The organism is Streptomyces sp. NPDC043746 (assembly GCF_056436485.1).
The window spans coordinates 52,217-109,887 of the sequence record NZ_JBWKCM010000011.1 but is presented as its reverse complement, the minus strand read 5'-3'; the positions used below and the strand labels follow the sequence as shown (position 1 = coordinate 109,887).

The following is a 57,671-nucleotide window of genomic DNA, read 5'->3' as shown; positions in this document are numbered from 1 at the left end:
CAGGCGTGCGCGTCGCGTCCGTGACGCGTTCCAGGCCGTAGTAGTCCGCCACGCAGCCGCCCGGCCAGTAGGCGGCACCGCCCCGGCTGAACGGCTCCAGCATGCTGCTGATCACGAGCCGTTCGTACGGCAGCACGCGCTCGCCGTCCGCCGCCCCCGCCCGCAGCCGCCGGTCCTGCGCGTCCCACCTCTCCGCCCGGGCCCGCATGGTGGTGTCCAGGTCGAGCAGCGAGACCGCCGGGCCGAAGCAGACCAGCACGCAGAGCACGGCGCACCCGGCCTTCACCGGGGCCGTACGCCGTACGTACTGCCGTACCGCCAGGCCCAGCAGTGTCCCGGCCGCGACGAGGAGGATCACGTACAGCAGGAGGTAGTCGTTCCAGAGGCGGTTGGCGCTGGGGTCGCTCACGCGGTCCCGGAAGACCGGGTACGCGATCACCGTGCAGAGATAGCCGGAGACGAGCAGCGTGAGCAGGCCGGTCCAGGCGAGCAGCGGCCAGTGGGGCGACGGGCGGAGGGGGCGGCCGTCCCGGCGGGTGGCGAGCAGGCCGAGGAGCACACCGACCGCGACCGCGCCCGCGTACTGCCCCGTCGTGACGACCGTGACGGTGATCTCCGCGAAGGCGCGCAGCGAGGCGGCGAGGGAGTCGGGGGCGAGGAGGGAGGTGGTCTGGGCGCCGAACCGTTCGCGGCGGTGGATCGAGCCGGGGGAGGTGATGAGGACGAGGGCGCCCGCGGCCGTCCCGGCGATGCCCGTCGCGCACCACAGTCGGACGAACCCCCGTACCGGGGCGGGGGCGAGCCGCCCGCTCAGGAACAGCACGGCCAGCAGCACCATCACCACCACGATCGCCGTCTCCTCGGAGAGCGTGGCGACGAAGGCGCCGGCGAGCAGCGCGGCACCGAGGGCGAACCCCCGCCCGCGGCGGGTGCGGGCGAGCAGCAGCGGGACCAGCGCGGCGCAGGCCAGGACCGGGGGCAGGGTGTGGGAGACCGAGGCGGCGGGCCAGTAGAACGTCTTGTACGTGTTCGGCGTGACGAGAAGGAAGAGCGCGGCCACCATCGCGGCCAGCAGCAGCGGCAGCCCGCGCGGGACGCGGACCCCGCCCCGGCGCAGCGCCACGACGGCCACCGCCCAGAGGACGGCGAGGATGAGGACCGCGCTCACTGCCGGGAACCACTGGTGTCCGGCGACCTGGAACTTCGCGTAGGTGCCGACCAGCAGCGCGTTGGCGACCCGCCCGTTGTCGTCGAAGTAGAACCTGCCGACCAGGCCGGTGATCCCGTCGTCGCGTACGGCGGGCAGGAAGCACCAGTCGTCGGCGCTGGGCCGCACCCACCGTCCCGACCAGGACGCGGCGGCGAGCAGGACGAGGGGCGGGAGAGCGAGGGCGGTGACCCAGAGCGCGGTCCGGGGGCCGGGGCCTCCTCCCCGGGCTCGGGCCGCTTCCGGATCCGGCTCCCGGGCCCGGCCGGGGTGTGCGTTCGCCGGGGGCGTCGTCCTCGGGGTGTTCCCGCTCAACTCTTCTCCCCGGTCCTCGGTGTGAGCGTCCGGTCGGCCATCGGACGGTCCGGAGCCGGGCGGTCCGCGCCGGGCCGGTGGTCCGCCGGGTGGGTCGGCAGCGACCGCGGCCGCTGTGCCCTCTCCGGTACGGACACCTCGGCCGGGCCGGTGGTCCGGGTCCGGCGGCCGGACATGATCGCCCACCGTGCCAGCAGGAACGAGACCGGCGTGACGATGACCCCGGCCGCCAGCGCGGCGAGGTTCTTGTCCATCCCGAGAACACTGACCGCGCCGTAGAGCAGTGCTCCGGACGCCACCAGATTGACCAGGCTGGAGAGGGGATAGCGGACGAACGCACGCCAGGTGGGCTTCGTCCGGCAGGTGACGTGGGAGTTGAGGAGGAACGAGCAGACGACGCCGACCGCGTAGCCGAGGACATGGGCCACGAGGTAGGGGATCCACCGGTTCAGCGAGGCGTAGACGCCCAGGTAGGCGGCGGTGTTCACACAGCCGATGAGGACGAAGCTGCCGAACTGGCGGGCGGTACGGGACCGGGTGGAGGACGGCTCCGGAGCCGCGGACGGGTCCGCGGAACCGTCCGGCTCCCCGATGACCAGCGTCCCGGTCGGCAGCCGGCGCTCCCGCGGGGTCCGGCAGGTCGCGTCGGTCTCCCGCACGACGTACGGCGGGCGGTGCTTCGCCTCGTGGTAGATCCGGCCCACGTACTCCCCGATGACGCCGAGGGTGACCAGTTGGATGCCGCTCAGCGCGACGACGGCGGTGAGGAGGGTCGCGTACCCGGGGGTGTCCGCGCCGTGCAGGACGACGGTGATCACCGTCCACAGCGCATACGCCAGGGCCGAGAAGAGGACCCAGAAGCCGGTGTAGATGGCGAGGCGGAGGGGGCGGTTGTTGAAGGAGAGGAGCCCGTCGATGCCGTAGTTCAGCAGCCGTCTGCTGCCCCACTTCGACCGCCCGGCCACCCGCTCGCTGTTGCGATAGCGGAAGCTGACCGTGTCGAAGCCGATCCAGGAGAAGATCCCCTTGGAGAACCGGTTGCTCTCGGGGAGGGAGAGGACGCTCTCGACGGCCCGCCGGGACAGCAGCCGGAAGTCGCCCGAGCCGTCGATCAGCTCCACGTCCATGCAGCGCCGCACCAGCGCGTAGTACGTGTGGCTCAGCGTGGCGCGCACCACGCCCTCGCCCGCCCGGTCGCGGCGCGGGATGACCTGGTCGTAGCCGTGGCGGTGGAGTTCGAGCATGCGGGGGATCAGCCCGGGCGGGTGCTGGAGGTCTGCGTCCATGATGACCACCGCCGCCCCGCGCGACATGCGCAGACCGGCGAGTATGGCGGCCTCCTTGCCGAAGTTGCGGCTGAAGGCGGTGTAGCGGACGCGCCGGTCGCGCAGGGCGAGGGTGGCGAGGAGTTCCCGGGTGGCGTCGCCGCTGCCGTCGTCCACATAACAGATCTCGAACGGCGTGGAGAGCCCTTCGAGGACGGTGAGCAGGGCGCTGTGGAAGGTACCGAGCACCTCGGCCTCGTTGAAGCACGGCACGACGACGGAGAGCTGAAGGCCGGTCATGTGACATCTCCAGGCTTCGGCCGGGTCACCCACGTGGGGCCTGTCTTGTTGCGGTTTCTCTACATTTGCCCATCCCGTGTGGGAGGCCAGGGCTTCCGAGCCCGGACGCGCGGGCCGCCGCACCCTTTCATCCGAACAGCGCAGACCCGTGCGGGAGGCCGGCCGAAACTCCGGTCGCGAGGACCGGAACCCGGACATAGCCTCACGAACGTGACGCCTTTCGTGGACCGTATCCAGGGCGCCAGACCCGGCAGGGCCCTGCTCACCGGCCTGCTGGCCACGCTCGTCGCCGGGTGCTGGCTGGCTCTGCCCGGCGCCGTGGAGGCTCGCGCGGAGGACCCGGTGGAGCTGTCCCGGGACGGCCAGATCACCGACCGGGTCGGCGCGCTCCGCGACCGTGCGGACGCCGTGGAGGACGCCCTCGACCGGCTCTACGCCGAGCGGCGCATCCAGCTCTTCGTGGTGTACGTACGCGACTTCTCCGGACGGCCCGGACAGGCGTGGAGCGACGAGACCGCCGACCGCAACGGGCTGGGACAGGACGACGTGCTGCTCTCCGTGGCCACCCACGCCCGGAGTTACGCCTACTCCGTGGACGCCGACTCCCGGCTCACCGACGAGCAGTTGCGCGAGGTGGCGTCCACCGCCATCGAGCCCGCCCTGCGCAAACACGACTGGGCGGGGGCCGCGATCGGGGCGGCGGACGGGTACGTCTCCGTGCTGGCCGGGCAACCGGTGACCGCCCCCGCCATCAGCCCCGGCCCCGCCGACCCCGGCTCCGGGGCCTCCGGCCCCTCCGGCACGGGCGACTTCATCATGCCGGTGGTGGTCGTCGCGGGAGCGGGGGCGCTCGCCGTGTTCGCGTACGCCCGGCGCAGGCGGCGCTCCACGACCCGCACCACCCCCGCCGCGAGCGGATGGAGGCGGCCCCCGGGGTCGGCAGCCTCCGGCTGACGGAGCGGGACCACCAGGAGGACGTGGAGGCGGCGGCCGAGTGGGGCGCCAAGGCGTCGGCGGCCGGCCGGAAGGCGGGTTCCACGTGACGGGCCTGCCGGTTCAGTACATGCTCAGCAGCTGCTCCACCGACAGCTCCGCGGCCGGTTCCCCGTCCGGCAGGGCCAGTTCGAACCAGACGGTCTTGCCGCGCGGGGTCCGGCGCGCGCCCCAGGCGGCACTGAGCAGGCCGACCAGCTGGAGCCCGCGCCCGCCCTCGTCGGTGTCACGGGCCCGACGGCGGCGCGGCTGGACGAGTCCGGCGTCCCACACCTCGCAGACCAGGGTGCGGTCGCGCAGCAGCCGGAGCCGGATCTCGCCCTCGCCGTACCGCAGGGCGTTGGTGACCAGCTCGCTGACGAGCAGTTCCGTGGTGTCGACCAGGTCGTCCAGGTCCCAGGTCGTGAGCTGGGAGCGGGTCAGCTCGCGGGCGCGCCCCACCGAGCGGGGTTCGCGCGGCAGCCGCCAGTCCCCCACCGCCTCCTCAGGCAGGCCCTGGATCCGGGCCATCAGCAGCGCGATGTCGTCCTCGCCGTGGCGGGTGTCGAGCGTGGAGAGGACGAAGTCGCAGGCGTCCTCCAGGGGCATCTGGGGCCCCGTCAGCACGGTGCGCAGGGCGTCCAGGCCCTCGTCGAGCGGCTGGTCACGGGATTCCACGAGCCCGTCGGTGTAGAGGGTGAGCAGGGCGTTCTCGGCCAGCTCCACCTCCACCTCCTCGAACGGCTCGCCGCCCACGCCCAGCGGCATCCCGGGCGGTACGTCGATGAGCCGGGCGGGCTTGCCGGGCTCGACCACGGCCGGAGGCATGTGCCCGGCGTTGGCGAACGTGCAGCGCCGGGTGACCGGGTCGTAGACCGCGTACACACAGGTCGCCAGATACACCTCGGAGAGGTCCGCCTCGCGGGAGCGCTGCGCGGCACGGGAGGGCCACTGGGCGCCGCCGCTGCCGCCGAGCCCCTCGCTGCGCTCGCCGCCGCCCGGGGAGCCGAGGCCGCGCGCGACCTCGTCCAGGGCGGAGAGCACTTCGGCGGGTTCCAGGTCGAGCAGGGCCAGCGTGCGGACGGCGGTGCGGAGTTCGCCCATGGCGACGGCGGCCCGCAGCCCCCGGCCCATGACGTCCCCGACGACCAGGGCGGTGCGGTGGCCGGGCAGTTCGATGACGTCGAACCAGTCGCCGCCGACCTCGGTGGCCGCGTTGCCGGGAAGGTAGCGGCAGGCGATGTCGAGCCCGGCGGCCTCGGGGTCGCCGGGGGGCAGCAGGCTGCGCTGGAGGATCAGGGCGCGTTCGTGCTCGCGGCGGTAGAGGCGGGCGTTGTCGATGCAGACGGCGGCGCGGGCGGCCAGCTCGGTGGCGAGCGCCCGGTCCCGCTCCCCGAACGGCTCGCTCCCCTTCGTCCGGGAGAACTGGACGAGGCCGACGACGGTGTCGTGGGCGACCATCGGGACGGCGAGCGTGGACTGCACGAACCCCATGTCGTCGCCGGGGACGTCCTCCACGCGGCCCGAGCGCAGGGCCACCGCGCAGGGCGAGCCGAACGGGAAGCGGTGGACGGAGCCGAGCGCGGGCGGCAGGTCGTCGGGGCCCGGGACGGCGCTGCCCGCCACCGCGGTGGGCAGCGCGTCGGCGACGGCGCTGGCGTGGGCGACCCGGCGCAGCTCGGCCGAGCCGCCGCCGGACTCGCGGTGCGGGGGCGCCCAGGAGCCGGGAGCGGCCTCCTCGCCGGTGAGCAGACCCTGGTAGAGGTCGACGGCGGCCAGGTCGCAGAAGCCGGGGACGGCCACGTCGAGCAGTTCGCGGGCGGTGGTCTCCAGGTCGAGGGAGTTGCCGATGCGGGCGCTGGCCTCGTTGAGCAGGGCGAGGTTGCGGCGGGCGCTGGCGGCCTCGCGGGCGGCGATGTGGCGTCGGGTGACATCGGTGGCGAGCCCCGCGACCCCGACGGGGCGGCCGGCGCCGCTGTGCACCCGGTAGAGGTTCATGGACCAGTGGCGGCGGCCGGTGCCGCCGGGGGTGGGGCCGACCAGCTGGAGGTCGGTGACGGACTCTCCGGTCTCCAGGACGCGTTTCAGCGTGGCCCCCAGCCGTTCGGCCTCGGGGGCGGGGAGGTAGTCCTCGACCGTACGGCCCCGGTGGTCGTCGGCCGCGCCGCCGAAGACGGTCGCGAAGCGCTGGTTGGCCCGGACGACGGTGAAGTCCGTACCGAACAGCACGAAGCCGAAGGGAGATTGGCCGAATATGGCCTGCGAAGCGGCGAGGTCGGTCTCGATCCTGCGCAACGCGCGGACGTCCACGACGATACAGAGCGCGGCCCGCTCGCCCCGGGCCGTCTCACTGGGCATCACATAGACCTCGGCGAGCCCGTGCGCCCCGCCCTCGCCCGGCGTCCGGAACGGGACGAGGCCGGTCCACTCCTTGCCGTCCAGGATCTCGCCGACCCGCCGGTGGCCGTCCGAGCGCAGCTCGACGGGCATGAAGGCCTCGACCGGATCACGCCCGATCGCCTCGTCCGCGGCCATGCCGAAGAGGCCGGCGGCCCGGCGGCTCCACTGCTCGATCAGACCGTCCGGCCCGATCGAGAAGGAGGCGACCCTGATGTAGTCGTAGATCGAGCCGGGCGGACTGCTCTGCCACACGACGTCGCCCGTTGTCCCAGGTATTTCGCTCACGCGACCGTCCCCTCCAGCTCACACACCGGACCGGTCCTGCCCGCAGTATTCAGCACTACGGCCCCGACCGACACGGCGTTCACGATCACAGCACGGTCTCAGTCCCTTTCAGCCAGGTTCTGCCCGACCTCTGGTGATCGCTGTGCGTCCCTCCCCACTCCTAACCAGGCAGAGCCAGCTCGAACCACACCGTCTTGCCGCTTTTTCCGCGACGAGTCCCCCAGCGGCGTGCGGAACAGGCCACGAGCTGCAGTCCCCGGCCGCCCTCGTCGTCGGGGCCCGCGCTGCGTTCGGTGGGTGGATCCGGAAGCGGATCGGAGACTTCCACGAGCAGCCCGGGGGCGGTCGCCGGGCGGCCGGCGAGCCGGAGGTCCGTGGAGAAGTCTCCGGTCAGATCACCGGACCCGTTGCTCTCCGCCTTCGGACGCAGGCGCTCCAGCCGTACGCCGATGGGCCCGGAGGCGTGCTGGAGGGAGTTGGTGACCAGCTCGCTGACCAGCAGAACGGTCGTGTCGCCGACGGACGGGTCCAGGCCCCAGCAGTCCAGGGCGTCGCGGACGGCGTGCCGGGCGCCGCGCACGGAGCCCGGTTCGGCCGGGAAGGTCCACTCGGCGCAGTCGCCTTCGGTATCGATCACGCCGATCACTTCCCAGGGCCGACCAGGGGCTCACCCCATGGATAAATGGGGACTAAACAGCCCATACCCACCATTCATCGGTCACTACCGCACGCAGGGTTGTTTGGTGCATACGGACGCAGGGGGCGTGCCCGCGCACGAGGGCCCCGGCCCCGGCCCGGGGCCGCGCGGCTCAGCGCAGTTCGCCGGTGGCTTCGAGGTCGTCGAAGAGGAGTTGGTCCACCGGGGGCACGAGCGAGCGGTCGGCGTAGGAGAACCACGCCACCTCCTCGATCTCGCTGCTGGCGGCCAGGACACCGCGATAGTCGGCGTAGTAGCAGCTCATCCGTACGAGGGGGGCGCCCGGACCGTCATGGGCGTGCGCTTCGTACGTACCGGCGTGGACGACGGTCTCCGGGATCAGGCCGACCGTCAGCTCCTCCTCGATCTCGCGCAGCAGGGTCTGCAGGTCGCTCTCGGCGCCCTCGCGCTTGCCGCCCGGGATGTAGAAGACGTCCTTGCCCCGGGGGCGGGCGCAGAGGATCCTGCCGCCCTCGATCCGCACCCACGCCACCGTGTCGATCAGCACCGACGCCACCCGCCCATCACCGCGCACTCCACCCTCGCCCGCCCCGCGCGCCCGGGGCACCACCCGGACGGGACACCACGCCCGGAACACCGCGCCCCGGACGAGCGGGACCCTACCGCCCGCGCGGCAGGGTCCTGGAGCGCGGCTCCCCCAGGGCTCGCCCCAGCGCCCCGGCGACTCGGGCGCACCCGGGCTCGGTCGTGACGCGGCCCCAGCCCCGATCGGGGGCCGTACGGAGCTCCAGGGGCCCGTGTGCGGCCTCAAGGGCCGGGTGGGGCCACCGGGCCACCGCCCTCGACCTCAGGACCGGGCGGCGCCGCCCTGGCCCATGCGCTCCACCCGGTACACCTGGCGGTGCCTGCGGTCGTCGAGCCCGTCGGCGACCTTCTGCGCCTCGGCCTGCGTGGCGTATCTGCCGACGCGGTAGCGGTTACCGCCGTCGTCCTGCCGTATCACCAGCCACGGGAGCACGGCACCGCTGTCACTCATCGTGTCGCTCCCCCGCATATGGCCCCTCTCTCCACTGGCGTGCACGTCACTAAGGATCCCCGGGAAACCGCAGTACGCATATGCCCGAGCGTACGCCTGACCTTCACTCAGCGCAGGCGCCTTTACACAAAGAGATACGCATCCGGCCATCACGAAGGGGGCGCATCCACTGGATGCGCCCCCTGGGGAGCCTCATCACCGCTGCTCACCGACGTACCGCCGGATCCGACGGGGCGTCAACTCATCTGACCGGCAAGTGGTAAGCGACCCGGTAGCGATCGGCGGGCACCACGACGTCAGCCGTCTCCACCGCGCGCCCCGAGGCGTAGTAGGTACGCCCGATCACGATGACCACATGGCCCGGCACTCCGCCGAGCGCCAGCAACTCCTCCGCGAGCCCGGGGCGCGCGCCGACCTCCTCGGCCACGTTGTCCACGACGATGTCGATCGCCGCCATCCGGTCGACCACCCCGCAGCCGCCCAGCGGCCCCTCCTCGGGGAGCATCACCGGCGTGCGCCCGGTGACGGCGAGGGGCTCCCAGGAAGTGGAGAGCATGATCGGCTCGCCCGACTCGCGGAACACGTAGTGCGTCCGCATGACCCGGTCGCCCGGCTCGATGCCGAGCCGCTCGGCCACCTCGGCGCTGGCCCCCTCCTGCTCGCTGCGGGACTCCCAGGTCCCGCGCACCCCGTCGGCGGTCTGCTCCTGACGGAAGGGGCTGGCACCCTTCTCCGGGCGATACCCGGAGCGGGCGATCATGCGGGGGACGGGGCGCTCGCGGACGTACGTGCCGGAGCCGGAGCGGCCCTCGACCAGCCCCTCGGCCATCAGGACCTTGCGCGCCTCCAGGGCGACGGTGTCCGAGACTCCGTACTCCTCCCGGATGCGGGCCTGCGACGGCAGGCGGGTATGGGGCGGCAGCGCGCCGTTGACGATCTTCTCCCGCAGATCGCTCGCCACGCGCAGATAGGCGGGCTGCTCACCGAAAGTCACAGGCCACTCCCAACAGGTTGACAGTCTGCAACAGCCTGACAACCGTGGGTTGTACACCGCAAGCATGGGCCAGAGTTTCACCCAATGTGATGATGCTGCGGCGGACCACGCATGAACCGACCACGAGCACCAGGGCGCTTACCGGACATTCCCTGCCCCGGATTCCGGCAGCCGACACCGTCCGTCGAGGCCGCCGGGGCGCCCTCCAACTCCCCACCCCTTGACCGTTTTTGGTCCAGACCAATACCTTCCTGTGCACAGCACGACCGGCACGACCAGAGCGCCCCCACACCCCGCACGCCTCTGTGCTCCACACACCCCTGCACGGCTCTCCACGTTCTTTCCGCACCGGATCCCGTACCGGACCACGCACAGGAACGAGCCCCATGCGTCGAAGAAACCTGTCCCGACTGACCATCGCCGGCGTCACCCTCGCCCTGGTGGCGAGCGCGGCCCCCGCGGCGACTGCCGGCAGCGGCCAGGGCGGCGACGGCCGCTCCAAGGGCCACCACCGCCCCGCGTACAAGAACATCGGCTACTTCACCCAGTGGGGCGTCTACGGGCGCGACTTCCAGGTCAACGACCTGCAGACCAGCGGGACCGCGGCCAAGCTGACCCACATCAACTACGCCTTCGGCAACGTCAGCGCCGAGGGCACGTGCTTCACCGGCAACATCCCCGGCCAGGCCGACGCCTGGGCGGACTACGCCCGCCCTCTCGACGCGGCGAACTCGGTGGACGGCGTCGCCGACACCGACACCCAGCCGCTCGCGGGCAACTTCAACCAGCTGCGCAAGCTGAAGGCCAAGAACCCCGGCCTCAAGGTCATGATCTCGCTCGGCGGGTGGAGCTGGTCCACCCACTTCTCCGACGCGGTGCGCACCGCGGCCTCCCGCAAGGCGCTCGTGGCCTCCTGCATCGACCTGTACATCAAGGGCAATCTGCCCCGGGACGGGGCGCGCGGCGGCCAGGGCGCGGCGGCGGGCGTCTTCGACGGCATCGACGTCGACTGGGAGTGGCCCGGCTCACCGGCCAACGAGGGCACCGTCTTCCGCCCGGAGGACAAGAAGAACTTCACCGCCCTGATCCGCGAGTTCCGCCTCCAGCTCGACGCGTACGCCAAGAGCCGGGCCGAGGCTGCGGCGAAGTCCGCGCAGGGCAAGGGCCACGGCCACGGGCACCACAAGCCGAAGCCCCAGCACTACGACCTGTCGGCGTACGTCCCCGCCAACCCGAAGGCGATCGACGCGGGCTTCGATGTGAAGCGCCTGATGAAGGACTTCGACTTCGTCAACCTTCAGGGCTACGACTACCACGTGTCGGGCGAGAAGAAGACGGCCCAGCAGTCGGCGCTCTACGCGAAGAACGACTTCAGCGTCGACCAGACCGTGCGGGACTGGGTGAAGCGCGGGGCTCCCAGGAACAAGCTCGTGGTCGGCATGCCGACGTACGGCCAGGGCTGGACCGGGGTGACCGGCGGCGGCAAGGGACTGGGCCAGCCGGCCACCGGCCCCGCCCCGGCCACCTGGGCCAACGGCTACGAGGACTACAAGGTCCTCAAGAAGCTGGCCGCCTCCGGCACGTTCAAGGTCCACCGGGACACGGGGAACGGCCATGCCTGGCTCTTCGACGGGACCACGCTGTGGACGTACGACGACCCGCAGGTGCTGCGCGCCAAGACCTCGTACATCCGGGACAAGGGCCTGGCGGGCGCGATGTTCTGGTCGCTGGACGGGGACACGGAGGACGGTGAGCTGGTCACCGCCGTCCACCGCGGCCTCAACCGCCGCTGACGCGACGGGGCCGGGGCAGCCACGGATCGTGGCTGCCCCGGCCTTGCGTGTCATCCGTCCGGTTCAGCGGCTGCGGTGGGATCAGAAGTGCAGGCCCCAGCTGTTGATCCGGCCCGTGTCGTAGCGGGCGTTGTCCGCGACCCGCAGCTTCCAGGTGCCGTTGGCGGCGACCGAGGAGGCGTTGACCGTGTACGTGGTGACCACGTCGTCGGCGCTGCCGCCCGTACCGAACGCCTTCAGGTTGAAGACCGTGCCGTTGGGAGCGACCAGGTCGATCCTGAGGTCACCGATGTAGGTGTGGGAGATGTTGACCGGCACCTTCAGCGCGGCCGGGGCGTTGCCGCTGATCCCGGTGACCGTCACCGGCGACTCCACGGTGGAGTTGTCGTTGATCGGGTAGCTCGTGGTGTTCTCGAACTTCTTGGGGTCCGGGTCCGGCGGGTTGGTGCTGCCGGTGCCGACGTACAGCAGGCGGTTCGGCGAGCCGGTGCCCGGGTTGCCGACGACGCCGGTCGTAGCGGCCGCGACGAGACCGGCCTGGACCTGGGCGGGGGTCGAGCCCGGGTTGGCGGCGAGGTAGATCGCCGCCGCGCCGGCGACGTGCGGGCTGGCCATCGACGTACCGGAGATGGTGTTCGTGGCGGTGTCGCTGCTGTTCCACGCCGAGGCGATGGAGGAACCGGGCGCGAACAGGTCCACGACCGCACCGAAGTTGGAGAAGCTGGAGCGGGCGTCGGTGTTGGTCGTCGAGCCGACCGTGATGGCGTCGGCGACGCGCGCCGGCGACTTCGTGCTCGCGTTGGTCGACTCGTTGCCCGCCGCGACGGCGTAGGTGATGCCCGAGTTGATGGACCGCTGCACGGCCGCGTCGAGGACCGAGTCCGCGCCACCGCCGAGGCTCATGTTGGCGACGGCGGGCTTCACGGCGTTGGCCGTCACCCAGTCGATGCCGGCGACGACCTGCGCGGTGGTGCCGGAGCCCTGGTTGTTGAGCACCCGGACGCCGACGATCCTCGCCTTCTTGGCGACACCGTAGGCGGTGCCCGCGACGGTGCCCGCCACGTGGGTTCCGTGGCCGTGGCCGTCCTGGGCGACGTTGTCGTTGTCGATGGCGTCGTAGCCGTTGAAGGCCCGGCCGCCGAAGTCGCTGTGGCTGATCCGTACCCCGGTGTCGATGACGTAGGCGGTGACGCCCTCACCGGCCTTGTCCGGGTAGGTGTAGCGCTGGTCCAGCGGGAGGTTCCGCTGGTCGATGCGGTCCAGACCCCAGGACGGCGGGTTGGTCTGGGTGGCGTCGATGGTGAAGACGCGGTTCTGCGAGACGGACGCGACGGCCGGGTCGGCGGCGAACCTCTTCGCCTCCTCGGCGGTGGCCGCGACCTCGTAGCCGTTGAGCGCAGCGCGGTAGGTGCGCTCGATGCTCGCGCCGTACTTCTTCGCCAGGGCCTTGCCCTTGGCGGAGTCGGACTTCGCGGCCGAGTCCTTCAGCGTGACGATGTAGCTGCCGCTGACGGTGTCCGGGGCGCCCGCGTTCAGGATCACGCCTTCGGGGGCGCGCTCGGCGGCGGTGGCCGGGAGGGTGCCCGCGGTGGCGAGGGCGACGGCTGCTGCGGTGGCTACGACGGTCGCCGCGGCGAGTCTTCGACGTGCATGGGGGGTGTGACGCATCACTGACATGTGAGGGGTCCTCCTCATAGGCGGTGCGCTGGTGGGGGGTGGTGCCGGAGCCGCGCGAACTCCAGACAGGGGCATGACAAATCAGCCGTCCGAACGCCCCGTTTTCTGCGTCGTCCGCGACCGGCACGCCCTGCTGCCAGCGAAAGATTGACCGATCCATGGCAAACCCACAAGGGTGCGGGGAGCCCTGGCATACGCGCGCCATTCATCCGCCATATGCCTGACATCCAGCGGACGGAGACCCTCCGGCAGCGCCCCCGCACCGGAACCCGCTCCCTCACTTCGACCCTGACCTGGCACTGTCCGATATACGGAGGCGCCGGCGCCCGGGCCGTACACCGGCCCCGGAGCCCGCCTGGAACGCGTCCTCGGGGCGGACCAATTCACCTGGGTGTTACGAAGAGATCCTGAGAACTCCTCTGCTTTGCCGCTCCCGCTCGCCGAGGTAGGCGTCCAGCTTCGCGGAGCCGGTCAGCAGCGCGCGGCCACGGGTGGCGAGCCGGGACCGCCAGTCACCGAGGGCCGTCTCGAGGGGGGAGAGCCCACCGGCCGCCCGGACCTGGTCGACGAACGGAGCGATCTGCTCCAGGAGGTACCCCCCGCGCCGGAGTTGATGGACCAGCCGGGCGTCCCGCACATCGGCCTCGCCGTACACGCGGTACCCGGTCAGCGGATCGCGCCGGGGCCGGACCAGCCCGGCGGCCTCCCACTTGCGCAGGGTGGCGGGCCGGACGGAGAGCCGTTCGGCGAGGGGGCCGATGAAGGTGGGGGTGGGGTCCGGGTCGGGTCGGGCGTCGGGAGCGGCGGCCGGGGCCTGCCCTCGGTCGGCGCCCGGGGGTTTCGGCGCGGCGGGGCTCAGGTCGCGCAGGGCGTCCTCCACCGCCGAGAGGGTGCGCCGGTCCTCCAGGAGCCGGGCGTGGCTCTCGTCGATGAGCCGGAACGCCTCATCGACCGCGCCCCGGTTCACCGCCCGCATGATGCCCGTCGCCGTCGGGTGGCCGTGGCCGGGGAGGAGGGCGAGGAAGGTGTCCAGGGCCTGGGCGTGCAGCGGGGCGTAGGCGCGGTAGCCGCTCTCCGTGCGCCCGGCGGCGGGCAGGATGCCGGCGTCCTCGTAGTTCCGTACGGCCTGGGTGGAGAGACCGTGCGGACGGGCCAGGTCGACCGGCCGGAGCCGTACCCTGCTTTGAGGGTTCTCCCCCATGCCCACCTCACTCTCCGCCCACCAGCGCGCATAAGTCTCTACCGAGAGTTCAACGATACCGTTGAAGGTATGACCCCTGGCACCGCGCGTACCGCGCACCTCACCCATGCCGTCGAGACCCACGCCGTCGAAACCTCCGCCGTCATGGACCTGCTCCCGGCCCGCCCCCGGCTGCTCGCCCTGGGCGAGCCCACCCACGGCGAGGACACCCTGCTCGACATACGCAACGGACTCTTCCGGCAACTCGTCGAGCAGGAGGGCTACCGGACGATCGCCATCGAGAGCGACTGCCTGGCGGGCCTGCGCGTGGACGCCTACGTCACCACGGGCGCCGGGAGTCTGGACGAGGCCATGGAGCACGGATTCAGCCATGGGTTCGGCGCCTTGCCCGCCAATCGCGAACTCGTGCGCTGGGCAAGGGAGTACAACACCGGCCGCCCCACCGCCGACCAGCTCCGCTTCGCCGGCTTCGACGCCCCGCTGGAGATGACGGGCGCCGCGAGCCCCCGCCGGCCACTCACCGCACTGCACACCTTCCTCACCTCCTGGCTGGACACGGACAGCCTCCTCCCCTGCACCTCCGACACGCTCGGCACCCTGCTCGGTCCCGACGACCGATGGACCGAACCGGCCACACTGATGGACCCGTCCCGTTCCTGCGGCCGCTCCCCCGAGGCCGCACAACTCACCCTTTTCGCGCACGACTTGGTCTCCCTGCTCGACGAGCGGACACCGCAGCTGATCGCGGCGGCCGGACGGGATGCCTTCGACCGCGCCCGCCTCCTCGGCCGCACCGCCACCGGCCTGCTGAGCTACCACTCCTGGCTGGCCGACACCACGCCCGCCCGGATGACCCGGCTGGTCTCCGTCCGAGACCGGATGATGGCCGAGAACCTGCTCGCCCTCACCGAACGCGGGCCGGTCGCGGCCTTCGCCCACAACGCGCACCTCCAGCGGGAGCGGAGTTCGATGCGGATGGGCGGGGAGCGGCTGGAGTGGTGGGGCGCCGGTTCGATCGTGAGCGCGCGGCTGGGCAGGGAGTACGGGTTCCTCGCCACGGCCCTCGGCACGATCCGGCACCAGGGGGTGGACGCCCCGCCTCCGGAGACGGTGGAGGGCCTCCTGTACACGCTCCCGGAGGACCGTTTCCTCGTCGACGCCCGCCGCTTGGCCGCCACCCTGGGCGACCCGCTGCCCGCGCCCCGCGTCTCGCCCTGGTTCGGCTACTTCGGCCTGGACCCGGCGCATCTGAAGGAGACGGACGGGCTGGTCTTCATCAAGGACGTACCGGGCTGACAGCCGCATCGGGGGCGCACAGGGCTTGAGAACCGCATCGGGGACGCACTGGGCTCGGGAACCGCATCAGGGACGCACTGGGCTCGGGAACCGCATCAGGGACGTACGCGGCTGAGAACCGCATCGAGACGGGGCAGGGCCTGCCCTCAAGCCATCGGCAGGGCCATCCGGCGCATCCGGCGGGCGTGTTCACGCCACCTTCGTACGGGCGGGCGTGCCGTACGGCCCCGGTTCCCGGCCCTCTCCCTACCTTCGTACCGTGAGCCTCTCGCGTATCTCCGTCCTCGCCCCTCTGGTCGCGGCCGCCCTGATCGCACCGCTGCCGCCCCTCCCCCAGGCCGTCGCCGCCACCTCCACACCACCACCTCCGCCGCCGCCTCCCGCCGTCCCCGCCTGCGGCCGGGCGGACGGCGAGGGCGCCCCCGGGACCTCCTGGTCGCCCACATCCACCCGCTTCGGGGAGGCGGAGGGCTATGACCCGTACGTGGGCAACGGCTACCTCGGCCACCGCGTCCCCGCCGCAGGCACCGGCTACGCGGCGACCGGGGAGAAGACGGGCTGGCCGCTCTACACCCCGCGCTACGGCGGCGCGTTCGTCTCGGGGCTGTACGCGCGGGACGAGGCGGTCTCCGAGGGCCGGGAGGTGATCGCCGCGCTGCCGAGCTGGACGACGGTCGAGGTGGGGGTCGGCGGCGAGAAGTTCGGCGCGGACACACCGGCCGGCCGGATCTCGCACTACCGCCAGACGGTCTTTCTCAGCTGCGGTCTCGTCCGCACCTCGCTGCGGTGGACGACGGAGGACGGCCGGGCCACGGACCTCGACTACGAGGTCCTGGCCGACCGCTCCGACGTCCACACCGGAGCCGTACGCCTGCGGATGACCCCGCGCTGGAGCGGTGCGGCCACGGTCACCGGCCGCCTCGACGAGCGGGGCGCACGCCGGATCACGCTGCGCAAGGACGGCACGTTCAGGACGCTCGGCACCGGCGTGGAAGGCGCGGTGGCACAGACGATGCGCCGCGGCTCGGGAGTGGTCGAAACCCTGCACCCCGAGTCGCGTACGGCCCCGAAGCCCACTCCGGTCCGTGAAGGGCGGACGTACACGTTCGAGAAGTACGTCGGCGTCGACACCGCCCTCACCTCCGCCACCCCCGCCGAGGACGCCCGCGAGGCGGCCCACCGCGCGGCCCGGCGCGGCTGGGACCGGATCTTCGCGGCCAACGAGAGGGCGTGGCGCGGGGCGTGGTCCGCCGACGTGGTGGTCAACGGCCGTCCGGAGCTGCAACGGTGGCTGCGCTCCACCCAGTACGGGCTGCTCGCCAAAACCCGGCGCGGGTCCGCGGACAGCATCGCCCCAGCAGGCCTGACCAGCGACAACTACGCGGGAATGATCTTCTGGGACGCGGAGACGTGGATGTTCCCCGGGCTGCTGGCGACCCGCCCGGAGCTGGCCCGCTCGGTCGTCGAATACCGCTACCGCACCCGGGACGCGGCCCGCGCGAACGCCGAGAAGTACGGCCACCGCGGCCTGTTCTACCCCTGGACCAGCGCGAGCCGGGGCCGTATGGACTCCGAATGCCAGAGCTGGGACCCGCCGCACTGCCTGACGCAGAACCACCTCCAGGGCGATGTGTCGCTCGCGGTCTGGCAGTACTACCTGGCCACCGGCGACCGCGACTGGCTGGCGGCGCGGGGCTGGCCGCTGCTGCGCGGCATCGCCGAGTTCTGGGAGTCGCGCGCCACGGCGAACGCGGACGGCAGCTACTCCATCGAGAACGTGGCGGGGCCCGACGAGTACAGCAACGGCGTGGACGACGCCGTCTTCACCAACGCCGTCGCCGCCACGGCCCTCCGCAACGCGACCCGTGCGGCCCACCTCCTGGGCCACCGCCCGCCGACGGCCTGGAACCGGGTGGCGGACGGTCTCCGCATCCCGTACGACGCCGACCGGAAGGTCTTTCTCCAGTACGCGGGCTACAACGGCTCGACCATCAAGCAGGCGGACACGGTGCTGCTGGTGTACCCGCTGGAGTGGCCGATGGAGCCGGGCACGGCGGCGGCCACCCTGGACTACTACGCCGCCCGCACCGACCCGGACGGCCCGGCGATGACGGACTCGGTGCACGCGGTCGGCGCGGCGGCGATCGGGGAGCCCGGCTGCTCGACGTACACGTACCTCCAGCGCGCGGTCCGGCCGTATCTGCGCGGGCCCTACGACCTGTTCTCCGAGGCGCGCGGCGAGAAGTCCGGCGCGGAGGACCCCCTGTCGGGCTTCCCGGCCGAGGACTTCCTGACCGGGAAGGGCGGCTTCCTCCAGGTCTTCACCCACGGCCTGACGGGCCTGCGCCTGCGCGAGGACGGCGTCCGCCTGGACCCGCTGCTGCCGCCCCAGCTGGGCGAGGGCGTGAAGCTGACGGGCCTGCGGTACCGGGACGCGACGTACGAGATCGAGATCGGCCCCCGGACGAGCACGGTCCGCCTGCTGGCGGGCACCCCGTTCACGGTCCGCACGGCACAGGGCCCGCGCCTCCTGCGCTCGGCCCTGACGCTTCCCACCCGCCGCCCGGACCTGGCCCCGACGCCGGACGCGGCCCGGTGCCGCCCGGTGACGGCCACCTCGGAGACCCCCGGTCTCTACGCGGAGGCGGCGGTGGACGGCTCCCCGGCGACGACCTGGTCCCCGGACGGCGCGGAGGGGGCCCTGACGGTGGACCTGGGCCCGCAGCCGCTGCGCATCACCTCGGTGACCCCGCGATGGAACGACGTACCGCCCGCGTCCCACGCCCTGGAGACCTCCGTCGACGGCCGCTTCTGGCGCCCGTACCTGCCGGGCGACACGGCCCGCAAGGTCCGGGTGACGGTCCGCTCCGAGGACCCGGAGAAGCCGGCCGGGCTGGCAGAGCTGAGAGTGGAGACGGAGAGGTAGGTTGCATCCGCCCCGCCTCTCGGCACGCCTCCGGCGCTCCGGCGGATGCACCATGGAAGGGGGCCGTACGACCGTCGGAGGTGCGCGAGCCATGAACACGTACATGGATGTCCATCGAGGCATGGAAGGCATCACAGCGGCGCAGCTGAAGGAGGCGCACGAAGCCGACACGGCGATCGAGCGGGAGGAGGGCGTCCACTTCGAGCACGCCTGGGCGGACCCGGAATCCGGCACGGTCTACTGTCTCTCCACCGCCCCTTCCGCCGACGCGGTCCAGCGCGTCCACGAACGCGCGGGTCACGCGGCGGACGAGATCCACGCGGTGTCGCTGTCCGTATGACGCGGAGGCCGCGATGACCAGAAGCGCCGGGGCGGGGCCCGGCGCTTCTGGTCATCTCAGCTCAGTCCTCCGGCCGCCGGGAGCGGTTCGGAAGTCGGACCTCTCCCACCGCCTCGGCCTCGGCCTTCGCATCGCTCACGGCTTCGGCGGCCTGTTTCGCGGCCTCGTCGGCGGCGGCCACGGCGTCCAGGGCGAGAGCGGAGTCCACCTCCCCCAGCTCCGGGGTGCCGCCGCCCTCCTCACCCGCGGTGTCGTCGCGGGAGACCTCCTCGCGCTGCGGGCCCGGTGGCTGTCCTGTCGTCGAACGGTCACCGAAGGCCGTGGTGACCGTGCGGACGGCCTCCGTCAGCTCGCCGGGGATCACCCAGAAGGTGTTGTTGTCGCTGTTCGCCAGGTGCGGGAGGGTTTCCAGGTACTTGTAGGCGAGGACCTTCGCGTCGGCGTTGTTGCGGTGGACCGCCTGGAAGACCAGCTCCACGGCCTTGGACTCACCGTCGGCGCGCAGGATCATGGCCTGCTGGGTGCCCTGGGCCTCCAGGATGTCCTTCTGCTTGGTCCCCTCCGCGGTGAGGATCTTGGCCTGCCGCTCACCTTCGGCGTGCAGGATGGCGGCGCGCTTGTCCCGCTCGGCCCGCATCTGCTTCTCCATCGCCTCCTTGATGGTGTTGGGCGGGTCGATGGCCTTGATCTCGACGCGGTTGACCCGGATTCCCCACTTGCCGGTGGCCTCGTCGAGGACGGCCCGGAGGCGCGCGTTGATCTCCTCGCGGGAGGTGAGGGTGCCCTCCAGGTCCATGGAACCGATGACGTTACGCAGGGTGGTCACGGTGAGCTGGTCGATGGCCTGCAGATAGTCGGCGACCTCGTAGGCGGCGGCCCGGGGATCGGTGATCTGGTAGTAGAGGACGGTGTCGATGTTCACCACGAGGTTGTCCTCGGTGATCACCGGCTTGGGCTCGGAGGAGTACACCTGCTCACGCACGTCGAGCTTGGTGTTGACCCGGTCCGCCACCGGCAGGACGAAGTTCAGGCCGGGCTGCAGGGTGCGCCGGTACCGGCCGAACCGCTCGATGTTGTAGCGGCGCGCCTGCGGAACGATCCGCACGGTGGCGGCCACGAGAAAGACGACCACGATCGCCGCCACGAGAATCGGGATGACTACCGGATCCATGCGTCCTCCCTCTGTGTACCTCTGCCTACGTCTGTGTGTTCATCCGTTCACGGAAGAAGCTCGCGCGGATACACGACGGCGGTGGCGCCGTCGATCTCCATGACGTCCACCAGTGCCCCTACCGGGATCACGTGGCTTTCGTCGAGAGCACGCGCGGACCATTCCTCACCGGAGAGCTTGACCAGGCCGTGCGTCGCGGTCACCTCCTGCATCACCTCGGCCCGTTTGCCGATCAGGGCGTCGCTGCCCTCACGGGCGAGGGGCGAGCGGTCCATGGCCCGCAGCGCGACGGGCCGTACGAGGGCGAGCCCGGCCACGGCGGCCAGCCCGAGCGCGACGAGCTGCCCGAGCAGGCCGACCCCCACACCGGCCACCACGGCGGCGACGAGCGCGGCGCCGGCGAGCAGCCCGAAGACCAGCGTCAGGGTGAAGAACTCCGCAGCGCCCAGCGCCGCGGCGGCCAGCAGCCATGCGAACCACGGCATCGAATCAGCCTCCCCAAAGGGATCCTCTTACACCCAAACGTACCCCCACACCACGAAAGGAACCGTTCGAGCCGTTCGAAACCCTTTGAACGGCTCGACAGGCGGACACCACGAAGAAGCCACCCGCCTCGCTTCGCAGCGGGCCGGACGGCCTTCGGTCACGCACGCCTGAGGCATCAGGGAGAGAAGCGCAACCCTCGACAGCGCCCACCTGCGGAAACTCGATTCCGCCGCACATCGGCCGGAGCCCTTCTCCGACACAGACGGCCACGACCCCGGCCGATGGACAGGGATGACGAGCAGCAGCACATCGGCCAGCAGCCTCCCTCCGAGATAGACGGCGGTCATGCTGAAGGTGGACGCGTACAGCGGCGCCACCCGATCACGCCTGCGACCTCGCGAACGGGCAGGAGGCAAAAGAAGAAACGCCTTGACCCTTGATCCTGGACACACGAGACACTGGATCCTGAGGATCTGAGAACAGACATCTCGTGGTCATGAAGAACTATCCGCCGCAGTTCAAGGCGGACGCGGTCGCGCCGTACCAGTCGCGGCCCGAGGGGACGATCAGGCAGGTCGCCGCCGACCTGGGAATCAACCCCGAGACCCTGCGGAACTGGGTCCGTGCCGCTGATGCGAGCCGGCCGCGGGGGCACCGGGCGAAGGTGCCGGCCGACCCGCCGACACCGTTGGAGGCGGAGAACGCCGCTCTGCGCAAGAAGGTCCGCGAGCACCCACCTCGTCACCGACACCCTGTCCGCCGCCGAACACACCCGCGGCAGCCTCGCCGGATCGATCATGCACACCGACCACGGAGCCCAGTACACCAGCCGGGCCTTCGCCGACGCCGGCCGTCCGGCCGGCGTCCGCCAGTCCATGAGCGCGATCGGCAGCTCGGCGGACAACGCGCTCGCCGAGTCCTTCAACACGACGTTCAAACACGAGACGCTTCAGGGCCGAAAGCACTGGTCCAGCGAACGCGAGGCCCGACTCGACGCGTTCCGCCGGCTGCACCGCTACAACACCCGACGCCGTCACTCCCTCCTCGGACAACGCAGTCCCATCGACTACGAGACAGCACTCGACACAACATCAACCACCCTGGCCCAAGCCGCATAACCCGTGTCCAAGATTCCAGGTCAAGGCCCAATCGGCCTCAGCGCCGAAACTGCCCACGCCGCCGAAACCCAGCGGCGACGACCTCAAGCCCTTCCTCGGTCACTGGAGCCCCTACGGGCCCCGCTCCTACTGAGCCGGACCAAGGGAAATCACACCGCCACGAGCCGGACCCGCTCGCCGCACAGCTTGGCCATGTCGTCAATATCGGAAGTCAGCATGACCACGGGGCGGTGCTGTCGCAACGCGGCCTCGGCGACGGCCGCATCGATCGCGTACTTGTGTCCGTGCAATCCGGCATTCATCAGCAACTTCGAGGCAGCCCTCGCCTCCTCGTCACCGACCGGGACGACCCGCAGCCCGGAAAGCACCCAGTTCAGGCGTGACTTGTTCGTACGGGCGTGGACGGCCTCGATGATGGTGAGCGCACTGATCACGACCTCCACGCCACGCGAGCGCGCCTCAGCGATCAAAGCCACCACCTGTTCTTCGTCAGCGAGCAGCTTCGAGAGTCCCTCGCCGTCGAGGACGAGCGTCCCGTCGTGACTCAGCCTGCGGCGGGCCACTCGGCCTCCTCGGCGAACACCTCGTCGAAGACCTGCCGCGCCCGCTGACGAGCCGACTCGGAGACCGGCCCCTTCCGGCTCTCGTAGTCCGCCAGGTACTCGTCCAGGACCTGCCCGCGCAGCTCACGCTCGACCGCCTCGGCGATGAACGCGGAGAACTCCCGCTTGCCCACCCGAGCCCGGATCGCCTCCGCGGTCCCCTCCGGCAGCGACAAGCTCACCCGCGTCGCCGGCCCTTCCCCGATGCTGTACGTCGCCTCAGCCATGCCCCCGATTGTGTCAAACGAGTAGGAAAAGTGCCAGGTCCGCACTACCTTCGCAGCAGGGAGTCGAGGTGCCTGCGCAGCTCCGCCGCGATGCCTTCGTCGCCGCCCTCGGCCGGCAGCGGCCACGGGTCCTGCTCGCCGTTCGCCACAGCAAGGCCGCTCGCGAACCAGACGAGGTGCGGTGCGGGCACGAAGGTGTCCCGGAGCCACCGCGCAACGTGGGCTCGGGAATGTCTCCCTCAGAGCCCTCTCCAGGGACTCGGCCGTAGCGCGCGAGGCTCAGCACCGTGAAGCGTCACGGTCTCCTCGTCCCGCTGGACCGCGCACCGGCGCCCTTCAGGCGGGCCGAAGGACTGATGGATGATCAGACGCTCAGCGCCAGCCCAGCACGGGAATCAGCAGGGGCCAACGGCTCACCCCTTCTCCTGAATGCCCCTGCCGCGTTGCCCCCCATCCGCCCCGGTCATCGCATGGAGTGGGAAAACGAGCCCGCGCGGGGCGACCGGAAGGCAGGAAAGGGCGCTATGTACGTTCGCAGCATCTACGCAACGGGTGATCCGGCCGAGCTCGACGGGGTCGCCGAGGCGCTACGGACCGACGGGCGTGCGCTGCTGTCGGCGCAACCGGGCTTTCGCGGGATGGGGCTGTTCGCCGACCGCGAGCTCGGCGAGCTCCTGGTGGGATCGTGGTGGGAGGACGAGGCCTCCCGGCAGGCCAGCTACGAGAACCTGAGCAAGCAACGGGCCGAGATGATGGCGCCCCTCGCTCAGACCGCGACGGTCGACAACTGGGAAGCGGCGGTCGCCCGGCGCGCAGAGGAACTCGCGCCAGGCGCGGGGTTCCGGCTGGTCCACATGGACGTCGAGCCGGCCGACATCGACCTGCTGGTGGACACGTTCCGCGACACCTCACTGCCCAGGGTCCAGAAGGTTCCCGGACTGGCCGGCATCTCCCTGCTCATCGATCGCGACCGCGGCAGAGCCGCCGTCGGCGCGCTCTATGCCGACCGCAACGCACTCGTGGCATCCCGCGGCGCCGTCGCGGCGGTCCGCGGAGAGGCCACGGCGAAGGCTCGCGCAACCACCCGCAGCCTCAAGGAATTCGAGGTGGTCCTCGCCACGGCGGTACCCCACGCCTGAGCCTGCCCCCGCTTCCGCGATCGCGAGTCAGCACCAAGTCGGCATGGGCATGCAGAAGGGGTCGAACTCGGCGAGTCCGGCCCCTTCCGACCTGCACGCTTGCGAAATCAGTCCATCGGCCGGGGGCATGGCTCGTACGCGGGTGCCCCTGCACGCCGCAGGGCTGCGGGATCTCCGTCCCCGGAATTCAGCCACCCAATCGGCGGCTCATCCCAACGAGTGCACGCAACCCACGTTGTGTACATATGGCACACTCGGTACCCTTGAGGCATGACTCAGCCGCTGCCCATAGAGTCCATTCGCGACGTACGCGCTCACTTGGCCGAAGTCGTCGAACGGGCCGACCGCGACGACGTGCCCACTGTCATCACCCGCCGCGGCAAGCAAGTCGCCGCCGTGGTCTCGATCGAGGTGCTGCGCAAGTACCAGGAGTGGGAAGAGCGCGAGATCAACCGCATCATCGACGAGCGAATGGCGAGCCCGGCCGCCGGCGTCCCGATCGAGGACGTGATGAGGGAGACCCTGGCGCGCAGTGAGTGACTATCGCACGGTGTTCCGACCCGAGGCCCAGGCCGAGCTGCGCAAGATCCCGCGTGACATGGCGCTTCGCATCCTGGCCAAACTGACAGAGCTGGAGAGCGACCCCTTCGGCTTCAACACCACGGCACTCGTATCCCAGCCTGAGCGCCGCCGCCTACGGGTCGGCGACTACCGTGTCGTCTACACGATCGACAACGGGGAGCTGGTGGTGTGGGTCGTACACGTCGGACACCGCTCCACGGTCTACGACACCTAGCTGCTCCCGGTCCTGCGGACTGTTGCGGACAGCAGAAGGGCCTGACCTGCATCCTCGCAGGTCAGGCCGCATCTGGATACGCGATCAGACGTTGAAGCGGAACCTGTAGTGCAGAGCTCCCACCTGCGGAAACACGGGTTTCTCAGTGGGCTTCCCAGCACCATCCCAGCACGGGCGTTCTATCCCAGCACCGCGCGGGCCAGCCAGCCCTCGTACGCCTACACAGCTCGGTTGCCGGCGCTCGAGCTCGCCTCCTCTGACGGCGGGGACGTCACATTCGAGGGCACAGACCGCATGGAGCGCTGCAAGACTTCCCGGCAGCGCTCCCACGCGCCAGGCAGCAGATGCCCGTAGATATCGACCGTCGTCTTGACCGAACGGTGCCCCAGCCAGCGCGACACCTCGTGGATCGGCACACCGTTTGCCAGGGCGGTGGAGGCGAAGAAGTGCCGCAGGCTACGAGGCGTGTACTTGGCCTTGCCGTCCAGATCGACCAGGCCGGCCAGGAGACATGCCTTCTTGAACTAATAGCCGTAGGAGGCGATGGACGGCATCACCCCGGCGCCAGGCTGACGCGGGGCGAAGAAGGTCTCGAGTCGAACCCGCTTGCCCTTCCGCCCGGTAAAAACCACGGGCACCGGCTTCCACCTGCGGAGATGAACATCAATTTCCTGCTCGACGAACAGGGCGGTGGGGATGTCTCGGTACTCCTTCTCCAGCCGATGTTTCAGGGGGACGAAGGGTGCCTGACAGTCCTCACGGTGCGCCTTGGCACTCACCTGCCATCGGATCCTGACGAAGCCAGACCGCCTGCACTCGGTGGAGAAGGCCAGGGCCTCACTTGGTCGCTGGCCTGTGCCGGACTGGAGGTAGACGGCGAGGCGGAACTGTGGCGTGATGTGCCCAGCGATCAGATCCACCTCGGCTGGTGTCGGCACTGCGTCCTCGTCCACTGCCACAGCGTCCCTACGGGATATCCGGATGCCTCGGGCAGGGTTCTCCGTGATGCGCTTGTCGACGACGGCTGCCTCCAGGATGGCAGCCACCATCACCATGCGATCGTTCACCGTCGACGCAGCCAGCCCTGCACCGCCTCGGTAGATGTCCTGAACGAACCTTTCAAAGTCCCGCCGCGCCAATCCAACCAGCGGCTTACGACCAAGGCTCGGCACGAGATGGTTGCGAACGAACCCTTCGTAGTTGCAGCGGGTCGCCTCACCGATGACTCGTCGCTCAAGCCACTCCTCGGACCAGGCCGACAAGGTCACAGCACTGCGGGCAGGATCAACGCGCACGCGAGTCTGCTTGTCCTTCTCCACAGCGGCAGCGAAGGCGTCCGCGCCGTCCAGGCCGATCCTCCGCGGAAAGGACTTCTCCCGCTGCCGCCCCCGTCTGCCGCCCGACTCCCGATACCTCACAGTCCACGCATGGCTGCACCTTGGGCGCAAGCAGGGGTAGTTCCCGTCTCGGGCATCCCGCTTGCACCTCTGAAAGACGCTCGCCAACCGCCACCTCGATCTGCCGAACCTCTGGTCTTGAGATCGTGACCACCACCTCGCATGCGTGCAAGGAGCGCGCTACCAATCCACTCTTCTCAGCGAATCCCGCGACGCGTCACCAACACGCACAGTCACTCTCGGTTGCGATCGGCTTCTACTACACGGCATGGACGAAAGCGCGGTACTCCCTAACCACGATCTCAGCCTCGCGGGAGTGCCTGGCGATGTACTGCCCAACTGAGACGATCTCGCCATCAGCCGCGATGCTGGCGAACGCCTGTCTGTACTCGCGAGGATTCGAGGCCGAGGAATAGACTCGCGCACCCTGGTCGTGCCGTACCCAGATGCGGTGCTCGTCGGATTCAGATGCCTCAGACCAGGCGGAGCCGATGCTTTCCAGGAGTACGTAGTGGAGCCCGAGGAGATCCAGGAGCTCGCGGTCGCGTTCCCACACCGTCCCCGCGTACATGTTGCTCATTAGGAACAGGGGGTCTCTATTCACGAGCCGTACTGCATCGGGGAGCGACATGCCTCGCCCGTTCCAACAAAGGGCACCGCGCACCGAACTGCGCAGCCCGTGTCGGGATACAGCTTCACCCATGACCATCGGCAGAAGCTCCTCCATCCGGTCGGGCCAGCCGTGGATGATTGCTTGCAGGAGGTCGCACGGGTTGTAGACGTGCAGCCCAATGTCCCCGTCACCGACCTTTGGGCTCACTTCGTCTAGCCAGCTCTCCACCAGCGACTCCCACTCATGGTTGCCGGCCAGGCTCTGCCGAATCTCCTGCCGGAACGACTTCCAGCGGCTGGCCACTTGCGAATTGGCGGTACCCGTGTAAAGGACCTGGCTGTCGCCTCGCTCGTCCCCTGCAAGGAAGCGGAACAGGTCCTGCTGCTCGAAGGCAGCAGTATCGTCGTAGGCGCCGGTACCTCGGAAGCCTCGTACGGCCCAGTTGGGGTTGTCGGCAAGATTCTTAAGCAGTCCTGGCTGCGCAGATTCCATGTTCATCCCACGCATCTCGCTGCGCGCAAGGTGATTGCAGATCTCGCAAAGGGCGAGGTACTCAGCCTGATACTCGGCGGCAAAAGCCTCAGGCCCGTCGTACCCTTCCAGGAGTTCTTCCGAGGCGATTTCCTCGTTCACCCGGCCTACGGCAAGGTACAAGCCGAAAGGCACAGCGATGTAGTGCTCCTCCGCCACGCGGTCCAGATCCGCCGCTAGTAGGTCAAGCGCCCCAAGCTCGTCCGCGACCTTACTGATGATCTTCCAGCCCTGATCGCGCTGTTCCTCCGAGGTGAAGAAGAACAGGTTATGGATGGGGGTAACCCGAGGCTCGAACGCCCGAGGCAGTAGTTCCACCCGCTCGGCCCCTACAGGGTCACCACTACCGTCCAGGAGAAGCCGATACCCGCGAAGATCATGGCTCCAGTCACGTGCCGCGTGACTGACAGCGACCAGGAGCTCATCCCAGTCATCCGGCATGGCCACGATCACGGCGCGGATGCGGTCCGGCGCAAGGTTCTTCTCCCGGCAGAGAAGCTCCGTGTACTTGTTGACTTCGTGCAGGGCCTGTCGTGCGCTGGACCGGGACCGCTTCAGCTCTATGACCACCCACATCTGATGGCGATCGCGAGCCAGGATGTCAATGCTGCCCCTAGTGCCATGGGCATTGGGGAGCGGGTACTCCTCGAGCTGAACCGGACGGAGCCCCGGCTCGATCAACTCCAGGTTCCTTACGAGCGCATTGCGCAGAACGTTCTCAAGAGGCGGTCGCATGGCCGAAGGCTAAACCCGAGGACTGACAAGGACCTCAGGACGAGTTCGCAGGGCTCAACAACGATCAGTCAGTCTCGTGCAACTGATCTCCACCCGTCGCTTCCGAAGCCTCCACCCAAGTCGGGTCTGGAGCCGGAAGCCCAGAGGGGCTGGAAGCCTCTCCGTCTAGTGCGTACGCGAGCGCGAGCGCGATCCGCTCGATCCAGTTGAGCGCGTCCGTGACATCAGCCTCGCCGATCGGCCGGCGCTGCTTGAGATCGCCGTCGATCAGGTCCGCGTCGTGTGCAATCTGGTTTCGACGGCGGAGCAGCAGGATGTACTTACCGCGCAGCCGCTTCTCATCGTATGAAGTGCGGTACTGGCTCCATCGGTTGATCCACTTCGCAGCCTCCCGCCACACCTTGACGTCGGTGACGAGCGCCATCACCTTCGCGATGGCGTCCGGGTTCTGCAAAGTCTGCCGGGCGATGTCCTGGCGCACCCTCTCTGCGACCACCTCAGAGGTGGTCGATTCTCCCCGCTGCACCCTCTCCAGGCAGTAGAGCGGCAACGGGTAGTCGCGGAGCTTCCGCGGCATGTCCGGGTCGTCCTTCGCAGCTTCCTCAGCGACCCGGCGCAACACCTCTTCTTGTACCCAGTGCTCGAGAGCAGCGATGGACTGCACCCAGGCGGCCCGGTAGAAATCGCCGGTGTCGATGCCCTTGGGGCTGAGCACCTCCAGCGCCTGTCCCGCTCGCACCATTTGGCGTGCGTACGACAGGTTCGTGACGAACGACTCGAACTGACGGGTCTGAGGGTGTGCGATGACCATTCATACCTCGGTGCGGCGCGTGGAAGGCGGGAGCTTCGGGACGTGGACGCCTAAGTATTCCCTGTACTTCGCGGAGGTCAGTCAAGTGGCTTTGCGTATCGTGCTCGGTGGTGGCTTGATCTATTCGTCTCGGCTCCAAGATCCGGCCCTTCGCTCCGTTACCGCAGGCTGCTGGAGCGCTCCGCAGTACGTACGGGGTCGGCCAGGGTCGTGCACGGGCATCACCTCAGGTTTCCGTGGCACACAGGCGAGCGACCGCAGCCAGTTGCGGGGCCATACGCTAAGCGGTCAGCCGCAGACCAGTTCACCGCCGGAGTCGGCAAAGACGAGCAGATTTTGCCGCCTGCACTGCCTCAGGGAGGGTGGCGCGGTCGGCCGAGGGGTGCCCGCCTTGGCACCTATCGCAACGCTTCAGCATCGAGGCCGGTGCATGGTAGAGGCTTCGGCATCCCCCTCAGAGAAATAGCCGGTAGCAATCGCACGGGAACGCCGGAGAGGCGCAAGGCACTTGGCGTTGCAGCTCTCCGGCTGGCTGACGACGAACGTTCAGGCCGTCGTCAGATCTCTTCCGCCTCTGGTACATCCACATCCGCGCCCAGTGACTTTGCGATGGCAGTGAACTCGGCGAGCGCAGACTGGAGATCGCGCACGATCTCCTCGGCGATGACCTCCGGTTCCAGGTCGCTATCCGCATCCTCCAAGGCCGGGTCCTTCATCCACGTGATGTCGAGGTTGACCTTGTCGCGCCTGATCAAGTCCTCATACGCGTACGACTTCCAGCGGCCGTTCTCGTCCTCGTCCGCGACACGGGCAGTAAGCGGCTCGCCTGCCTTGTACCGGGCGACGAAGTCGTCCAGGTGGGCGCGAGTCAGCGGGCGCTGCTTCATGGTGAAGTGCTGGCCGGTGCGGAAGTCGTAGACCCAGGTGACGGTGGTGTGCGGCTTACCGTCGGCGCGCGGGGGCTTCTTGTCGAAGAACAGTACGTTGGCCTTGACACCGCCCGCGTAGAAGATGCCGGTGGGCAAGCGCAGGATCGTATGCAGGTCGAACTCGTCAAGGAGTTTGCGGCGGACCTTCTCGCCCGCGCCGCCCTCGAAGAGGACGTTGTCAGGGAGGACGACGGCGGCCCGGCCGTTGACTGCCGTCAACGACATGATGTGCTGAAGGAAGTTGATCTGCTTGTTAGTCGTGGTGGCCGTGAAGTCGTCACGGTCGTACTGAACGTCTTCCTTCTCCAGCTCGCCGTCCTGGCCGATGACGGTGATCGCGGACTTCCGGCCGAAGGGCGGATTGGCGAGGACCAGACTCGCGTGCCGGCCACTCGGCTTCTCGGCAAGCGCGTCTCCGACGTCGATCAGGCTCGGGCCGTCGCTCTTGCCGATGCCGTGCAGGAGCATGTTCATGGCGGCGAGGCGGGCGGTGCCGGTGACCAGCTCGGTGCCCCAGATCTTGGATCCGCTGTCGTACGCCTTGCGGGCGTCGATGTCCATGTCCCGGACGTGGTGCCGGGTGACGTACGCGTGGGCAGCAATCAGGAAGCCTCCGGTGCCGCAGGCGGGGTCGGTGATGGTGTCGTCCGGGCCCGGCCGGGTCACGTCCACCATCGCGTCGATGAGCGCGCGCGGCGTGAAGTACTGGCCGGCGCCGGTCTTCGTGTCCGAGGCACCCTTGGCGAGCAGGCCCTCATACGCGTCGCCCTTGAGGTCGGTGCCGGTGACCGTCCACTCCTCCCGGCCGATCAGCTCGACGACCAGCTTCTCAAGCAGGGCGGGCTTCGTGATTCGATTCTGGGCGTCGGCGAAGATCGTACCGATGGTGGTGTCTGGCTTACGGCCCAAGTGCTCCAGGATGGCGCGGTAGTGCGCTTCAAGCTCGGTGCCGCGCTTGCTGACCAGCGACTTCCAGTTGTAGTCAGCGGGCACAAGGGCGCTAAGGTCGCGGCCACCCCACTCGTCATTCTCGATTTCGTCTACCATCTTCAGGAAGAGCAGGTACGAGAGCTGCTCAACGTACTCAATGGTGGACATACCGTTGTCACGGAGGACGTTGCAGTAGTTCCAGAGCTTTGCGACCAACGTGTTGGTCTGCGCGGCGGCCTTCTTGGACTTCGGCGTCTCGGTGAGGAGGACGTTGTCAGCGGAGGGCGTGGCAGCGTCATCTGCGGTGATCTCAGCGGCAGTATCGGATGCGTGCGCGGTCACTGGTTGAACAACTCCTGCTGAACGGATGTGGCGGGGGCGGGCGTTGGAGCGGGCGCGGCCTTCGTCATCGCGGCAGCAGCGGTCGCCTTACGCGGGCGAGCAGCCCGCTTGGCCGCTTTGCGGACGGGCATGGCGGCCTCGCGCCCGGCGGCGATGCGAGCAAGGACTGTGGCGGCGGGCTCGTCAGAGGGGTTCTGCGGAACCAGGTCTCCGTTGAATGCCCTCCGCAGAATCGCTGACTTCAGCCCTTCGGCGCGCCTCACCGCCGCTCCAGCCGCCGATTGCGGGCGGGTCAGTGCCGACTCCCAGTCACGCAAGACCTTCAGCGCCTCCTGCTGCTCGGCTGGCGGTGGGACCGGAATTGGCATCAACGCCATTTTGGCACTGTTGACATTCGCCTGACCGACCTGCTGCGTCACCACCGAAGCGATGTATCGACGACCAAAATTACTGTTCACAACAGTGTTAACCCAGTCCGGATCAACACCGTCGGCGAAACGACATCGAATCAAGTACGAGGCATATACCGCAGGCCCCACCTCCTTTCGAAACACAGCCGACTTCCCTACCAACTCAGCGCTGTTGGTCCGATTGAAAAGCAGATCTCCATCCTGGAGGATGCATTTCTTGACATCTGCGTGATCAACAGGAAGGAACTTGAGCTCCCCTAGATCCAGTTTCCCACCCTGAATATTGCCCATCCTGATCACCGGAACATCGTCAGCGTTCACTTTTGGCGACGTCTTCGCCGAGGTCCCGTACTGAATATCCAGACAAAGCGATCCTAGGGTGCGCCAAGACCAACCCGGAGGGATCTCATATAGAGCTGCTGCTTCAGGATTCTGAACCTGTGCCCAACGCTTCTTTCCTGCCACGCGCGCAACTTGCTCATCTACTCGCGAGAGGAAATGCTCGGCATCATCTTCGCTGTCTGCAGTTCGCCTTCGCCCGCTGATAACGGCACTGACCATCTGCTTCTGTAGGGCAGATCCTTTCGATCGCGCCTTGTTTAGTATCGCGATTGTCGCATCGAGTCGGGAGAGCTGTTCTTCGAGAGCCTCGACAATGCGGTGCTGTTCGGCGAGCGGAGGTACGACGATTGAAGTCTCCAGCAGTCTCTTTCGAGAAACACTTGCCTGGTTCACGTGATTATTGAGAACAGAACGAAAGTAACCCGTGGACCACAAGAAATGCAGCTGGATCGCAAGGAATTTCCCGTCCACCACATCGGATCCACAGAGGCGCGTCATGTGATTCGAGTACGCAAGAGGCTCAGACGAGTCGACCCAGGCGGTCTTGCCTACGAGAGCGGCACTGTTTGTGTTGTTGAATAGTACGTCCCCCCTTCGGACACGTCGATCCGAATCATCCATCACATATCTAGCGTCCCTCTTATCCAGAACTCCCTCGCGTGTGATATTCATCGGCCTGAGATGCATTACCCCATGACTGTCCCTATTGTGTTTGCCGCTAGAAAACCCGGGTTGCGCCTCAACACCCAACTCTCCAAGTGTTTTGCGCACCCACCCTTCCGGCAATCCGCCCATTCCCTCACTCAAGCCAATTCCCGATTCAGCTCATCCAACAGTTCTAGCGCCTGGTTCCTGCCACCGAAGGCGTTCGCGAAGCCTGGGCCGCCGCCCTTTTCGGAGAACGGCATGTGGCCGAAGTCTTCGCGTTCCATGCCAAGATCGACCACAATCGCATCCTTGATCCGGTGCAGCCACCACAGCTGGTCATCTGTGAATTCCGCACCCGCCTGGCTCTGCCGCAGTAGCCAGCCTTCGAAGCGCTCCTCGACCACCGTACGGTACGGGCGCAGCTGGTCGTCCGCGCCGAGCGTGTAGCGGACCAGGTTCATGAGGTCACCCAAGCCGGCTGACTTCGCCAGCGACTCGGCCGCCTCGCCGACGAGCTCGTAGTGGTCCCAGATGACCTTCGGGGTCCAGTTCCGCCTGGTGGCCTTGATGGCCGCCATCAGTTCTTTCAGGTGGGCCCGCGCCTCCTGCGGCCGGACCCGCGAGCCGCTGCCGAGGATCACCTGGAGGGCCATCGCCTCCGCCGCCTCGTCGCGCTTGCGGCTCTCCAGGAGCTGGCGCCATTCCGCCAACTCCTTCGCTGCCCGCTCCTCCCTCGGGACCTCATTCACCTTCAGCGTGACCTCGGTCGTCGCGTCGTACGTGAGGTCGTGCTGCTGCTTGATGCCGATGATCAGCTTCCGCAGTTCCGGGTGTGTGGTCAGAGTCTCGACAGAGTCATGGACCAGCCGCCGCGCGCGATCCGCGCCGCCTTCCCGGTACGCCCGGTCCTGAGTGTCGACGTCCACCGCGTCGGTGATCTTCCGGACGATGTCCGCCAGTGGCACCCCGCCCGATGCCTGCTCGATCCGCTCCCGCTCCTCCTTCGTGAGCTTGCGGTCAAGTCGGGCCAGCCGGCGCCCGAGCGTCTCGGCCTGCTCGGCCGTCAGCGAGCGGCTGCCCGCCTTGTCCATCAGCTTGGTCAAGCTGACACTGCCGCCGTCCGGCGGCAGCATCGGGCGGGTGTCGACCAGCGGCGATGCTGTGACGCCCACCGCGTCGACCAGAACGAAACGGTCCTTGGCCAGGTCGGCGGCCGGATCTGGAGTGACCGCCTTCAGGTCGTCGGCGTCGATCGTGCGGGCGCCGCGTCCCTTCATCTGCTCGAAGAGGACAGGACTGCGAACGGCCCGCAGGAAGATCACGCACTCCAGGGCCTTGACGTCCGTACCCGTCGCGATCATGTCGACCGTGACGGCGACCCGCAGCAATGGCGAGTTTCGCAGGTCGTTGACGAGCTGCTCGGGGTCGTCGCCCTTGTCCCGGGAGCGGTAGGTGATCTTCTTGGCAAAGGCGTCTCCGCGCCCAAAGACCTCCTTGACCTGCTTGAGGACTTCGTCCGCGTGGTCATCGCTCGCCGCAAAGACCAGCGTCTTGGGCAGTTCGGTCCGGCCCGGGAACCAGCGCTGCCAGTTGTTCTTGTACGCGGTGAGGACGGCCCGGATCTCGTCCTCGGCAATCACCGTGCGGCCGATTTGGCCCACCGTGTAGACGAAGTCCTCGTCCAGCTCCTCGTAACGCTGGGCGCGGGTCTTGCGGTCGCGGATACGGACCGTCGTCCCCTTGTCAATCTTCGCGCCACCGTCCTCCCGTATGGAGGAGTCCATGGTGACCACGTCGAAGTCGACGTTGACGCCGTCGGCGACGGCTTGTTCGTAGGTGTACTCGGAGACCATGTTGCCGTCGAAGAAGCCCTTTGTCTGCCGCGTAGGGGTGGCGGTGAGGCCGACCAGGTGGGCGTCGAAGTAGTCCAGGACGCCACGCCACAGGCCATAGATGGAGCGGTGGCACTCGTCGATGACGATCAAGTCGAAGGACTCGATCGGGACGGCCGGGTTGTACTCGACGGTGACCGGGCGGTCGGTCATGTAGTTCTCGTCGAGGGTAGAGGAGTCCTCGCGGTCCTCTGCCTCAGCGGTATCCTCCAGCGGCTCGCCCTTGAGGAGCGCGTACATGCGCTGGATCGTGGAGACGACGACGGAGGACGTCTCCTGGAGACCGGACCGGCCGAGTGAGTCGACGTTGTAGAGGTCGGTGAACTTGCGGTTCTCGTCCGGCGTCTTGTAGCGGTCGAACTCAGCCTTGGCCTGGCGGCCGAGGTTGTTGCGGTCGACAAGGAAGAGAATGCGGCGCGCACGCGCGTGCTTGAGCAGCCGGTACGACGCGGTAACCGCGGTGTAGGTCTTGCCCGCACCAGTGGCCATCTGGATCAGTGCGCGCGGCTTGTCCTGGGCGAGTGAACTCTCCAGGCCGACGATCGCCTCCTCCTGTGCCGTACGCAGGTCGTGCGACTCCAGGACCGGCAGCGCGGTGCGCAGGGCGGCCCGGAAGGTGGGGGTGTCCGGGTGCTCTGTGGCCCGCTTCATCAAGGCAGCGAAGGTCTCCGGGCGGTGGAAAGCGAAAACCGAGCGGGAGCGGGCGTGCGGGTCGAGGAGATTGAGGAAGAACGTCTCGGCGCCGGTGGTGGCGTAGCGGAAGGCGAACGGTTCCCCCTCGCGCCAGACCGCCATGGAGTGCTCCTTGAGGACACCGCCCGCGTACCGCTCGTTCTGCGCGAGGGCGCCGGCCAAGGGGGTGCCCTCACGCTTGGCCTCGATAACGCCGACGATCATGCCATCGACATAAAGGACGTAGTCGGCGCGGCCGGTGGCCAGGCTGAACTCTCGGACCGCGACGCCCTGGGAGGCAAGTGGGTTGAGGTCGCCGTAATCCTGGACCGTCCAGCCAGCCTGGGTGAGCATCTCGTCGATGCGGACGCGAGCCTGCACCTCGTTGAGCGGCTCGGGCCGCTGGGCGCGGGCAACGATCGCCTCACGGGCGTTGACGCTGACCGGTCGGGGCTTGAGGCGCTCCTGGTCGTAACGGTCCTGGTGGGCGCGCCGGAGCCGCTCGATCTCGTCCCGGTGGCGGGCCACCTCCGCCTCGGACTCAGCACGGGCCCGCTCAGCGGCCTCGGTCAGCCTCTCGGCCTCCTCCCGGCCGCGCCGCTCGGCCTCCAGCCGGTCACCAACCTCGCTGAGGCGAGTTCGGGACTCGGCGAGGGTGCGCTGGTAGCGACCGAGCGCCTCGCGGAGTTCGGCCAGCTCGGCAGATCCGCCCGCCACCTCACTAGGCAGCTGGGGCGGCACGAACGCAGCGATCTCTCGCACGTCGTCGATCGCGCGGGAGAAGAACTGGCCGAGGTGAAAGCAGAGTTCGACGGCTTTGAGGGCCTTGCTGGTGTCGAAGAGGTGATTATGCGCGGCGTCGTTGCGCCCCCGGCGGAGCGTGTCAAAGGCGTCCCGAGTGCGACCGGGGAGCAGGCCGGCGCGCTGGAGTCCGGCCAGCCGGTCGATCTGCCGGGTTCCCTCGACGCGTACTCCGGCCCGCTGCACCAGCTCCTCGGCAAGCACCTCGCCGAACTGGCCGCAGGCAACGTACGAAACGTTGGGGTTGGTGAAGACGGACTGCTCGGCCTGTGCGCCGTAGATCGCCAGCAGGGGCTGCATCGTGTAGAGCCGCCCGAAGTTGGGAGACCTCCGGGCCGCTGCCTTCAGCTGCTCCGGGACTTGCTCACGACGCCGTGCCTGCCCGCTCATACGCTGCTGCTCCTTGACCAGGCCACATCCGGCCCCTACCTGTGACAAGACCTCTTAGCCTATGCCCAACTAAGCGATCTGATCTGGCAAATAAACCGTTCACGACAAGATCCACTGCCTCGCCCCCGCCGCCCGTGCAGGGACAGATTGGCTCACCCGTCTCGAGCGCCAGACCTGCGTTCCGTGCCGCGAGCTAGCTCCAGAGGTAGCACCGAAATCGCAATGTCAGCACGGGACAACATCCCGGGGGTGGCCACAGGTGCCGACAGGTGATCACTTCCGGCCCTCTGGGACAGCACCCAGCGCCAAAGCACCACTAGACCTGCATTGAGCCGTCAGAGGGGCCCATCTCGACTGAGGGACCCCTTTTGACGTGCAACTCTGCAGGGTGGAAATGTAATTGAAGATTCAATTAAACATTGAAGCGGAACTCCACGACGTCCCCGTCCTGCATGACGTACTCCTTGCCCTCCATGCGCGCCTTGCCCTTGGCGCGGGCCTCGGCGACCGAGCCCGTCTCGACCAGGTCGTCGAAGGAGATGATCTCCGCCTTGATGAAGCCCTTCTGGAAGTCGGTGTGGATCACACCGGCCGCCTCGGGGGCCGTGGCACCCTTCTTGATGGTCCAGGCGCGGGCTTCCTTCGGGCCGGCCGTGAGGTAGGTCTGCAGGCCCAGGGTGTCGAAGCCGACGCGGCCGAGGGTGGCGAGGCCGGGCTCCTCCTGGCCCATGGACTGGAGGAGCTCCAGGGCCTCGTCGTCGTCCAGCTCGATCAGCTCGGACTCGATCTTGGCGTTGAGGAAGATGGCCTCGGCGGGGGCGACCAGGGCCCGCTGCTCGTTCTTGAAGTCCTCGTCGACCAGCTCGTCCTCGTCGACGTTGAAGACGTAGAGGAACGGCTTGGTGGTGAGCAGGTGCAGCTCGTGGAGGAGCTGGCCCTTCTCGGTGGCGGCGGTGATGCCCGCGGCGAAGAGGGTCTGGCCGGACTCCAGGATCTTGCGCGCGTCCTCGACCGCGGCGAGCACCGCGACCTTCTCCTTCTGGAGGCGGGACTCCTTCGTCAGGCGCGGGATCGCCTTCTCGACGGACTGGAGGTCGGCGAGGATCAGCTCGGTGTTGATCGTCTCGATGTCGTCCTTGGGCGAGACCTTGCCGTCGACGTGGACGACGTTCTCGTCCCTGAAGGCGCGGATGACCTGGCAGATCGCGTCGGACTCCCGGATGTTCGCCAGGAACTTGTTGCCCAGGCCCTCGCCCTCCGACGCGCCGCGCACGATGCCGGCGATGTCGACGAAGTCCACCGTGGCCGGCAGGAGCTTCTGGGAGTTGAAGATCTCCGCGAGCTTGTTCAGGCGCGGGTCCGGGACGCCGACCACGCCGACGTTCGGCTCGATCGTGGCGAACGGGTAGTTGGCCGCCAGCACGTCGTTCTTGGTCAGGGCGTTGAACAGGGTCGACTTGCCGACATTCGGCAGACCGACGATTCCGATCGTGAGCGACACTTTGGCGACTTCCTGGAGTGAGGAGGGGGTCAGGGGCGTCCGGGCCGGGCCCGGCTGTCCGGGCCTGGTCACGGAGTGGACCGGTTCTCCAGTTTACGGGCGGGGGCGCGTGGCCCCGCACGGGTCCGTCCCAGGGGCGCAGTGGGGTGGGGCGGGACGGAGTGGACGGCGCGGCGGGGTCGGCGCGGTGGACGCTGTGAGTCCCGTACGTGCAGCCCCGAACAGGGGCCGGTTTCGGCCGTGCGGCGTCGAACGCAGCGCCAAGGTCGGCCAAAGCGCGTGTCCAACGCCTGATTCCTCCCGCCCCGCGACCTACGTTGTCCCCGTGGAGCAGCCCAGGACACGTCCCCCGCAGCGCAGGCCCTCGCCGTCCCTCCGGCCGGCGGCCCCACCCCATGCGGTCGCGCCGGGGGCCTTCGGGGAGTCCGCCACCGTCTACCGGGCGGCGGGGCGCCCCGCGCCGCCCGTGCTGCTGGCGCTGCGGCGTCTTCCCAACCCCCGGCTCACCGGCATCGGGGCCGGGCTGTTCGCCTCGCTCACCATGTTCGTGCTCGCCTGCCTGGACCGGCTGCTGTTCGACAGCTCCGAACTGGTCTACGGACTGCTGTTCCTGCCGGTGAGCGCGCTCACCGCGCTCTGGGTGCGCCCCGCCGACCTGGTCACCGCGCCGATCAGCGTGCCCATCGCCTTCGCCGTCGGGGTCTTCCCGATCTCCGGTGGGTCCAGCGGTTTCGGCGGGCAGACCATGGCCCTGGTCACCGCGCTCGCCGTGCACGCCGGCTGGCTGTACGGCGGGACGCTGATCGCCGGCCTCATCGCTTCCGTACGCAAGGTCCGGCACATGCGGGCCCGCCGGCGGCACCTCGCCCTTCAGGGGCGTACGGGGGATGGGGGAGGCGGAGGAAGAGGGCAGGCGCGGCGGCCGGTGGGCGGTGGCTCCCAGAAGGTCGCCGGGGCGGCCGCACGGGCCGGTGGGCCGACAGGTCGCCCCCGGGCCGACGGACCGGCCGAGCGGCCCCGGGCCAGCCGGTAGCAGGTAGCCGGTAGCCGACGCTCCGGGCTGGTGAGCGGAAGGCCCATGGGCGGAAAGCCCTTCAGCGGGCCGGTGGGCGCAAGGCCCGTAGGCGGAAAGCCGGTGGACCGGCGGCCGGAAGGCACCGCGAGTCGGAGGGCCCAACGGGCCGGAGAGCCTTGGTCAGCAGGCGGGCAGGCCCTACCTCCCCGCCGCCGCCATCGCCGCGCCGACGATCCCCGCGTTGTTCTGCAGCTCCGCCGGGACGATCTCCGCACGGACCTTCTCGATCAGTGGCAGGAACTTCTCCGCCTTGCGGCTCACGCCTCCCCCGATGATGAACAGCTCGGGCGAGAACAGCATCTCCACGTGCAGCAGATACTTCTGCACCCGGTGCGCCCAGTGCTGCCAGCTGAGGTCCTCGTCCTCACGGGCCTTCGTGGAGGCGCGCTTCTCCGCCTCGTGGCCGTGCAGCTCCAGGTGACCCAGCTCGGTGTTGGGGACGAGGCGGCCGTCGACGAAGATCGCGCTGCCGATGCCCGTACCCAGCGTCAGCATGACGACCGTGCCCTCACGGCCCCGGCCCGCCCCGAACGTCATCTCCGCGACCCCGGCGGCGTCCGCGTCGTTCAGGATCGTGACGGGCTGCCCGACCCGGTCGCCCAGCAGGGCGCGGGCGTCGGTGTCGATCCAGCCCTTGTCGACATTGGCCGCCGTACGCGTGGTGCCGTCCGTGACGACGCCCGGGAAGGTGATCCCGATCGGGCCCGACCACTCGAAGTGGCCGACGACCTCGGCCACGCAGTCGGCCACGCGGTCGGGCGTGGCCGGCTGCGGTGTCAGCACCTTGTGGCGCTCGCGCGCCAGGTCTCCTCGGTCCAGATCCACGGGAGCGCCCTTGATCCCGGATCCGCCGATGTCCACGCCGAAGATCTCCATGGCAACACCGTACGGGCAGGCCGGGCGCCGTGCGCGGCTACTCGGCGGAAAGGGCGGCGGCCTCGGCACGCAGGTCGCGGCGGAGCTCCTTGGGGAGCGAGAACGTGATCGACTCGTCGGCCGTCTTGACCGTCTCCACGTCCGAGTAACCCCGCTCCGCGAGCCATTCCAGGACGCCGTCGACGAGGACGTCCGGCACCGATGCTCCCGAGGTCAGGCCGACCGTGGTCACGCCCTCCAGCCACGCCTCGTCGATCTCGCTCGCGAAGTCGACCAGGTGGGCGGCGGGGGCGCCCGCGTCGAGGGCGACCTCGACCATGCGGATCGAGTTCGAGGAGTTCTTCGAGCCGACCACGATGACCAGCTCGGCCTCCTCGGCCAGCTTCTTCACCGCGATCTGGCGGTTCTGCGTGGCGTAGCAGATGTCGTCGCTGGGCGGCGAGAGGAGGTTCGGGAACTTCGACTTGAGCGCGTCCACCGTCTCCATCGTCTCGTCGACGGAGAGCGTCGTCTGCGAGAGCCACACGACCTTCGACTCGTCCCGGACCTCGACGTTCGCCACGTCCTCGGGGCCGTCGACCAGCTGGATGTGGTCGGGGGCCTCACCGGAGGTGCCGATGACCTCCTCGTGGCCCTCGTGGCCGATCAGGAGGATGTCGTAGTCCTCCTTGGCGAACCGGACGGCCTCCTTGTGGACCTTGGTGACCAGCGGGCAGGTCGCGTCGATGGTGGCGAGCTTGCGCTCGGCGGCCTCCGCGTGGACGGTGGGCGCGACTCCGTGCGCGGAGAACATCACGATGGAGCCCTCGGGGACCTCCGCGGTGACATCCACGAAGATCGCGCCCTTCTTCTCCAGGGTCTGCACGACGTACTTGTTGTGCACGATCTCGTGACGGACGTAGATCGGGGCCCCGTACTGCTCCAGGGCCTTCTCGACGGCGATCACGGCACGGTCCACGCCCGCGCAGTAGCCGCGGGGAGCGGCGAGCAGGACACGGCGGGTGTTACTGCGGCGCGTAGCGCCTCCACTCGGGGCGGCGGCGGGTGACGGGCTGGGCGTTGCAGTCATGCGTCCCATCGTAAGGCCGTACCGGACAGGCGCCATGACGTCCCGGTGGACAGACTGGTCGCGACGAGTGGTCACGGTCGGTGAGGGTGGAGGGTTCATGGCGTCGGTCCCGGGGAGCGCCAGCGGTGGCGGCAGCGGCCGTGCCGGCGGCAGCAGCGTTCAGGAGGGGCGGCTGCGGCGGACTCTCGGGTTCCGGGATCTCGTCGTCTACGGGCTCCTCTTCATCGCCCCCATGGCCCCGGTGGGCATCTTCGGCACCCTGGACGCCAGGTCGGGCGGTTCGGTGGCCCTCGTCTATGTCGTGGCCACCGTCGTCATGGGGTTCACCGCCTTCAGCTACGCCCAGATGGTGCGGGTCGCGCCCTTCGCGGGCTCGGTCTTCACGTATGCCCGTAAGGGGCTCGGGGAGGGGCCCGGGTTCATCGCGGGATGGATGGCGATGCTCGACTACCTCCTCATCCCGGCCGTCGCCTACCTCTTCTCCGGGATCGCGATGAACGCCCTGGTCCCCGAGGTGTCGCGGTGGGTGTGGACCGCAATCGCCGTGCTGATCACCACGCTGCTCAATCTGTGGGGGGTGCGGGCGGCCGCGCGGGTCGGGTTCGCCGTGCTGGCCATGGAGATCGTGGTGCTGCTGGTCTTCGCGGTGTCGGCCGTGGTCGTCCTCGTACGGGACGGGGCGCAGCGCGAGTGGCTGTCGCCGCTGACCGGGGATGCGGCGTTCTCCACGGCGGCGGTGCTGGGCGCGGTCTCGGTGGCCGTGCTGTCGTATCTGGGGTTCGACGCCATCGCCTCGTTCGCGGAGGAGGTGACGGGCGGGTCGCGGAAGGTGGCGCGGGCGGTGCTGTTCTGCCTGGTGCTGGCAGGTGTGCTGTTCATCGCCCAGACCTATCTGGCGGCGCTGCTGGAGCCGATGAGCTCGGCCGAGTTGGCGGCGGACCCGGCGGCGCAGGGGTCGGCCTTCTACGACACGGTCGACGCCTCCGTCGGGCCCTGGCTGCACGATCTGGTGGCGGTGAGCAAGGCGATCGGTGCGGCGTTCGCGGCGCTGGCGGGCCAGGCGGCGGCCGGGCGCCTCCTCTTCGCGATGGCCCGGGAGCGGCGGCTGCCGCATCTCCTCGCCACGGTGGACCCGAAGTCGGGCGTGCCGCGGCTCGCGATCCTGAGTGCGGCCGTCGTGACGCTGGTGGCGGCGGTGTGGGCGGCCCGGCGCGACGACGGGCTGGAACATCTGGTGTCGGTGGTGGACATCGGGGCGCTGACCGCGTTCGTGCTGCTGCACGCGTCGGTGGTCGGCTGGTTCGTCGTACGGCGGATGGGCGGGGCGCCCGTCTGGTGGAAGCACGTGCTGGTGCCGGTGGTGGGGGCGGGGATCCTCGTCGCCGTCATCGTGGAGGCGACGACGAGCGCGCAGGTGGTGGGGTTGTGCTGGCTGGGCGTGGGGTTCGCGGTGCTCACGGTGCAGGGGGCGGGCGCGCGGGGGACGGGGAGCGGGCGGGGACGATGAGGGGGCCGTTCCCGGTGGGGTGAGGGCGCCCGTCCCCGGTGCGGTGAGGGGGCCGTTCCCGGTGGGGTGAGGGCGCCCGTCCCCGTACGGGAGCGGCTCTGCCCTGTACGGGGACGGGCGGGTCGGTCCTGTACGGGGGCGGGTCGGCCCTCGGGGAGGTGGGCTCGTGCCCGTGCGGGGTGCCCCGCCCCCACCTGTCCGGTTGGGGCCGCGGTCGTGCCGGGCTCGTGCCTATGCGGGGTGCCCCGTTCCCGTGCAGCGGGCGCTCGGTCCTCTTCAGAGGACGCCTTCCGTTGTCCGTGCGTCCCGATACGCTCGGTCGCATGGCTCTCAACACGTCCGCGGAAGCGCCGCTGCCCGTCGGCGAGGTGTCACGCCTGATCGGGGGGTGGATCGACCGGCTCGGTGCCATCTGGGTGGAGGGGCAGATCACCCAGCTGTCGCGCCGGCCCGGCGCCGGGGTCGTCTTTCTGACCCTGCGCGATCCGTCGCACGACATCTCGGTGAGCGTCACCTGCTTCCGGCAGGTGTTCGACCGGATCGCCGACGTGGTGAGCGAGGGCGCGCGGGTGGTCGTCCTCGCCAAGCCCGAGTGGTACGCGCCCCGGGGGCAGCTGTCGCTGCGGGCCACCGACATACGGCCGGTCGGTATCGGTGAGCTGCTGGTGCGGCTGGAGCAGCTGAAGAAGTCGCTGGCCGCCGAGGGGCTCTTCGCGCTGGACCGGAAGAAACCGCTCCCCTTCCTGCCGCAGCTCATCGGGCTGGTCTGCGGGCGGGCCTCCGCCGCCGAGCGCGATGTCCTGGAGAACGCCCGCCGCCGCTGGCCCGCCGTGCGCTTCGAGGTCCGCAACACCGCGGTGCAGGGGGTGAACGCGGTCGCCCAGGTGGTCCAGGCCGTCGAGGAGCTGGACGCGCTGCCCGAGGTGGACGTGATCGTGGTGGCCCGGGGCGGCGGCAGCGTGGAGGATCTGCTGCCGTTCTCCGACGAGCAGCTGATCCGGACGGTGGCCGGCTGCCGTACGCCGGTGGTCTCCGCGATCGGCCACGAACCGGACTCCCCGCTGCTGGACCTGGTGGCCGACCTGCGCGCCTCCACACCCACCGACGCGGCCAAGAAGGTCGTCCCGGACGTGGGCGAGGAGCTGGAGCGGGTGCGGCAGCTCCGCGACCGGGCCCTGCGGACCGTCCGGGGCGTTCTGGACCGCGAGGAGCGGGGCCTCGCGCACACCCTGGGGCGCCCCTCGATGGAGCACCCCCAGCGGCTGGTGGACGAGCGGGCGGCGGAGGTCGACGCGCTCGTCGGGCGCAGCCGCCGGGTGCTGGGCCATCTGCTGGACCGGGCCGATTCGGAGCTGGCGCACACCCGGGCCCGGGTCGTCTCGCTCTCGCCCGCCGCGACACTGGAGCGGGGGTACGCGGTGCTCCAGCGGCCCGACGGCCATGTCGTGCGCTCCCCCGCCGAGGCCGGGGGGCCCGGCGAGCCACTGCGGGCACGGGTGTCGCAGGGCGAGTTCACGGTCCGGGTGGACACGCGGGAGCCGTAGACGCACGGGAGGCCGCAGGGGGCACGGCGGGGAGCAGGGGCGCGGGCCCGTCGCGGGCCACGCGGGAGTCGTGGGGCGGCAGGCGCCACGCGGCGGGTCGGCAGCGGCCCGTGGCGACGGATATCGGCAGATCTAGGGTGGATCACATGACGGAAGACGGTACGGCGGCGGCTGCCGCGACGAACACGCTCGGGTACGAGCAGGCGCGGGACGAGCTGATCGAGGTCGTACGCCGACTGGAGGCGGGCGGTACGACGCTGGAGGAGTCCCTGGCCCTGTGGGAGCGGGGCGAGGAGCTGGCGAAGATCTGCCGCCGCTGGCTGGAGGGCGCCCGGGCCCGCCTGGACGCGGCGCTGGCCCGTCCGGAGGAGGACGAGCCCTCCGGCGCCTGACGTCGGGTCCGTTCGACCGCCGGTCCGCGATGCCCCGACGGCCGGTCCGCATGCCGTGAACGCCGGTCCGCCGTGTGGAGTGGACCACTCCACTCCAGTTTTAGTTGAAAGTTAACCTACCTCTCCGTTACGGTTCAGCGCGTTGCTTACACGTGCACACATCCCCGTCCGGAAGGCCTGTCCCGATGTCCCTCGTTCTCGACCCCGCCGCCCAGGACCTCCTTTTCCGCGAGGCCCGCACCGCCAACACCTTCACCGACGAGCCCGTGACCGACGAGCAGGTCCAGGCGATCTACGACCTGGTGAAGTTCGGCCCCACCGCCTTCAACCAGTCGCCGCTGCGCATCGTCCTGGTCCGCTCCGCCGAGGGCCGCGAGCGGCTGGTGCAGCACATGGCCGAGGGCAACCGCCCCAAGACCGCCACCGCCCCGCTGGTCGCGATCCTGGCCGCCGACAACGAGTTCCACGAGGAGCTTCCGGCCCTGCTGCCGCACTTCCCGCAGGCCAAGGACATGTTCTTCTCCGAGCGCCCGGCCCGGGAGTCGGCCGCCGGCCTCAACGCCGCGCTCCAGGCCGCCTACTTCATCATCGGCGTCCGGGCCGCCGGCCTGGCCGCCGGACCGATGACCGGTTACGACGCCGCCGGCATCCAGAAGGAGTTCCTGGACGACGACCACACCCCGCTGATGGTCGTCAACATCGGCAAGCCGGGCGAGGACGCCTGGTTCCCGCGCAGCCCGCGCCTCTCGTACGACGAGGTCATCACCACCGTCTGAGCGGCCACGCGGAAGGCGCCGTGCGAAAGGGGCCCCGGAACACCCTGTGCTCCCGGGCCCCTTCGCGTACGCATGGTCAGGAAGCCGACGCGGAAGCCGACGGCGACGGCGCAGCGCCTGCCGTCGGCTCCGTCCTCAGCGCCTCGACCATCTCCACCAGCCGCTCCTTGGGCGCGGAGCCCGTCACCACGGTGGTGTGGCCCTCCTCGGGCAGGACCAGGGCGTCGTACTTCTCGCCCTCCCAGTACTGCCACTCCCGGCCCGCGATCGTCTCCGTCGTGCCGGTGTTCTTCGCCTTCTGGCTGACCTGGGGGACGTACTCGCGCGGGGTGGCGGTGGACTGCTCGACCGCGACGTACTTGCCGTCCGGGTCGAGGAAGCCGAGGTGCCAGGCCTTGCCCGCGGCACCGTCGTAGGAGACGGAGGTCGGCTTCCACGCCTCTGGCAGGCCCTCCGGCGCGGCGACCGGGTAGGGGGCGGTGAAGCGCACCGTCGCCAGCTCCACGGAGAAGTCGACCCGCTTGACCGGGTCGAGGTTCTCGTCGTGCGGAACGAACATGTAGATGACGCCCGCACAGGCGGCGGTCACCAGGGTCGACAGAAACATGTTCCGGACCGTCTGCTTGCCTCGCTTGCTTGCCACGGCATCCATGGTGGCACGCGGCCCGTCGCCCCCGGACGCAGGGTCGGGCCGATCGGGGGCCCTGACGGTGGGTGGCGGCGGAGACACGGAACGGGGCGCTCATGCGTGACCCGCCCTGCTCATTTTATCGACCTACCGATAGAGTCACAGCACCCTCATATCCGGTCGTCGCCGTACAGAAAGGTGCGCTCCGATGTCCGAGCATCATCTGCCGTCCCAACTGGAGGTCTCCCCGGAGGCCCCCGACCGCAACCTGGCCCTGGAGTTGGTCCGGGTCACCGAGGCCGCCGCGATGGCCGCCGGGCGCTGGGTGGGCCGCGGCGACAAGATCGGCGCCGACGGCGCCGCCGTCAAGGCCATGCGCACCCTCGTCTCGACCGTCTCGATGAACGGCGTCGTCGTCATCGGTGAGGGGGAGAAGGACGAGGCCCCCATGCTGTTCAACGGCGAGCGGGTCGGTGACGGCACCGGCGCCGAGGTCGACATCGCGGTCGACCCGATCGACGGCACCACCCTCAACGCCAAGGGCATGCCGAACGCGATCGCCGTGCTGGCGGCGGCCGACCGCGGGGCGATGTTCGACCCGTCCGCGGTCTTCTACATGGACAAGCTGGTCACGGGGCCCGAGGCGGCGGACTTCGTCGACATCAACGCCCCCGTGTCGGTGAACATCCGCCGGGTCGCGCGGGCGAAGAACTCCACGCCCGAGGACGTCACCGTCGTCGTCCTGGACCGCCCGCGTCACGAGGGCATCGTCAAGGAGATCCGCGAGACCGGCGCCCGGATCAAGTTCATCTCCGACGGCGACGTGGCGGGCTCGATCATGGCCGCCCGCGAGGGCACCGGCGTCGACCTGCTGATGGGCATCGGCGGCACCCCCGAGGGCATCATCTCGGCGTGCGCCATAAAGTGCCTGGGCGGGGTCATCCAGGGCAAGCTCTGGCCCAAGGACGAGGCGGAGCGGCAGAAGGCGCTGGAGGCGGGCCACGATCTGGACCGGGTGCTCTCCACCGACGACCTGGTCGGCGGCGACAACGTGTTCTTCGTGGCGACGGGGATCACCGACGGTGAGCTGATGCGCGGTGTGCGGTACCGCGCGGAGACAGCGACCACCGAGTCGATCGTGATGCGCTCCAAGTCCGGCACGATCCGGACGATCTCCTCGACGCACCGGCTGTCGAAGCTGCGCGCCTACAGCGCCATCGACTTCGACCGCGCGCAGTAGGAGCGGTAGCGGGGAAGCGGGCGGAAGAGAGGGGGCGCGGGGCCATGGGCCTCGCGCCCCCTCCCCCGCCGGTTCCTCCTCAGCCCGCCGCGGCTATGCGCTCCGCCGGTGCGGCGGCGGTCAGTTCGATGTCGCGCCGGCGACGGCGGGCCAGCGCGACCCGGCGCTCGGCGGCGGTGAGGCCGCCCCACACCCCGTACGGCTCGGGCTGCAGCAGCGCGTGCTCCCGGCACGCGACCATCACCGGACAGCGGGCGCAGACCCGCTTGGCGGCCTCCTCACGGGCCAGTCGGGCGGCGGTCGGCTCCTTCGACGGGGCGAAGAACAGCCCGGCCTCGTCCCGGCGGCACACCGCCTCCGAGTGCCAGGGGCCCGCCTCGTCCTCCCGGACGGGGGTCCGCTGGGCAGGAACGGCGGCGACCTGCAGAGGCTGATGCGGCGGTTGCAGCACGGTCTACTCCTGACGACGGCTACGGCTTCGCGAGCGAGAGACGATGCAGCAGTGCATACCCGCTGCGTGTACGGCTATGCACGCAGCGGCACCGGCGCACGGGGCGGGGCAAGGGCTCCGTGCGCCGTTCTGGCTGATTCCCGAAGGTGCCTCCGTCGGGCCGCCGTCAGTGTCCGAGGTGCTTGCGCAGCCGCCGCTGGAGGTCCGCGACGAACTTGCCCCGCTTGGGCTTCGCCTCCACGCTGCCGAGCACCGCGTAGCCGTTCACGACGACGACCGGGGCCTCCGGATCGTCCGACTCCGCCGCCCGGATCTCGAAGCTGCCGAGCACGCCCGAGCCGTTGCCGCGCAGCGTGACGTTCTGCGGCACCCGGATCTCGACGCTGCCGAAGATCGACGTCGCGTTGATGACGGTGAGTCGTTGGCCGAAAAGCGCCTCCGTCAGATCGATCTCCACGCTGCCGAAGAGCGAGAAGGCGTTCGTCCGGGGACCGACGCGCCAACGGCCCTTGCGGACGGCGCTGCTGAAGACCGCCACGAGGTTGTCGGTCGGCCCGTCGGGGGCCTCGGGGCCGTACGCGTACGGCTGCGGGGCCGGGCGCGGGGTGGCGGGGCCGTCGGCGACGGCGGGCAGATCGCGGACCAGGGGCTGGAGTTCGCCGACGGTCTTCGCCCGGTAGACCAGGTCGACCCGCTCGGCGTGCTCGTCCGCCGTCAGGCGCCCCTCGGCCAGCGCCTCCCGCAGGATGTCCGCGGTCCGGTCGCGGTCGGCGTCGGAGGCGCGGAGGGAGTCAGCGGGCGCGAACTCGGCGGGCGAGACCCGGGCGGCCGACGGGGCGGCCGGTGCGGCGGGCTGCTGGGGCTGCTTCTCTAGGTCCACCGCCCCAGCCTACCCAAACGCGATAGATCGCGACTACCCCTCCGAGCGGTGTGCCCACGGCCGAAGGGCCTGCCCGCGCGCCGCGGGAAGGCCCTTCCCGGCGGGCCTCCACCGTGCCGTGGCGGGGCGGCCTCCAGGTGAGCCTTACCTCACAGGGTCGACCCGGAGGCGGCGTTCTACCCTGGTTGACGCGCTGCCCGAGGGAGGCCAGCCGCTGTCGCCGAGTGAGGAATGGCCGTCATGGCAGAGTTTGCGTACTCCGATCTGCTCCCCCTGGGGGAGGACACCACGCCGTACCGTCTGGTGACCGCCGAGGGTGTGTCCACCTTCGAGGCCGACGGCCGCACGTTCCTCAAGGTCGAGCCGGAGGCGCTGCGCACGCTCGCCGCCGAGGCCATGCACGACATCTCGCACTACCTGCGCCCGGCCCACCTGGCGCAGCTGCGGCGGATCGTGGACGACCCGGAGGCCTCCTCCAACGACAAGTTCGTGGCGCTGGACCTCCTCAAGAACGCCAACATCGCCGCCGCGGGCGTCCTGCCGATGTGCCAGGACACCGGCACCGCGATCGTCATGGGCAAGCGCGGGCAGAACGTGCTGACCGAGGGCCGTGACGAGGAGGCCCTCTCGCACGGGATCTTCGACGCGTACACCGAGCTCAACCTGCGCTACTCGCAGATGGCCCCGCTGACCATGTGGGACGAGAAGAACACCGGCTCCAACCTCCCGGCGCAGATCGAGCTGTACGCCACCGACGGCGGCGCGTACAAGTTCCTGTTCATGGCGAAGGGCGGCGGCTCGGCCAACAAGTCGTTCCTCTACCAGGAGACGAAGGCCGTCCTCAACGAGGCCTCCATGATGAAGTTCCTGGAGGAGAAGATCCGCTCGCTCGGCACCGCGGCCTGCCCGCCCTACCACCTGGCGATCGTGGTCGGCGGCACGTCGGCGGAGTTCGCGCTGAAGACCGCCAAGTACGCCTCCGCGCACTACCTGGACGAGCTGCCCGCCGAGGGCTCCCCCACCGGGCACGGCTTCCGGGACAAGGAGCTGGAGGAGAAGGTCTTCGAGCTGACGCAGAAGATCGGGATCGGCGCGCAGTTCGGCGGCAAGTACTTCTGCCACGACGTGCGCGTGGTGCGCCTGCCCCGGCACGGGGCCTCGCTCCCCGTCGCCATCGCCGTCTCCTGCTCGGCCGACCGGCAGGCCACCGCGAAGATCACCGCCGAGGGCGTCTTCCTGGAGCAGCTGGAGAAGGACCCGGCCCGCTTCCTGCCGGACACCACCGACGAGCACCTCGACGAGGCCGGTGACGTCGTGGAGATCGACCTCAACCGGCCGATGGACGAGGTGCTGGCCGAGCTGACCAAGTACCCGGTGAAGACCCGGCTCTCGCTGACCGGCCCGCTGGTCGTGGCGCGCGACATCGCGCACGCCAAGATCAAGGAGCGGCTGGACGCGGGCGAGGAGATGCCGCAGTACCTCAAGGACCACCCCGTCTACTACGCGGGCCCGGCGAAGACGCCCGAGGGGTACGCCTCCGGCTCCTTCGGCCCGACGACGGCCGGCCGGATGGACTCGTACGTCGAGCAGTTCCAGGCCGCGGGCGGCTCGAAGGTGATGCTCGCCAAGGGCAACCGCAGCAAGCAGGTCACCGACGCCTGCGGTGCGCACGGCGGCTTCTACCTCGGCTCGATCGGCGGCCCGGCGGCCCGCCTCGCGCAGGACTGCATCAAGAAGGTCGAGGTCGTCGAGTACGAGGAGCTGGGCATGGAGGCGGTCTGGCGGATCGAGGTCGAGGACTTCCCCGCGTTCATCGTGGTCGACGACAAGGGCAACGACTTCTTCACCGAGCCCGCCCCCGCACCGACGTTCACCAGCATTCCGGTCCGGGGCCCCGGCCTGGGCTGATATCGGCAGCGGTAGAGAGAGGGGGCGTCCGTTCGGGCGCCCCCTCTGCCGTGTCCGGGGCGGTGTTCGACCCCCGACACCACCCCCGTACGTCGAGATCAAGCCAATCTCGCGACAGCGGACGCCCGCCGGGCCGCCGGGCCCGGAGCGCGTGCGCCCCGCGCGAGCCCCCTTCCGCCGGTCCTCGCGCGGGCCGTGCTCCCGTCACGGGCAGGGCGCTGTCAGCTCGGCCGAACGGACCCCGCACCACCAGGCGTTAGGCAATGCCCCGGGCTCCTGCACCGGGCGCCGCAGTCCCCGCACCCGGCGGATGGTGGCCCCCGCACCGCCGCTTTCCCGCAGCTCTCCGCCGTACGGGCTTGCGCCGGGCCGGGGCGGCGCGAAGGGTTATCGAACGTTCCTGGAATTCTCCACCGGCCCGACCCGCCGGGCACGCCTCGACGCCCCGCGGGTCCTTCGCCCGCGCAGCCACTGCCGAACCCCGGAAAGGCGGACGCCGCATGACCCCGGCCCCCCACCGCAGCCACACCGACGACCTGCTCGCCTTCATCGCCGCCAGCCCGTCCCCGTACCACGTGGTCGCGAGCGCCGCCCAGCGGCTGGAGAAGGCCGGGTTCCGCGAGCTTCTCGGCACGGACGACTGGACCGGGGCCACCGGCGGCTGCTTCGTCGCCCGGGCCGGTGCGCTGATCGCGTGGTACGTCCCCGAGGGCGCGCCCGCGCACACCCCGTTCCGGATCGTCGGCACCCACACCGACTCGCCGAACCTGCGGATCAAACCCGCACCGGACACCGGCAGTTCGGGGTGGCGCCAGATCGGCGTGGAGATCTACGGCGGGGTCCCGCTCAACACCTGGCTCGACCGGGACCTCGGCATATCCGGCCGGCTGGCCCTGCGCTGCGGCCCGGACGGCACCCCGCGCACCCGGCTGGTCCAGCTCGACGAACCCCTGCTCCGCGTACCGCAGTTGGCGATCCACCTGGACCGCTCGGTCAACGAGGGGGTGGCGCTGGACCGGCAGCGCCACATCGCCCCGATCTGGGCGCTGGGGGATCCGCGCGAGGGCGAGCTGCTGCGGCTGGTGGCGGCGGCCGCCGGGGAGGACCCGGCCGACGTGCTGGGCTGGGACCTGATGCTGCACGACATCCAGCCGCCCGGATACCTGGGCGCCGAGCGGGAGTTCGTCGTGGCCTCCCGGCTGGACAACCAGGTCTCGGTGCACGCCGGAGTGACCGCCCTGGTGGGCGCCGCGACCGGGGCCACCGAGCCGCCCTTCGTCCCCGTACTGGCCGCCTTCGACCACGAGGAGGTCGGCAGCGGCTCGGAGACCGGCGCCCAGAGCCCGCTGCTGGAGCGGGTCCTCTCCCGCTCGGTGGCGGCCCGGGGCGGCAGCGACGAGGACTGGTCGCGGGCGCTGGCGGGCGCGTTCTGCGTCTCCGCCGACATGGCCCACGCGGTCCACCCCAACTACGCGGAGCGCCACGACCCCGACCACCGCCCGCTGCCCAACGGCGGCCCCACCGTCAAGGTGAACGTCAACCAGCGGTACGCCACCGACTCCACCGGCATCGCGGTCTTCACGGCCGCCTGCGAGCGGGCGGGCGCCCCCTGGCAGCCCTTCGTCTCCAACAACGCGATGCCCTGCGGCACCTCGATCGGCCCCCTCACCGCCGCCCGCCTCGGCGTCACCACCGTGGACGTGGGCGTACCGGGCCTCTCGATGCACTCGGCGCGCGAGCTGTGCGGGGTCGACGACCCGGCGTATCTGGCGGCCATCCTGGGCGCGGTGATGGCGGGGCGGTGACCGCGGCAGGTGGGTGGAGGGCACGCCCCGCCACCCGCCTGCCGCCGAACGCGCCTACGCGAACCGCTGCTTCGCGCTGCCGTCGCACGTCTGGAGCCTGAGCGGGTCCTTGGCCCCCGCCAGCGTCAGACAGAGCCCGGTCGCGGCGGCCGGGCGGATGGTGCCCGCCTGGCGGACGAACGCCTGGTTGGCCGCGCCCGCGCAGTTCCACACGATGAGCGTGGCGCCCGCGGTGTACTTGGCTCCGGGGACGTCCAGGCACCGGTCGTGGCTGAGCGCGGTGCGCAGGGTCTGCGTGCCGGTGTCGTACCACCAGTCCTGGTTGCGGCCGCCGTGGCAGTCCCAGCCGCCGATCGCGGTGCCGTTGCGGGTCACCGAGGCGGGGACGTCCACGCAGGCGCCGGTGGCCTCGTTCCGTACGGGGGTGAACAGGTCGTCCCAGGCCCCGGGCTGGAGGACCGGGGTGCCCGTGCTGGCCGGGTCGGCGCAGCTCGCCTCGCGGAGGCCGGACGTGTACAGCTGGGTGAGGCAGGAGGCGAAGGCCCGGTGGCCCGCGGCGTTGGGGTGGAAGGACTGGCGTACGGAGTTCTCGTCGGGCAGTCCGGGCTTGCTCAGGTCGATGTAGAGCCCGCGCGCCCAGGGGGCCTCGCTGCACACCTCATGGCCGTGGAAGAGGCGCGAGTTGTCGAGATAAGTGGCGCCCGTGGAGGCGGCCGCCTTGCGCATGCCGACCTGGAAGGCGGGGACGGCGGTGTTGCGCCCCCAGACGGTGTCGGAGTCGTACCCCATGCCGCCGCAGATGAGCTTGCCGGGGAAGTTCGGGTTGTCCCGGAAGTCGGGGCCGATCGGACTCGGGTAGCCCATCAGGACGAGCTTGTAGTCGTCGTGTCCGTATCCGGCGCCCGTCATCACTGTCCGCAGATCGCGGACCGTCGCCTCGACCTTGGGGACCAGCGCGTCCACGCGGGCCTGCCAGCCGCCCGCGTACTTGGGCTCGCACGGGCCCTGGAGGGTGATGTAGCGGACCACGCAGTCGGTCATGACCGGGCCGAACTGGAGGTCGTCGTTGGCCCCTGCGACCAGGAGGACCATCTTGATCCGGGTGTTGCGGGCCTTGATGGCGAGGCTGTCGCTCTGGACCAGCTCATCGGCGTACTGCTTGTTTCCGCCGATTCTGATGTTCCCGGTATAGGCACCGGAGCAGGAGACGTTGTACGTGACGTCCGCCGCGATGCCCGTGCGGTGGATGGCGGCCTCCGGCGAGCGGTGGCACCAGTTGTCCGGTCCGTTGGTGCCGGGGTCGTAGGTGCCGACGCCTTCGCCGGAGATCTCGCTGTCGCCCAGCGAGATCAGTCCGGTCTTGCGTTCGGCGAGCGGCCGTTCGGCCGGACTGCCGTACAGCTGGGTGGCCTCCGCCGCCCGGATCGCTTCGAGCGCGGGCGGGAGAGGAGTGGATGCGAGTGTGCCGGTGCCGGTACCCGCATCGGCCGCGCCGGCCGGTCCGGCGACCGCCAGCGTGGTGGCGGCCACCGCGAACACGGCGGTGACGGCGGCCGTACGGCGGAGCCGGCGAAGGCTGCGGAGCCCTCGGATTCTGAGCCTGGTGCGCCTCATTGCGCCTCCCGGGTGAGTGGTTACCCCGGGTATTTACTGGCCGGTAGGCGACTTGGGAATAGCTGGAACAAGACATGTGCTCATCTTTTGCAGGAGGTTTAAACACGATGGCCGACGCGACGACAGATCCGCGGGACAGCGCGGAGTTCCGGATCGAACATGACTCGATGGGTGAGGTGAAGGTCCCCCTTCACGCCAAGTGGCGGGCGCAGACCCAGCGGGCGGTGGAGAACTTCCCGCTCTCCGGGCAGCGGCTGGAGCGGGCGCACATCGAGGCGCTGGCCCGGATCAAGGGCGCGGCCGCCAAGGTCAACGCCGAACTGAAGGTGCTGGACCCACAGATCGCGGACGCGATCCAGGAGGCGGCGGCCGAGGTCGCGTCGGGCCGCTGGGACGCGCACTTCCCGGTCGACGTCTTCCAGACGGGCTCCGGCACCTCGTCGAACATGAACACCAACGAGGTCATCGCCACCCTCGCCACCGAGCGGCTCGGCCGCGAGGTCCACCCCAACGACCACGTCAACGCCTCGCAGTCGTCCAACGACGTCTTCCCCTCCTCCATCCACATCGCGGCGACCGCCGCCGTGACCGCCGACCTGATCCCCGCGCTGGACCATCTGGCGGAATCCCTGGGGCGGAAATCAGCCGAGTTCGCGGAGGTCGTCAAGTCCGGCCGTACGCATCTGATGGATGCCACCCCGGTCACCCTCGGCCAGGAGTTCGGCGGCTACGCGGCCCAGATCCGCTACGGCGTGGAGCGGCTGCGCGCCTCCCTGCCGCGACTGGCCGAACTCCCCCTGGGCGGTACGGCGGTGGGCACCGGTATCAACACCCCGCCCGGCTTCTCCGCCGCCGTGATCGCGGAGGTGGCGAAGGCCACCGGGCTGCCGCTGACCGAGGCCCGCGACCACTTCGAGGCACAGGGGGCCCGGGACGGGCTCGTGGAGACCTCGGGCCAACTCCGCACGATCGCCGTCTCGCTGACGAAGATCTCCAACGACCTGCGGTGGATGGCCTCCGGGCCGCGCACCGGCCTCGCGGAGATCAACCTCCCCGACCTCCAGCCCGGCTCCTCGATCATGCCCGGCAAGGTCAACCCGGTGATCCCGGAGGCGGTCCTGATGGTCGCCGCCCAGGTCACCGGGAACGACGCCACGGTCGCGACGGCGGGCGCGGCGGGCAACTTCGAGCTGAACGTGATGCTCCCGGTCATCGCGAAGAACCTGCTGGAGTCCGTACGGCTGCTGGCGGGCGCCTCCCGGCTGCTGGCCGACCGCACGGTGGACGGCATCACCGCCAACGTCGAGCGGGCCCGCGCCTACGCGGAGTCCTCCCCCTCGGTGGTCACCCCGCTCAACAAGTACATCGGCTACGAGGCGGCGGCGAAGGTCGCCAAGCAGTCGCTCGAGGACGGCACCACGATCCGCGAGACCGTGCTGGCCGCCGGATACGTCGAGCGCGGCGAACTGACCGTGGAACAACTGGACGAGGCGCTCGACGTGTTGCGGATGACACGGCCGTGACGCAGGGGTCGCCCGGGGCCCAGGGGGCACACGGGTGACCCCCGTGACGTCTTCCGGGCACACCGGGTGACCTGAGTCGCAGCGGGCGGGTGCGGACGATCCGTAAGATCCATCCATGACAGGTACGGGAGAGTGCGCACGCTGGGCGCCGGGGGACCAGATTCTCTGGCGCTACCGCGACAACGGCCGGGCCGCCCACCGGCCGCCCGGCGGGTCGCCCGTGCACATCTGCCGCCCGGTGACCGTCGTCCAGGACACCGCCGAGCTGCTCGCTGTCTGGATGGCACCCGGCACCGAGTGCGTCCGGCCGGTCCTGGCCGACGGCACCCAGGTGCACGCCGAGCCGCTCGCCACCCGCTACACCGCTCCGCGCACCACGGCCCGCTCCACCTGGTTCGGCGCCGGGGTGCTGAAGCTGGCCCGGCCCGGGGACCCCTGGTCGGTCTGGCTCTTCTGGGACCGGGGCTGGCTCTTCCGGAACTGGTACGTGAACCTGGAGGAGCCGCACACCCGGTGGTCCGGAGGGGTGGATTCCGAAGACCACTTCCTCGACATCTCCGTGCACCCGGACCGGAGCTGGAAGTGGCTCGACGAGGACGAGTTCGCCCAGGCGCAGCACGTCGGCCTGATGGACCGGGCGACCGCCGCCCGGGTCCGGGAGGCGGGGCTCGCGGCGGTCGAGGTGATCGCGGCGTGGGGCTCGCCGTTCCGGGACGGCTGGGAGCACTGGCGGCCCGATCCGGGGTGGCCGGTTCCGCCGCTGCCGGATGACTGGGACCGCACCCCTGCCCATATGCCGACGTGAGACCCTGGACGCACCCCGCGGGGGCCCGGTCGGCAGGCCCGGATCCCCGAGGGAGGCGCCGGCCGGGCCGGCGCGCACCACACCGGATCTGACCACGAGTCATCGCACCGGTCGTGCGGAACGGCGGGCCACGCACCCGGCCGGGCCGCCCGGTCGCAGGCCACCACGAGGGGGTGGAGAGGTGTTCGCTGCCCGCTGCCGCCCCGCCGTGGGCGCTCCGGCCGCCGGAGGGGCCGTCGTCGTCCGGCCATCCTGCGGACGTTCGGTTTCGGCCCCGCCTGGCGGGGCATCCGCAGACAGCCGTTGTCCTCATGGCGGTCGCCGGGGCACAGTGGCGCCCCACGGGGCGACTGCCTCATACAACCGGCCCGGACGGACGGAATCCCACGCGTGACGGAGCACCCCACCTCCCACGAAGGCCGGCAGCCTCTCGCCGCCCGGCCGCAGGAGCGCACCCGGCCCCGGCAGCAGGACGCCACGGCCGCGGCCGCCGCTGCCTCCGCCGCTGCCGCGATCCCGTCTCCGGCCGCCGCGCCGAACCCGGGGACCGGACCGGCCGCTCTCGCCGACGCCCAGGCGGCCGCCCGCCGCGAGGGCGACCGGCTGCGCTTCGTCGGCGCGGCGACCCGGCGGATCGCCCGGGGCATCGATCTGGACGAGATCGTGCTCGGGCTCTGCCGGGCGAGCGTGCCGACCTTCTCCGACGCGATCCTGGTCTACCTGCGCGACCCGCTGCCGGTCGGGGACGAGCGGCCGGTGAGCCCGTTCGTCCTGCGGCTGCGCCGGAGCGACCGGCTCCGCCACACCGACGAGGACGGCGAGGCGGCCCCCGAGACCGAGCGGCTGCGCCCGCTGTTCACCGACCCGACGGCCGATCTGATGCCCGCCGCCGAGCTGTGCGAGGTGCGGGCGGGCGGCGCGCTGGCGGAGGTGCTGCGCGGGGTGCGGCCGGTCTTCGGCGACTCGGCGGCGGCCCGCGCCGCCCTGCCCGAGCTGCTGGGCGCCGGGCGGCCGGTCCCCACCGGCCACCGGGCGATCCTGGCCCCGCTGCGCGGCAGACGCCGGGTGATCGGCGCGGCCGTCTTCGTCCGGTCGCCGGAGCGGCCCGCGTTCGAAGCCAGCGATCTGCTGGTCGCCGCCCAGCTGGCGACGCACACCGCGCTCGGCATCGACAAGGCCGTGCTGTACGGGCGCGAGGCCTACATCGCGGACGAGTTGCAGCGCACGATGCTCCCCGACTCGCTCCCCCAGCCCACCGGCGTACGCCTGGCGTCGCGCTATCTCCCGGCGGCCGAGACGGCCCGGGTCGGCGGCGACTGGTACGACGCGATCCCGCTGCCCGGCAGCCGGGTCGCCCTGGTCGTCGGGGATGTGATGGGCCACTCCATGACCTCCGCCGCGATCATGGGCCAGCTGAGGACCACGGCCCAGACCCTGGCCCAGCTGGACCTGCCGCCGCAGGAGGTGCTGCACCACCTCGACGAGCAGGCGCAGCGGCTCGGCAGCGACCGCATGGCCACCTGCCTCTACGCGGTGTACGACCCGGTCGCGCACCGGATCACCATCGCCAACGCCGGACACCCGCCGCCCGTGCTGCTGCACCTGGGCGGCCGGGCCGAGGTGCTGCGGGTGCCGCCGGGCGCCCCGATCGGGGTGGGTGGGGTCGACTTCGAGGCCGTCGAGCTGGACGCGCCCGCCGGAGCCACCCTCCTCCTCTACACCGACGGTCTCGTCGAGTCGCGGCTGCGGGACGTGTGGACGGGCATCGAGCAGCTGCGGGAGCGCCTCGCGGCCACCGCACAGCTCACCGGGGACGACCACTCCCCGCCGCTGGAGGCCCTCTGCGACGACGTGCTGGACATGCTGGGCCCGGGCGACCGGGACGACGACATCGCCCTGCTCGCCGCCCGCTTCGACGGGATCGCGCCGAGCGATGTGGCGTACTGGCACCTGGAGCCGGAGGACGCGGCTCCGGGGCGGGCCCGCAGGCTGGCCCGGCGGGCGCTCGCCCGGTGGGGCCTGGAGGAGCTGTCCGACGAGGTGGAGCTGCTGGTCAGCGAGGTCGTCACCAACGCGGTGCGCTATGCGGAGCGGCCCGTGACGCTGCGGCTGCTGCGGACGGACATCCTGCGGTGCGAGGTGGGCGACGACTCCCCTCAGCTGCCCCGGCAGCGCCGGGCGCGTGACACGGACGAGGGCGGGCGCGGGCTGTTCCTGGTCAACCGGCTGGCCCGGCGGTGGGGTGCGACCCGGCTGTCGACGGGCAAGGTCGTCTGGTTCGAGATGGCCACGCGGAGCCAGTAGACGCGGACGGGTGGGGGGGGGGGGGGGGGGGGGGCGCGCCCCCCCCCCCCGGGGGGGTGGGGGTGGTTCCACCCCCCCCCCTTCACCCCGTCCCCCCAGCCCGCACCCCCCCCCCTCCGGCCGAGG

Annotated in this window: 47 protein-coding genes and 2 pseudogenes (1 of these 49 cut by a window edge); 21 read left to right on the top strand and 28 right to left on the bottom strand. The window is 70.2% G+C overall.

All coding sequences use genetic code 11. The features are described 5' to 3' along the window. Nucleotides 1–1,522 carry the 5' portion of a DUF6056 family protein gene (locus AC0682_RS14780; RefSeq protein ID WP_478533142.1) on the bottom strand. Its footprint begins 14 nt before the window's first position, so 1,522 of the gene's 1,536 nt are visible here — the first part of the coding sequence; its start codon is at nucleotides 1,520–1,522; its stop codon lies beyond the left edge, outside the window. Continuing rightward, the gene (locus tag AC0682_RS14775) at nucleotides 1,519–3,087 is read right to left on the bottom strand and encodes a glycosyltransferase (RefSeq protein WP_478533141.1); all 1,569 of its coding nucleotides are present in this window, start codon (nucleotides 3,085–3,087) and stop codon (nucleotides 1,519–1,521) included. The genes AC0682_RS14780 and AC0682_RS14775 overlap by 4 nt, the downstream gene beginning before the upstream one ends. Before the next feature lie 222 nt (nucleotides 3,088–3,309). Between AC0682_RS14775 and AC0682_RS14770 the strand changes: the two are divergent. Further along, a pseudogene (locus AC0682_RS14770) lies at nucleotides 3,310–4,029 on the top strand (TPM domain-containing protein); the annotation flags it as partial. A gap of 114 nt (nucleotides 4,030–4,143) precedes the next feature. Here the strand turns inward: AC0682_RS14770 and AC0682_RS14765 are convergent. From AC0682_RS14765 to AC0682_RS14745, 5 genes are all read right to left on the bottom strand, one after another. Continuing rightward, entirely contained in the window at nucleotides 4,144–6,711 is a 2,568-nt protein-coding gene (locus tag AC0682_RS14765) for a SpoIIE family protein phosphatase (RefSeq protein ID WP_478533213.1), read from the bottom strand. 193 nt (nucleotides 6,712–6,904) lie between these two features. Beyond that, nucleotides 6,905–7,390 carry an ATP-binding protein gene (locus AC0682_RS14760; RefSeq protein ID WP_254811772.1) on the bottom strand — a complete coding sequence of 162 codons (486 nt, stop codon included), beginning with the start codon at nucleotides 7,388–7,390 and terminating at the stop codon, nucleotides 6,905–6,907. A gap of 163 nt (nucleotides 7,391–7,553) precedes the next feature. After that, a complete protein-coding gene (locus AC0682_RS14755; protein ID WP_478533212.1) occupies nucleotides 7,554–7,958 on the bottom strand; it encodes an NUDIX hydrolase in 405 nt (134 codons plus the stop codon). Nucleotides 7,959–8,249: 291 nt separating this feature from the next. Further along, the gene (locus AC0682_RS14750) at nucleotides 8,250–8,456 is read right to left on the bottom strand and encodes an SPOR domain-containing protein (RefSeq protein WP_478533210.1); all 207 of its coding nucleotides are present in this window, start codon (nucleotides 8,454–8,456) and stop codon (nucleotides 8,250–8,252) included. A 223-nt stretch (nucleotides 8,457–8,679) separates the two neighbouring features. Beyond that, nucleotides 8,680–9,432 (bottom strand): GntR family transcriptional regulator, encoded by a 753-nt coding sequence (locus tag AC0682_RS14745; RefSeq protein WP_478533139.1) that lies wholly within the window; start codon nucleotides 9,430–9,432, stop codon nucleotides 8,680–8,682. A 386-nt stretch (nucleotides 9,433–9,818) separates the two neighbouring features. Here AC0682_RS14745 and AC0682_RS14740 point away from each other — a divergent pair, with 386 nt between their 5' ends. Further along, complete coding sequence (locus AC0682_RS14740) at nucleotides 9,819–11,225, top strand: glycoside hydrolase family 18 protein (RefSeq protein ID WP_478533138.1); 1,407 nt, start codon at nucleotides 9,819–9,821, stop codon at nucleotides 11,223–11,225. A gap of 81 nt (nucleotides 11,226–11,306) precedes the next feature. Here the strand turns inward: AC0682_RS14740 and AC0682_RS14735 are convergent, their stop codons facing one another. Both AC0682_RS14735 and AC0682_RS14730 read right to left on the bottom strand, forming a co-directional pair. After that, on the bottom strand, nucleotides 11,307–12,902 hold the full coding sequence (locus tag AC0682_RS14735) for a S8 family peptidase (protein ID WP_478533137.1): 1,596 nt from the start codon (nucleotides 12,900–12,902) through the stop codon (nucleotides 11,307–11,309). A gap of 394 nt (nucleotides 12,903–13,296) precedes the next feature. Next, on the bottom strand, nucleotides 13,297–14,103 hold the full coding sequence (locus AC0682_RS14730) for a TioE family transcriptional regulator (RefSeq protein ID WP_478533136.1): 807 nt from the start codon (nucleotides 14,101–14,103) through the stop codon (nucleotides 13,297–13,299). Nucleotides 14,104–14,172: 69 nt separating this feature from the next. On the opposite strand from AC0682_RS14730, the gene AC0682_RS14725 reads away from it, so the two are divergent. From AC0682_RS14725 to AC0682_RS14715, 3 genes are all read left to right on the top strand, one after another. Next, entirely contained in the window at nucleotides 14,173–15,399 is a 1,227-nt protein-coding gene (locus AC0682_RS14725; protein ID WP_478533135.1) for an erythromycin esterase family protein, read from the top strand. A gap of 259 nt (nucleotides 15,400–15,658) precedes the next feature. Further along, nucleotides 15,659–18,325 (top strand): glycosyl hydrolase family 65 domain-containing protein, encoded by a 2,667-nt coding sequence (locus tag AC0682_RS14720; protein ID WP_478533134.1) that lies wholly within the window; start codon nucleotides 15,659–15,661, stop codon nucleotides 18,323–18,325. A gap of 91 nt (nucleotides 18,326–18,416) precedes the next feature. Continuing rightward, nucleotides 18,417–18,665: an SCO4226 family nickel-binding protein gene (locus AC0682_RS14715; RefSeq protein WP_478533132.1), complete on the top strand. Its 249-nt coding sequence runs from the start codon at nucleotides 18,417–18,419 to the stop codon at nucleotides 18,663–18,665. 61 nt (nucleotides 18,666–18,726) lie between these two features. Here the strand turns inward: AC0682_RS14715 and AC0682_RS14710 are convergent, their stop codons facing one another. Then, nucleotides 18,727–19,836, bottom strand: a complete 1,110-nt coding sequence (locus tag AC0682_RS14710; RefSeq protein ID WP_478533130.1) for an SPFH domain-containing protein — start codon at nucleotides 19,834–19,836, stop codon at nucleotides 18,727–18,729. A 47-nt stretch (nucleotides 19,837–19,883) separates the two neighbouring features. Next, nucleotides 19,884–20,321: an NfeD family protein gene (locus AC0682_RS14705; protein ID WP_478533128.1), complete on the bottom strand. Its 438-nt coding sequence runs from the start codon at nucleotides 20,319–20,321 to the stop codon at nucleotides 19,884–19,886. A gap of 497 nt (nucleotides 20,322–20,818) precedes the next feature. Between AC0682_RS14705 and AC0682_RS14700 the strand changes: the two are divergent. After that, nucleotides 20,819–21,034, top strand: a pseudogene (locus AC0682_RS14700) (transposase); the annotation flags it as partial. After that, nucleotides 20,955–21,440, top strand: a complete 486-nt coding sequence (locus AC0682_RS14695; protein WP_478533209.1) for a transposase — start codon at nucleotides 20,955–20,957, stop codon at nucleotides 21,438–21,440. The pseudogene AC0682_RS14700 and the gene AC0682_RS14695, both read left to right, overlap by 80 nt. Before the next feature lie 149 nt (nucleotides 21,441–21,589). Here the strand turns inward: AC0682_RS14695 and AC0682_RS14690 are convergent, their stop codons facing one another. From AC0682_RS14690 to AC0682_RS14680, 3 genes are read right to left on the bottom strand one after another with little or no spacing between them, the layout of a single operon-like run. After that, nucleotides 21,590–22,003, bottom strand: coding sequence for a DNA-binding protein (locus AC0682_RS14690; RefSeq protein WP_478533127.1), 414 nt, complete (start codon nucleotides 22,001–22,003; stop codon nucleotides 21,590–21,592). Continuing rightward, a complete protein-coding gene (locus tag AC0682_RS14685; RefSeq protein ID WP_365097529.1) occupies nucleotides 21,985–22,269 on the bottom strand; it encodes a hypothetical protein in 285 nt (94 codons plus the stop codon). Before AC0682_RS14685 ends, AC0682_RS14690 begins: the two co-directional genes overlap by 19 nt. Nucleotides 22,270–22,313: 44 nt before the next feature. Continuing rightward, nucleotides 22,314–22,460 (bottom strand): hypothetical protein, encoded by a 147-nt coding sequence (locus AC0682_RS14680; RefSeq protein ID WP_478533125.1) that lies wholly within the window; start codon nucleotides 22,458–22,460, stop codon nucleotides 22,314–22,316. A gap of 333 nt (nucleotides 22,461–22,793) precedes the next feature. On the opposite strand from AC0682_RS14680, the gene AC0682_RS14675 reads away from it, so the two are divergent. The 3 genes from AC0682_RS14675 (at nucleotide 22,794) to AC0682_RS14665 (ending at nucleotide 24,204) form a co-directional block, all read left to right on the top strand. Next, nucleotides 22,794–23,408, top strand: a complete 615-nt coding sequence (locus AC0682_RS14675; RefSeq protein WP_478533123.1) for an antibiotic biosynthesis monooxygenase — start codon at nucleotides 22,794–22,796, stop codon at nucleotides 23,406–23,408. A gap of 270 nt (nucleotides 23,409–23,678) precedes the next feature. Continuing rightward, nucleotides 23,679–23,948, top strand: coding sequence for a type II toxin-antitoxin system Phd/YefM family antitoxin (locus AC0682_RS14670; protein ID WP_060180502.1), 270 nt, complete (start codon nucleotides 23,679–23,681; stop codon nucleotides 23,946–23,948). Continuing rightward, nucleotides 23,941–24,204: a type II toxin-antitoxin system RelE family toxin gene (locus AC0682_RS14665; protein ID WP_030207783.1), complete on the top strand. Its 264-nt coding sequence runs from the start codon at nucleotides 23,941–23,943 to the stop codon at nucleotides 24,202–24,204. Before AC0682_RS14670 ends, AC0682_RS14665 begins: the two co-directional genes overlap by 8 nt. 218 nt (nucleotides 24,205–24,422) lie before the next feature. On the opposite strand, the gene AC0682_RS14660 is transcribed toward AC0682_RS14665, so the two are convergent. From AC0682_RS14660 to ychF, 8 genes are all read right to left on the bottom strand, one after another. After that, nucleotides 24,423–24,692 (bottom strand): tyrosine-type recombinase/integrase, encoded by a 270-nt coding sequence (locus AC0682_RS14660; protein ID WP_478533208.1) that lies wholly within the window; start codon nucleotides 24,690–24,692, stop codon nucleotides 24,423–24,425. 36 nt (nucleotides 24,693–24,728) lie between these two features. Further along, complete coding sequence (locus AC0682_RS14655) at nucleotides 24,729–25,523, bottom strand: hypothetical protein (RefSeq protein ID WP_478533121.1); 795 nt, start codon at nucleotides 25,521–25,523, stop codon at nucleotides 24,729–24,731. A 337-nt stretch (nucleotides 25,524–25,860) separates the two neighbouring features. Further along, nucleotides 25,861–27,480, bottom strand: a complete 1,620-nt coding sequence (locus AC0682_RS14650; protein WP_478533119.1) for an endonuclease NucS domain-containing protein — start codon at nucleotides 27,478–27,480, stop codon at nucleotides 25,861–25,863. Nucleotides 27,481–27,544: 64 nt separating this feature from the next. Further along, the gene (locus AC0682_RS14645) at nucleotides 27,545–28,291 is read right to left on the bottom strand and encodes a hypothetical protein (RefSeq protein ID WP_478533117.1); all 747 of its coding nucleotides are present in this window, start codon (nucleotides 28,289–28,291) and stop codon (nucleotides 27,545–27,547) included. A 557-nt stretch (nucleotides 28,292–28,848) separates the two neighbouring features. Continuing rightward, the gene (locus AC0682_RS14640; RefSeq protein WP_478533115.1) at nucleotides 28,849–30,492 is read right to left on the bottom strand and encodes a type I restriction-modification system subunit M; all 1,644 of its coding nucleotides are present in this window, start codon (nucleotides 30,490–30,492) and stop codon (nucleotides 28,849–28,851) included. Continuing rightward, complete coding sequence (locus AC0682_RS14635; RefSeq protein WP_478533207.1) at nucleotides 30,489–32,039, bottom strand: restriction endonuclease subunit S; 1,551 nt, start codon at nucleotides 32,037–32,039, stop codon at nucleotides 30,489–30,491. Before AC0682_RS14635 ends, AC0682_RS14640 begins: the two co-directional genes overlap by 4 nt. Before the next feature lie 8 nt (nucleotides 32,040–32,047). Beyond that, nucleotides 32,048–35,647: a type I restriction endonuclease subunit R gene (locus AC0682_RS14630; protein ID WP_478533113.1), complete on the bottom strand. Its 3,600-nt coding sequence runs from the start codon at nucleotides 35,645–35,647 to the stop codon at nucleotides 32,048–32,050. A gap of 412 nt (nucleotides 35,648–36,059) precedes the next feature. Continuing rightward, nucleotides 36,060–37,148 (bottom strand): redox-regulated ATPase YchF, encoded by a 1,089-nt coding sequence (ychF, locus tag AC0682_RS14625; RefSeq protein ID WP_478533111.1) that lies wholly within the window; start codon nucleotides 37,146–37,148, stop codon nucleotides 36,060–36,062. A 466-nt stretch (nucleotides 37,149–37,614) separates the two neighbouring features. On the opposite strand from ychF, the gene AC0682_RS14620 reads away from it, so the two are divergent. Beyond that, entirely contained in the window at nucleotides 37,615–38,181 is a 567-nt protein-coding gene (locus tag AC0682_RS14620) for a DUF6542 domain-containing protein (RefSeq protein WP_254813195.1), read from the top strand. 180 nt (nucleotides 38,182–38,361) lie between these two features. Here AC0682_RS14620 and ppgK read toward each other — a convergent pair whose 3' ends face one another. Together ppgK and AC0682_RS14610 are read right to left on the bottom strand one after the other, a co-directional pair. Beyond that, entirely contained in the window at nucleotides 38,362–39,099 is a 738-nt protein-coding gene (gene ppgK / locus AC0682_RS14615; RefSeq protein ID WP_478533109.1) for a polyphosphate--glucose phosphotransferase, read from the bottom strand. Between the two features lie 37 nt (nucleotides 39,100–39,136). Beyond that, nucleotides 39,137–40,177, bottom strand: a complete 1,041-nt coding sequence (locus AC0682_RS14610) for a 4-hydroxy-3-methylbut-2-enyl diphosphate reductase (RefSeq protein ID WP_437441591.1) — start codon at nucleotides 40,175–40,177, stop codon at nucleotides 39,137–39,139. Nucleotides 40,178–40,265: 88 nt separating this feature from the next. On the opposite strand from AC0682_RS14610, the gene AC0682_RS14605 reads away from it, so the two are divergent. The 4 genes from AC0682_RS14605 to AC0682_RS14590 all read left to right on the top strand — a co-directional run bounded on the left by AC0682_RS14605 (nucleotide 40,266) and on the right by AC0682_RS14590 (nucleotide 44,387). Then, entirely contained in the window at nucleotides 40,266–41,675 is a 1,410-nt protein-coding gene (locus AC0682_RS14605; protein WP_478533107.1) for an APC family permease, read from the top strand. A 323-nt stretch (nucleotides 41,676–41,998) separates the two neighbouring features. Further along, nucleotides 41,999–43,219, top strand: coding sequence for an exodeoxyribonuclease VII large subunit (gene xseA / locus AC0682_RS14600; RefSeq protein ID WP_478533105.1), 1,221 nt, complete (start codon nucleotides 41,999–42,001; stop codon nucleotides 43,217–43,219). Between the two features lie 146 nt (nucleotides 43,220–43,365). Further along, a complete protein-coding gene (locus AC0682_RS14595) occupies nucleotides 43,366–43,611 on the top strand; it encodes an exodeoxyribonuclease VII small subunit (RefSeq protein ID WP_254811781.1) in 246 nt (81 codons plus the stop codon). Between the two features lie 185 nt (nucleotides 43,612–43,796). Further along, nucleotides 43,797–44,387 carry a malonic semialdehyde reductase gene (locus tag AC0682_RS14590; protein WP_254811782.1) on the top strand — a complete coding sequence of 197 codons (591 nt, stop codon included), beginning with the start codon at nucleotides 43,797–43,799 and terminating at the stop codon, nucleotides 44,385–44,387. 76 nt (nucleotides 44,388–44,463) lie between these two features. On the opposite strand, the gene AC0682_RS14585 is transcribed toward AC0682_RS14590, so the two are convergent. Further along, a complete protein-coding gene (locus AC0682_RS14585) occupies nucleotides 44,464–45,039 on the bottom strand; it encodes a DUF4245 domain-containing protein (RefSeq protein ID WP_254811783.1) in 576 nt (191 codons plus the stop codon). 184 nt (nucleotides 45,040–45,223) lie between these two features. Between AC0682_RS14585 and glpX the strand changes: the two genes are divergently transcribed. Further along, nucleotides 45,224–46,255 carry a class II fructose-bisphosphatase gene (gene glpX, locus AC0682_RS14580; RefSeq protein WP_254811784.1) on the top strand — a complete coding sequence of 344 codons (1,032 nt, stop codon included), beginning with the start codon at nucleotides 45,224–45,226 and terminating at the stop codon, nucleotides 46,253–46,255. A 79-nt stretch (nucleotides 46,256–46,334) separates the two neighbouring features. Here the strand turns inward: glpX and AC0682_RS14575 are convergent, their stop codons facing one another. Together AC0682_RS14575 and AC0682_RS14570 are read right to left on the bottom strand one after the other, a co-directional pair. Next, nucleotides 46,335–46,706, bottom strand: coding sequence for a WhiB family transcriptional regulator (locus AC0682_RS14575; protein WP_254811785.1), 372 nt, complete (start codon nucleotides 46,704–46,706; stop codon nucleotides 46,335–46,337). Between the two features lie 166 nt (nucleotides 46,707–46,872). Beyond that, a complete protein-coding gene (locus AC0682_RS14570) occupies nucleotides 46,873–47,586 on the bottom strand; it encodes a DUF1707 SHOCT-like domain-containing protein (protein WP_254811786.1) in 714 nt (237 codons plus the stop codon). Nucleotides 47,587–47,826: 240 nt separating this feature from the next. Here AC0682_RS14570 and AC0682_RS14565 point away from each other — a divergent pair, with 240 nt between their 5' ends. Both AC0682_RS14565 and AC0682_RS14560 read left to right on the top strand, forming a co-directional pair. Continuing rightward, on the top strand, nucleotides 47,827–49,494 hold the full coding sequence (locus AC0682_RS14565; RefSeq protein WP_254811787.1) for a fumarate hydratase: 1,668 nt from the start codon (nucleotides 47,827–47,829) through the stop codon (nucleotides 49,492–49,494). A gap of 500 nt (nucleotides 49,495–49,994) precedes the next feature. Further along, entirely contained in the window at nucleotides 49,995–51,299 is a 1,305-nt protein-coding gene (locus tag AC0682_RS14560; RefSeq protein WP_478533102.1) for a M18 family aminopeptidase, read from the top strand. 54 nt (nucleotides 51,300–51,353) lie between these two features. Here AC0682_RS14560 and AC0682_RS14555 read toward each other — a convergent pair whose 3' ends face one another. Further along, nucleotides 51,354–52,913: a ricin-type beta-trefoil lectin domain protein gene (locus tag AC0682_RS14555; protein ID WP_478533101.1), complete on the bottom strand. Its 1,560-nt coding sequence runs from the start codon at nucleotides 52,911–52,913 to the stop codon at nucleotides 51,354–51,356. Nucleotides 52,914–53,020: 107 nt separating this feature from the next. Between AC0682_RS14555 and AC0682_RS14550 the strand changes: the two genes are divergently transcribed. From AC0682_RS14550 to AC0682_RS14540, 3 genes are all read left to right on the top strand, one after another. Then, nucleotides 53,021–54,436: a class II fumarate hydratase gene (locus AC0682_RS14550; RefSeq protein ID WP_254811790.1), complete on the top strand. Its 1,416-nt coding sequence runs from the start codon at nucleotides 53,021–53,023 to the stop codon at nucleotides 54,434–54,436. A gap of 115 nt (nucleotides 54,437–54,551) precedes the next feature. Then, the gene (fomD, locus tag AC0682_RS14545) at nucleotides 54,552–55,241 is read left to right on the top strand and encodes a cytidylyl-2-hydroxypropylphosphonate hydrolase (RefSeq protein ID WP_254811791.1); all 690 of its coding nucleotides are present in this window, start codon (nucleotides 54,552–54,554) and stop codon (nucleotides 55,239–55,241) included. 390 nt (nucleotides 55,242–55,631) lie between these two features. Then, nucleotides 55,632–57,545 (top strand): SpoIIE family protein phosphatase, encoded by a 1,914-nt coding sequence (locus tag AC0682_RS14540; RefSeq protein ID WP_254811792.1) that lies wholly within the window; start codon nucleotides 55,632–55,634, stop codon nucleotides 57,543–57,545. Nucleotides 57,546–57,671: the final 126 nt, after the last annotated feature.

Bases quoted from the DNA above. Each gene is read 5' to 3' on its own strand.
- AC0682_RS14775 (WP_478533141.1), bottom strand. From the start codon at position 3,087: ATGACCGGCCTTCAGCTCTCCGTCGTCGTGCCGTGCTTCAACGAGGCC.
- AC0682_RS14750 (WP_478533210.1), bottom strand. From the start codon at position 8,456: ATGCGGGGGAGCGACACGATGAGTGACAGCGGTGCCGTGCTCCCGTGG.
- AC0682_RS14740 (WP_478533138.1), top strand. From the start codon at position 9,819: ATGCGTCGAAGAAACCTGTCCCGACTGACCATCGCCGGCGTCACCCTC.
- AC0682_RS14735 (WP_478533137.1), bottom strand. From the start codon at position 12,902: ATGTCAGTGATGCGTCACACCCCCCATGCACGTCGAAGACTCGCCGCG.
- AC0682_RS14730 (WP_478533136.1), bottom strand. From the start codon at position 14,103: ATGGGGGAGAACCCTCAAAGCAGGGTACGGCTCCGGCCGGTCGACCTG.
- AC0682_RS14725 (WP_478533135.1), top strand. From the start codon at position 14,173: ATGACCCCTGGCACCGCGCGTACCGCGCACCTCACCCATGCCGTCGAG.
- AC0682_RS14715 (WP_478533132.1), top strand. From the start codon at position 18,417: ATGAACACGTACATGGATGTCCATCGAGGCATGGAAGGCATCACAGCG.
- AC0682_RS14710 (WP_478533130.1), bottom strand. From the start codon at position 19,836: ATGGATCCGGTAGTCATCCCGATTCTCGTGGCGGCGATCGTGGTCGTC.
- AC0682_RS14705 (WP_478533128.1), bottom strand. From the start codon at position 20,321: ATGCCGTGGTTCGCATGGCTGCTGGCCGCCGCGGCGCTGGGCGCTGCG.
- AC0682_RS14695 (WP_478533209.1), top strand. From the start codon at position 20,955: ATGCGAGCCGGCCGCGGGGGCACCGGGCGAAGGTGCCGGCCGACCCGC.
- AC0682_RS14685 (WP_365097529.1), bottom strand. From the start codon at position 22,269: ATGGCTGAGGCGACGTACAGCATCGGGGAAGGGCCGGCGACGCGGGTG.
- AC0682_RS14675 (WP_478533123.1), top strand. From the start codon at position 22,794: ATGTACGTTCGCAGCATCTACGCAACGGGTGATCCGGCCGAGCTCGAC.
- AC0682_RS14670 (WP_060180502.1), top strand. From the start codon at position 23,679: ATGACTCAGCCGCTGCCCATAGAGTCCATTCGCGACGTACGCGCTCAC.
- AC0682_RS14650 (WP_478533119.1), bottom strand. From the start codon at position 27,480: ATGCGACCGCCTCTTGAGAACGTTCTGCGCAATGCGCTCGTAAGGAAC.
- AC0682_RS14645 (WP_478533117.1), bottom strand. From the start codon at position 28,291: ATGGTCATCGCACACCCTCAGACCCGTCAGTTCGAGTCGTTCGTCACG.
- AC0682_RS14635 (WP_478533207.1), bottom strand. From the start codon at position 32,039: ATGGGCGGATTGCCGGAAGGGTGGGTGCGCAAAACACTTGGAGAGTTG.
- AC0682_RS14630 (WP_478533113.1), bottom strand. From the start codon at position 35,647: ATGAGCGGGCAGGCACGGCGTCGTGAGCAAGTCCCGGAGCAGCTGAAG.
- ppgK (WP_478533109.1), bottom strand. From the start codon at position 39,099: ATGGAGATCTTCGGCGTGGACATCGGCGGATCCGGGATCAAGGGCGCT.
- AC0682_RS14610 (WP_437441591.1), bottom strand. From the start codon at position 40,177: ATGGGACGCATGACTGCAACGCCCAGCCCGTCACCCGCCGCCGCCCCG.
- AC0682_RS14605 (WP_478533107.1), top strand. From the start codon at position 40,266: ATGGCGTCGGTCCCGGGGAGCGCCAGCGGTGGCGGCAGCGGCCGTGCC.
- xseA (WP_478533105.1), top strand. From the start codon at position 41,999: ATGGCTCTCAACACGTCCGCGGAAGCGCCGCTGCCCGTCGGCGAGGTG.
- AC0682_RS14595 (WP_254811781.1), top strand. From the start codon at position 43,366: ATGACGGAAGACGGTACGGCGGCGGCTGCCGCGACGAACACGCTCGGG.
- AC0682_RS14590 (WP_254811782.1), top strand. From the start codon at position 43,797: ATGTCCCTCGTTCTCGACCCCGCCGCCCAGGACCTCCTTTTCCGCGAG.
- AC0682_RS14585 (WP_254811783.1), bottom strand. From the start codon at position 45,039: ATGGATGCCGTGGCAAGCAAGCGAGGCAAGCAGACGGTCCGGAACATG.
- glpX (WP_254811784.1), top strand. From the start codon at position 45,224: ATGTCCGAGCATCATCTGCCGTCCCAACTGGAGGTCTCCCCGGAGGCC.
- AC0682_RS14565 (WP_254811787.1), top strand. From the start codon at position 47,827: ATGGCAGAGTTTGCGTACTCCGATCTGCTCCCCCTGGGGGAGGACACC.
- AC0682_RS14560 (WP_478533102.1), top strand. From the start codon at position 49,995: ATGACCCCGGCCCCCCACCGCAGCCACACCGACGACCTGCTCGCCTTC.
- AC0682_RS14555 (WP_478533101.1), bottom strand. From the start codon at position 52,913: ATGAGGCGCACCAGGCTCAGAATCCGAGGGCTCCGCAGCCTTCGCCGG.
- AC0682_RS14550 (WP_254811790.1), top strand. From the start codon at position 53,021: ATGGCCGACGCGACGACAGATCCGCGGGACAGCGCGGAGTTCCGGATC.
- fomD (WP_254811791.1), top strand. From the start codon at position 54,552: ATGACAGGTACGGGAGAGTGCGCACGCTGGGCGCCGGGGGACCAGATT.